At 58.3% G+C, this 57671-nt stretch carries 46 protein-coding genes and 2 pseudogenes; 24 read left to right on the top strand and 24 right to left on the bottom strand.

Annotation, left to right across the window (positions count from 1 at the left end; all coding sequences use genetic code 11):
- Positions 1–1415: 1415 nt before the first annotated feature.
- On the bottom strand, positions 1416–3125 hold the full coding sequence (locus I6F31_RS04605) for an outer membrane beta-barrel protein (protein WP_225184826.1): 1710 nt from the start codon (positions 3123–3125) through the stop codon (positions 1416–1418).
- A 1298-nt stretch (positions 3126–4423) separates the two neighbouring features.
- Between I6F31_RS04605 and I6F31_RS04600 the strand changes: the two genes are divergently transcribed.
- Both I6F31_RS04600 and I6F31_RS04595 read left to right on the top strand, forming a co-directional pair.
- The gene (locus tag I6F31_RS04600) at positions 4424–4753 is read left to right on the top strand and encodes a hypothetical protein (RefSeq protein WP_225184825.1); all 330 of its coding nucleotides are present in this window, start codon (positions 4424–4426) and stop codon (positions 4751–4753) included.
- An 873-nt stretch (positions 4754–5626) separates the two neighbouring features.
- Positions 5627–5860, top strand: a complete 234-nt coding sequence (locus I6F31_RS04595) for a hypothetical protein (RefSeq protein ID WP_225184824.1) — start codon at positions 5627–5629, stop codon at positions 5858–5860.
- A 56-nt stretch (positions 5861–5916) separates the two neighbouring features.
- Here I6F31_RS04595 and I6F31_RS04590 read toward each other — a convergent pair whose 3' ends face one another.
- The 4 genes from I6F31_RS04590 to I6F31_RS04575 form a co-directional block, all read right to left on the bottom strand.
- Entirely contained in the window at positions 5917–6726 is an 810-nt protein-coding gene (locus tag I6F31_RS04590; protein WP_225184823.1) for a hypothetical protein, read from the bottom strand.
- Between the two features lie 444 nt (positions 6727–7170).
- On the bottom strand, positions 7171–7920 hold the full coding sequence (locus tag I6F31_RS04585) for a DUF4393 domain-containing protein (protein ID WP_225184822.1): 750 nt from the start codon (positions 7918–7920) through the stop codon (positions 7171–7173).
- A 117-nt stretch (positions 7921–8037) separates the two neighbouring features.
- Positions 8038–8241, bottom strand: a complete 204-nt coding sequence (locus I6F31_RS04580; RefSeq protein WP_225184821.1) for a hypothetical protein — start codon at positions 8239–8241, stop codon at positions 8038–8040.
- A gap of 51 nt (positions 8242–8292) precedes the next feature.
- Positions 8293–9030 carry a hypothetical protein gene (locus I6F31_RS04575; protein ID WP_225184820.1) on the bottom strand — a complete coding sequence of 246 codons (738 nt, stop codon included), beginning with the start codon at positions 9028–9030 and terminating at the stop codon, positions 8293–8295.
- Between the two features lie 2707 nt (positions 9031–11737).
- Between I6F31_RS04575 and I6F31_RS04565 the strand changes: the two genes are divergently transcribed.
- Together I6F31_RS04565 and I6F31_RS04560 are read left to right on the top strand one after the other, a co-directional pair.
- On the top strand, positions 11738–12151 hold the full coding sequence (locus tag I6F31_RS04565) for a hypothetical protein (protein ID WP_225184819.1): 414 nt from the start codon (positions 11738–11740) through the stop codon (positions 12149–12151).
- Positions 12152–12206: 55 nt separating this feature from the next.
- Positions 12207–12566 carry a hypothetical protein gene (locus I6F31_RS04560; RefSeq protein WP_225184818.1) on the top strand — a complete coding sequence of 120 codons (360 nt, stop codon included), beginning with the start codon at positions 12207–12209 and terminating at the stop codon, positions 12564–12566.
- A 59-nt stretch (positions 12567–12625) separates the two neighbouring features.
- Here the strand turns inward: I6F31_RS04560 and I6F31_RS04555 are convergent, their stop codons facing one another.
- From I6F31_RS04555 to I6F31_RS04545, 3 genes are read right to left on the bottom strand one after another with little or no spacing between them, the layout of a single operon-like run.
- Complete coding sequence (locus I6F31_RS04555; RefSeq protein WP_225184817.1) at positions 12626–13204, bottom strand: hypothetical protein; 579 nt, start codon at positions 13202–13204, stop codon at positions 12626–12628.
- Positions 13204–13560: an STAS-like domain-containing protein gene (locus I6F31_RS04550; RefSeq protein WP_225184816.1), complete on the bottom strand. Its 357-nt coding sequence runs from the start codon at positions 13558–13560 to the stop codon at positions 13204–13206. The genes I6F31_RS04555 and I6F31_RS04550 overlap by 1 nt, the downstream gene beginning before the upstream one ends.
- Positions 13553–14491: a hypothetical protein gene (locus I6F31_RS04545; protein ID WP_225184815.1), complete on the bottom strand. Its 939-nt coding sequence runs from the start codon at positions 14489–14491 to the stop codon at positions 13553–13555. The genes I6F31_RS04550 and I6F31_RS04545 overlap by 8 nt, the downstream gene beginning before the upstream one ends.
- Positions 14492–15610: 1119 nt before the next feature.
- On the opposite strand from I6F31_RS04545, the gene I6F31_RS04540 reads away from it, so the two are divergent.
- Both I6F31_RS04540 and I6F31_RS04535 read left to right on the top strand, forming a co-directional pair.
- A complete protein-coding gene (locus I6F31_RS04540; RefSeq protein ID WP_225184814.1) occupies positions 15611–15922 on the top strand; it encodes a hypothetical protein in 312 nt (103 codons plus the stop codon).
- Between the two features lie 1455 nt (positions 15923–17377).
- The gene (locus tag I6F31_RS04535; protein ID WP_225184813.1) at positions 17378–17719 is read left to right on the top strand and encodes a helix-turn-helix transcriptional regulator; all 342 of its coding nucleotides are present in this window, start codon (positions 17378–17380) and stop codon (positions 17717–17719) included.
- Between the two features lie 272 nt (positions 17720–17991).
- On the opposite strand, the gene I6F31_RS04530 is transcribed toward I6F31_RS04535, so the two are convergent.
- The gene (locus I6F31_RS04530; RefSeq protein WP_225184812.1) at positions 17992–18246 is read right to left on the bottom strand and encodes a hypothetical protein; all 255 of its coding nucleotides are present in this window, start codon (positions 18244–18246) and stop codon (positions 17992–17994) included.
- 1186 nt (positions 18247–19432) lie between these two features.
- Between I6F31_RS04530 and I6F31_RS04525 the strand changes: the two genes are divergently transcribed.
- Positions 19433–20938 (top strand): glucan biosynthesis protein G, encoded by a 1506-nt coding sequence (locus tag I6F31_RS04525; RefSeq protein WP_225184811.1) that lies wholly within the window; start codon positions 19433–19435, stop codon positions 20936–20938.
- A gap of 346 nt (positions 20939–21284) precedes the next feature.
- A complete protein-coding gene (locus I6F31_RS04520) occupies positions 21285–22529 on the top strand; it encodes a DUF418 domain-containing protein (protein ID WP_225184810.1) in 1245 nt (414 codons plus the stop codon).
- A gap of 487 nt (positions 22530–23016) precedes the next feature.
- On the opposite strand, the gene I6F31_RS04515 is transcribed toward I6F31_RS04520, so the two are convergent.
- The 10 genes from I6F31_RS04515 to I6F31_RS04470 form a co-directional block, all read right to left on the bottom strand.
- Entirely contained in the window at positions 23017–23751 is a 735-nt protein-coding gene (locus tag I6F31_RS04515) for a carbonic anhydrase (protein ID WP_225184809.1), read from the bottom strand.
- Positions 23748–24644 carry a thermonuclease family protein gene (locus tag I6F31_RS04510; RefSeq protein ID WP_225184808.1) on the bottom strand — a complete coding sequence of 299 codons (897 nt, stop codon included), beginning with the start codon at positions 24642–24644 and terminating at the stop codon, positions 23748–23750. Before I6F31_RS04510 ends, I6F31_RS04515 begins: the two co-directional genes overlap by 4 nt.
- A 742-nt stretch (positions 24645–25386) precedes the next feature.
- Complete coding sequence (locus tag I6F31_RS04505) at positions 25387–26130, bottom strand: nodulate formation efficiency C protein (protein ID WP_225184807.1); 744 nt, start codon at positions 26128–26130, stop codon at positions 25387–25389.
- A 695-nt stretch (positions 26131–26825) separates the two neighbouring features.
- The gene (locus tag I6F31_RS04500; protein ID WP_225184806.1) at positions 26826–27410 is read right to left on the bottom strand and encodes a hemerythrin domain-containing protein; all 585 of its coding nucleotides are present in this window, start codon (positions 27408–27410) and stop codon (positions 26826–26828) included.
- A gap of 476 nt (positions 27411–27886) precedes the next feature.
- Positions 27887–28492, bottom strand: a complete 606-nt coding sequence (fixJ, locus tag I6F31_RS04495) for a response regulator FixJ (protein ID WP_225184805.1) — start codon at positions 28490–28492, stop codon at positions 27887–27889.
- Positions 28489–28605 carry a hypothetical protein gene (locus tag I6F31_RS04490; RefSeq protein ID WP_346656469.1) on the bottom strand — a complete coding sequence of 39 codons (117 nt, stop codon included), beginning with the start codon at positions 28603–28605 and terminating at the stop codon, positions 28489–28491. The genes fixJ and I6F31_RS04490 overlap by 4 nt, the downstream gene beginning before the upstream one ends.
- A 217-nt stretch (positions 28606–28822) precedes the next feature.
- The gene (locus tag I6F31_RS04485) at positions 28823–29407 is read right to left on the bottom strand and encodes a PAS domain-containing protein (RefSeq protein ID WP_225184804.1); all 585 of its coding nucleotides are present in this window, start codon (positions 29405–29407) and stop codon (positions 28823–28825) included.
- Between the two features lie 83 nt (positions 29408–29490).
- Positions 29491–29751, bottom strand: a complete 261-nt coding sequence (locus I6F31_RS04480) for a hypothetical protein (RefSeq protein WP_225184803.1) — start codon at positions 29749–29751, stop codon at positions 29491–29493.
- On the bottom strand, positions 29744–30085 hold the full coding sequence (locus I6F31_RS04475) for a hypothetical protein (protein WP_225184802.1): 342 nt from the start codon (positions 30083–30085) through the stop codon (positions 29744–29746). The genes I6F31_RS04480 and I6F31_RS04475 overlap by 8 nt, the downstream gene beginning before the upstream one ends.
- Positions 30086–30244: 159 nt before the next feature.
- Complete coding sequence (locus I6F31_RS04470; RefSeq protein ID WP_225184801.1) at positions 30245–30586, bottom strand: hypothetical protein; 342 nt, start codon at positions 30584–30586, stop codon at positions 30245–30247.
- Positions 30587–31315: 729 nt separating this feature from the next.
- Here I6F31_RS04470 and I6F31_RS04465 point away from each other — a divergent pair.
- Entirely contained in the window at positions 31316–31615 is a 300-nt protein-coding gene (locus I6F31_RS04465; RefSeq protein ID WP_225184800.1) for a hypothetical protein, read from the top strand.
- A gap of 748 nt (positions 31616–32363) precedes the next feature.
- Positions 32364–32702, top strand: a complete 339-nt coding sequence (locus tag I6F31_RS04460; RefSeq protein WP_225184799.1) for a hypothetical protein — start codon at positions 32364–32366, stop codon at positions 32700–32702.
- Positions 32703–35392: 2690 nt separating this feature from the next.
- Here the strand turns inward: I6F31_RS04460 and I6F31_RS04455 are convergent.
- Positions 35393–35698, bottom strand: a complete 306-nt coding sequence (locus I6F31_RS04455; RefSeq protein ID WP_225184798.1) for a hypothetical protein — start codon at positions 35696–35698, stop codon at positions 35393–35395.
- Positions 35699–36346: 648 nt separating this feature from the next.
- Between I6F31_RS04455 and I6F31_RS36450 the strand changes: the two genes are divergently transcribed.
- The 10 genes from I6F31_RS36450 (at position 36347) to I6F31_RS04410 (ending at position 50678) form a co-directional block, all read left to right on the top strand.
- Positions 36347–36766 (top strand): sulfotransferase, encoded by a 420-nt coding sequence (locus tag I6F31_RS36450; protein ID WP_276573184.1) that lies wholly within the window; start codon positions 36347–36349, stop codon positions 36764–36766.
- 170 nt (positions 36767–36936) lie between these two features.
- The gene (locus I6F31_RS36445; RefSeq protein WP_346656459.1) at positions 36937–37506 is read left to right on the top strand and encodes a NoeE-like protein; all 570 of its coding nucleotides are present in this window, start codon (positions 36937–36939) and stop codon (positions 37504–37506) included.
- A 171-nt stretch (positions 37507–37677) separates the two neighbouring features.
- Positions 37678–38673 carry a sulfate adenylyltransferase subunit CysD gene (gene cysD / locus I6F31_RS04445; RefSeq protein ID WP_225184797.1) on the top strand — a complete coding sequence of 332 codons (996 nt, stop codon included), beginning with the start codon at positions 37678–37680 and terminating at the stop codon, positions 38671–38673.
- Complete coding sequence (gene cysN / locus I6F31_RS04440; RefSeq protein ID WP_225184796.1) at positions 38673–40556, top strand: sulfate adenylyltransferase subunit CysN; 1884 nt, start codon at positions 38673–38675, stop codon at positions 40554–40556. Before cysD ends, cysN begins: the two co-directional genes overlap by 1 nt.
- A gap of 2045 nt (positions 40557–42601) precedes the next feature.
- On the top strand, positions 42602–45133 hold the full coding sequence (locus tag I6F31_RS04435) for a 2-aminoethylphosphonate--pyruvate transaminase (RefSeq protein WP_225184795.1): 2532 nt from the start codon (positions 42602–42604) through the stop codon (positions 45131–45133).
- Positions 45134–45164: 31 nt separating this feature from the next.
- Complete coding sequence (rtxC, locus tag I6F31_RS04430) at positions 45165–46223, top strand: dhydrorhizobitoxine desaturase (RefSeq protein ID WP_225184794.1); 1059 nt, start codon at positions 45165–45167, stop codon at positions 46221–46223.
- A 29-nt stretch (positions 46224–46252) separates the two neighbouring features.
- Positions 46253–47038 (top strand): gamma-glutamyl-gamma-aminobutyrate hydrolase family protein, encoded by a 786-nt coding sequence (locus I6F31_RS04425; RefSeq protein WP_225184793.1) that lies wholly within the window; start codon positions 46253–46255, stop codon positions 47036–47038.
- Positions 47039–47047: 9 nt separating this feature from the next.
- Positions 47048–48058: a DMT family transporter gene (locus I6F31_RS04420; RefSeq protein ID WP_225184792.1), complete on the top strand. Its 1011-nt coding sequence runs from the start codon at positions 47048–47050 to the stop codon at positions 48056–48058.
- Positions 48055–49341, top strand: coding sequence for an ATP-grasp domain-containing protein (locus tag I6F31_RS04415; protein WP_225184791.1), 1287 nt, complete (start codon positions 48055–48057; stop codon positions 49339–49341). The genes I6F31_RS04420 and I6F31_RS04415 overlap by 4 nt, the downstream gene beginning before the upstream one ends.
- The gene (locus tag I6F31_RS04410) at positions 49341–50678 is read left to right on the top strand and encodes a glutamine synthetase (RefSeq protein WP_225184790.1); all 1338 of its coding nucleotides are present in this window, start codon (positions 49341–49343) and stop codon (positions 50676–50678) included. Before I6F31_RS04415 ends, I6F31_RS04410 begins: the two co-directional genes overlap by 1 nt.
- 130 nt (positions 50679–50808) lie before the next feature.
- Here the strand turns inward: I6F31_RS04410 and I6F31_RS04405 are convergent.
- From I6F31_RS04405 to I6F31_RS04390, 4 genes and pseudogenes are all read right to left on the bottom strand, one after another.
- Positions 50809–51383: pseudogene (locus I6F31_RS04405) on the bottom strand (IS3 family transposase); the annotation flags it as partial.
- A complete protein-coding gene (locus I6F31_RS04400) occupies positions 51380–51862 on the bottom strand; it encodes a transposase (protein WP_249788095.1) in 483 nt (160 codons plus the stop codon). The gene I6F31_RS04400 and the pseudogene I6F31_RS04405, both read right to left, overlap by 4 nt.
- Positions 51863–52352: 490 nt before the next feature.
- Positions 52353–52481: pseudogene (locus I6F31_RS36620) on the bottom strand (IS110 family transposase); the annotation flags it as partial.
- 479 nt (positions 52482–52960) lie between these two features.
- Complete coding sequence (locus I6F31_RS04390) at positions 52961–53263, bottom strand: transposase (protein WP_225184787.1); 303 nt, start codon at positions 53261–53263, stop codon at positions 52961–52963.
- Positions 53264–53802: 539 nt separating this feature from the next.
- Here I6F31_RS04390 and I6F31_RS04385 point away from each other — a divergent pair.
- The 4 genes from I6F31_RS04385 (at position 53803) to I6F31_RS04370 (ending at position 57164) form a co-directional block, all read left to right on the top strand.
- Positions 53803–54006: a hypothetical protein gene (locus I6F31_RS04385; protein WP_225184786.1), complete on the top strand. Its 204-nt coding sequence runs from the start codon at positions 53803–53805 to the stop codon at positions 54004–54006.
- Between the two features lie 178 nt (positions 54007–54184).
- Entirely contained in the window at positions 54185–55519 is a 1335-nt protein-coding gene (locus I6F31_RS04380; protein WP_225184785.1) for an exonuclease domain-containing protein, read from the top strand.
- Positions 55520–55654: 135 nt separating this feature from the next.
- Entirely contained in the window at positions 55655–56071 is a 417-nt protein-coding gene (locus tag I6F31_RS04375; protein WP_225184784.1) for a DUF2971 domain-containing protein, read from the top strand.
- A gap of 448 nt (positions 56072–56519) precedes the next feature.
- On the top strand, positions 56520–57164 hold the full coding sequence (locus I6F31_RS04370) for a hypothetical protein (protein WP_225184783.1): 645 nt from the start codon (positions 56520–56522) through the stop codon (positions 57162–57164).
- The last annotated feature ends 507 nt before the right edge of the window (positions 57165–57671 follow it).

Raw genomic sequence — 57671 nt, 5'->3', positions numbered from 1 at the left:
AGAACCCCCCTAGCGCCAGAGCTTGCCGGGACTGACGAGCAGCCGACCGAGCGCTCGATCTCTACCAGCACCGTGGCTGCACCTCGGTCACACATTCGGGGGATCGCCGACCGGCATCATCCACGCGCGCGAGAGGATCGAAATCGCCCGTAGAGCATCATGATAAAGAAAACGGTCTTCTCCATGGCTCATGCCCGGTAGCTGGATCGGGCGATGCGAGGACGGTCGCCGAGCCAGTGCGGGTAGCGGCCGTCCCCATGGCCTGCAGGCGAGCAGCTAGAGCAGGTCTGGCGTCGGGATCGGATCGATCAATTTCAGCAGGTGAAGAACGATCCTCCTGATTAATCGCGTACGTTTGTCTCTGTCGCTCGAACCTTCATCAGGCACGGGCCAGAATACTCCAAACTGTTGTTCATTGATGGAAAAAAGGCCCGGCCATCAATGCGATGGCCGGGCGGAAGTCAGACGTCGACAGAGGGAGAGCTGCCGACGGTTATTTGCGGCGTAACGTTTACCGCAAAAATCTAATTGCGAAATGCTGATCGGCAGCAGCCCCTGGGGCTTGGAAGAAGTACCTGCTCCCGCATGCGAGCACTCGGAGTCCCTTTGTGCCATCCCGCAGGCGGGGATTGGCGCACTTGCATCGGCCTCCGCTCTGCACATATCGACCGCATTGGTATCGTCGTCTCACCACTTCAGAAAAACAGCGCGCCGCTCCTGCTTGCCAAGCATCCTCGTCAGCTACTTCAAAAGGTACAACTTGACGCTACGTCCGATTCAAGGGCTTTTGAGCTAGCCTCTTAAAGTTAAAGTCTCAACTGACTGGCGATGCGGGTCAGGCAAATCGACATACTCGGCGTTGGCGCAATGGTCGCCCGGGCCAGGCCGGACGCCGGTCTGGAAGCATTGCCAGAACGTGTTCGCGACGAGGTCATTCAGGGAACGTCGTGCGCTAAATTCTCATCCTTGAGCGTCTGGCCGCGGACGCAATGCCGACGCTTGCTCTCGACCCAGAGCAGCGTGAATGAGGCTCTGGAGCGTCGCGTGAGACGCCGACGACGAACTCGATCCTCTATGGGCACACACAGCGGTCCATCCGTCGGCCAGACCTTCGATGGGATCCGGGAGAATTGCCGCGGTTCGAAATCGGGCGCGTTCTGGGTCAAGAACCGCGACGCCGCCGTGGCTATCGTGACCGCGGCGACTGATGTTATGCCGCGCGATCCCCAGGCGGTTCGTGCAGAGCCCACCCCGAGGCGATAGCCGCGCGCTGGAAGATCACGGGCCTCAAGCGGGGGTGCGCCGAACTGGATAAGGCCCGCGACCGGTGAGGGCACGGCCGATAATCTTTACTCGAAGCGCGCCATTTCTTAACGTCGAAGCAGCCCGGACTTTGACTGGACGTTGTGGTCTTTTCAATCGAACCTATAGGACGCCTGGAAGAACGTACCCCAGCGCTCCATGCTGTACTTCGCAGACTGAGCCGGGACGCTGTTTAGCTCCCCGTCACAGACCCTGCATGTCACGCTGCTGTCCTTTTTGGTCCACATTGCCCAATAGCGCCCACCGCCACCGACGCTGAAATTCTTGGTAATGAAGTAGGACAACACGCCTTCTATCTGGACGCCGCCGCCACCATCCCCGCGCTGGTCGTAGAAGTGAGTCCGGTCGCGCAAGAGATGATTGTCGCGCCCTTTGAAATCGGTCCACGGCAGGTAAGCGACATCGGTGTTCAAGCGCCAGTGCTCGGTCAACATTGTTTCGGCGCTTAGGCCAATACGAGCTGCATTCCACTGAGTATTCTGGCTGCCAACGACCCTGTCGTCGTCAGGCGGCAAACATGTAAACTTCGGGTTAGCGATCTGTACACAGCCCCGCGAGTCGGAGCTCTGTTCGTAGTAGGTCCAGCCAATAAATCCGCCAACCTTGTAGCTGGCGCCGCGCAGGAACTCGTAACCCACGTCCGCGGTATAGTACGTGAACCTTCCGTTTTCTTGTCCTGACGCGTTGTTGATATAGGAGAAATAGTCGCGAGAGCCGCGATAGCGGGGGATACCCCAGTCTTGATTGTTGAGGTTTCCCTTGTCGAAGCGCCCAAGGCCAATGTTGGCCTTTAGGAACACTCCCCATGGGCTGTCGACACGGCCAAATAGCTCTCCGGAAAGTCCGTCGAGACCGTGATAGGTCAGCCTGGAAAAAAGAACGTCGGGGTCTTTGATGCCGAGGAAGGGCGTTACGCTGTCGTCCCATTGGAAGCGTCCCCGACTGAGCCAGAGCCGCGATCCACCTTCGAACGACCAACCGGCCGAATGAGCAATCGGCAGCCGGCCGGCGGGTGCTTTCGCAAACAGCGGTGCATCGGACCATTTCGCCGTCCAGGGGTCGACGCCAAAATGGTAGTTCAAGCCGATCTTTCCGACATGATAGTTGCTGGAGAGGCCCGTTGTGTTCGCCGGAACGATTGCGAGCGGCGGATCCTGCATCGTCGGAGGCGTTGCGACACTCGGTCCGGCGAAATGCAGATAGTTATACTCAGCTTTGACCGACCATGCGGGCGTAAGCGCTTGCTCAACGCCCAGCCCGATGATGGCACCGAAACGACCATAGCCGAAATGGGTTTTATTCTGTGGCCAGTTGCCCATAAGCTCGTTGTTATTGACGACGTCTCCCTGATTGTTTTGCCAAGCCACGCCTCCCTTGAGATAGCCCAGCGTGCGGCCCAGCGCGCCAAACGCGTAGCCGATGCGACCGGTCCCGGTCGCGAAGACGTTAGGACCGGCCTTGCAATTTGCGCTCACGACAAACCCCGAGTTGGCGAGGCAAGTATTTGTGCCGTCGGCGACGGCACCGCTGGCTTCGAGTTCGACACCAAAGACCCAGCCGTTCTTCTGCCAATTGTAGCCGATCTGGCCACCTGCGAGGAACACTGGGGTATCGACGACATCGCCATAGATCGACCGGCCATAGGGATTGCTGAAGGAGGTTCGGCCGTAGCCGCCGCCGAGGTGCCCGCCAATATAGCCTCCGGACCAGTCCCACACCGCCGCCGGCAATTTCACGTCGCGCTCAAGGTCTGCAGCATTCGCTGCACCACTTGCGACGAGCGCAATTGTCGTGGCTCCCACAAAAAGAATCTCCAGATGCCACCTAACACTTCCCTGCATTGTCTCGCCCTACAACCGAGCGCCCTTAAGTTATGGCGCAGCAAACCAGAGGCCGATCAGACGCGAACAGTCACACGCGCCGAATCGGTTCCGAAGACCATCGCACTGCGATTGGTGATGATGCCGCAAAGGCAGCAAGTGGCGTGCCAAAGTGAATTCGCGGGCTTGGCAGGCACTTCGTCGCGGCGTGTGGCGTCAAGTTACTGACATTGTCTCAATACGGACTGCCACGTAGCCACTGCGCGAGCGCTACTTGGCCAGCGCGGTATCATGGGTCTATGCCACAATGCGCTCGTCTCCCCTGGCTGCCGAAAGCATGAGCGTCTCGGTCCTAGGTGGCTGCAAGAGTGCCCCCGCTCATGATAGGAAAAACCAAAATCTTCCAGCAAGCTTGTGAGACTTTCGGCGTTGGCCAGCAAGTGATCGGCCTGTCCGCGTTCTGTCGTACCAAGCGCCAGAGAGTCGCGCGGAGTCCTGACGCAACTCACGGTTTTCGCCCGCTGTGCCCGGGGGGCACGGCAATCGGCTTGCCGGAAAATTCCTGTCTCTCATGACACCTGACGGAGTATATTTGCGCACCGCCGGCGCGCACCTTTGAAGGCCATTTTGCCGATGCGAAGATCAGCCTCATGACACTTGACGGCGAGCCACAGGTTCTTTCCATCCACATCGCCGGTGAGAGATCTGACCTTCAAAGTCTTCGTCTCAAAGTGGAACAAGAGCGGCCCGCCCGCCAAGAAGCCGATAGGCAGTGACGGCGAGCTCGGCGGCGGAGGCGAACGCACAGGAAGCGCGACCGTCAGCGGCTGATGACAAATCGCCGTCGGCTGAAGCGGTAACCCAGCATCAACCGGTACCGCATGGGGATCGGTCATCGCGGATTGGTGACAAGTACCGCGTTACGCATCGGCAAGAGAAACCCGCCGGCTTCCTGGTCGACAGGTTTTTTCACTGGGCTAGCCGTCCTGGCAGCTAATGCCGAGTCTGTCGCAGGTGAGGGCGAATGAATCCTTCGACTTGGAATCTTCAAAGCAAAACCTAGTGCCGATCTCAGCTCGGTCGGTCCACCAACTGACGTTAGCAGCTTTTTGCGATGCGGGAAGCTTCGCCTCGTAACAGGTCGAGCTGTTTCCCATGGCGATGGCGTCTAGGCAGATCGTCGTCGGCCCGCCCTAACCCATTACAACAAGTGCTCGCCGACACCCCATCGCGTCAAGGGTGAACCTTATAGTCGCCACGGGTACTGAGGAGCTGGGCTCATGACGGGGCAGCGCGCACAACACGAACTGATTGGCTGCTACGATTGCGGCAGCGGTGTCTCGTTTTCGGCCTTGGCTTGTCCGCATTGCGGCTCGCGTGAGCCAGCCGGGCCCTATGTGGAGAGCTCCAAAGAGCGACGCCTGCACCGGATCGAAGAGAAAAACGATCAGGCCTTGATTGGCATGACGGTCCTATGCTCCGGGATAGGCTTCTTCTACGGCGCGGTGATGATCGGCGCGTTCGGCGCCTTTGGCTACGGCTTGCTCGGCGCCATCGTCGGCGCGCCCGCTGGCTTCATCATCAATGTTACCCGGCGGCTTTTTGGCTGATTGCGGCTGAGGTTGCGAGAGGTCACGCACGATCTCCGCCATTCTTCCCTGCGAAGAGAAAAAGGCGGTTTGTTACCCACCAGAACAGAGGTTCTAAAACGTGGGTAACTGGGGGGTGTTTTCGTGAGTAATTTCAAGCGCTGTTTTGAGGCTTGGCGATCCCGGCAGGAAGGCTAAGCCGCAACTCTCAATAGGTTAGGGTGGCTAACCGGATTAGCGGCACTCAGCGCCGAAGGACTTCCGAGAGCGGTGGCTAACGAACTCCGGGTGATGTCATGACCGCCCTGGTTCGTCGCCGCCGGGTTTTTGCGTCGGATGTGAGGACCTTGGGGGGACTTGTGTCAGTGCACGCCGGCACCGACCGGTGCGATGGCTCCCCAGTCTTTCGGGTTGGCTACATCAGCCGCGGTGGCCATCTGCGGTTTACGTCGGCGCCCATTCAAGACGAGGCCTATGCGGCCGCCGCCGCGCGCGTCCTGAGCGAATTCGTTCAAGGGGAGGTCAAGCTTGCCCCCTGAAAAACGAAACCCCGCCACCAGGGGCGGGGCTCGCGCAATCCGTGATGCTGATCTGCTTGGGTGCGATCAGCTTCACGATAGTGATATCACCGCGGTGCTGCAAGAAAATCACGTGGCGCGAATCCTTCGCGTTGCGCCGGCTACAGCCGCAACGATCGCGCACCTCGCTTATGGGGGGCGCCCATGATCTTCACCGAACGCGGCTACATCGCCATGCCTAGGGCTATCCTAAGCGACCCAATGTTCGCAAATGAGCCCTACAGCGAACGGGAGGCCTTCCTCAGCCTTGTGGCCGATGCCGCATGGAAGCCCCGCAAGCTTCGCCTGCGACGCGCCGGACACGCGGTTTCGGCCATTGCCAGCGCTCGGCAAGGTAGCGGCTCGATGGCTGGCTCTCACCATCGTGCTCGATGCGCTGGTCATTCAGCACACGCCGTGGGCCAGCACGATCTTCATCGGTCTCCTGGAAGTGGTCCTGCTCTGCTACGTCGCGAGCCTGTGTGGTGTCGAAAGCGTCATCGTTCCGTTGGAGCGCTTGCTCAACAAATTGTTGAGCCTTCTGCCGGGCAAAGACGGCGAGAAGCCGTAACTCGGAAACTGTTGAGTGAGCATGCTGGTGGGGGAGGGATTGATAGAACGAGCACGTTATGGCCCGCCAGAGGGCAGTAGCTTCCATGCAAGACGCTTTGGCGTCGCGTCTTTGTTCACCAGCAGCACATCGACGGGGCCGCCAATGCCGGTCTCTGTTGGAATTAGCGCAGTCGTTCGTGAAGCCGCTTCGATCAAGTCGACAACGAAATCAGCGGCCAGCGACGGCTCGGCCGCTTTTATCGTAGACATTGTGCTGCGAAAGCGGCCGTACCGCTCGGTAAGAAACTGAGCCCCCGGGCCCGCAAAGACAGCTTGCTCTAGATAACTTGCCTCGCCGAACAACGACAGGCGAAATTCGCTATCGAGATCAAACGTCTCAGTTTTGAGCTCGCCCCGAACCGCTGCCCCGCTTATGTCGAGATTGACCGCAAAGCTCGTGATAGATGAGGTCTGCGTCGCAACTTCGTACCGTGCCACCGCAGCCTGGTAGAGCTGCATGCCGGATTGACGGACAAAATCGTTCGGATGTTCTGATACGTAGCGAGATGTTTCGCGGACGACCGCAGCAGATAGTTCTTGCATGTTATGGGCTGTTCTTACGGCCGCCGCCAACAGGTCTAAGGCACTGAATTTTGGTTTGTTGCTTCCAACGTGTTGACAGAGGTTCTCCGGCGGCACGTTTCGAAGGTCCCAGACGGTGCTGTAGCCGGCGACAAAAATGGCCGTTCGCTCTACACCTTCTACCTCTGCAATTTTGAAGACATTGTCGCATGCTGCAGTCCAACCCGCGCCGCTCAAAGTGAGACGGCTATCTGCTCCAATAATCAGGCCGGCCACCGTCGGAACGACAATGATAAGTGTCATCTGCTCCTTTCCCTCGCTACCTATCTAAACCATCGGAAGAGCGCGCCTAGGCCGTGCCACACCGTCGTCCGCACGAGGGTATCGGCGGCGGCCTCCACCAAAGGATTATTGGCGGCGGGAAGCCCTAGCTCAACTCTCAACGCTCCAGGCTCCTTTGCGCGATCGCGATCCGGCCGGCATTGTGCTTAGCTGCGGGCATGAACACCTCGTCCTGAGCCTCTTGGGGGAAGTGTGCAACCCGGACTCTCAAACCGTTGATGAAGGCATTCCATTTCGCCTCGGCCTCTGGGCCGCTGGCCTTCGTTCACAATGCATCACGCCAAAAATCATCAACGAGATCTTCGATTGCCATGTGCGTCCTCCCGACGGGAGTCATATGCATGCTCGGCTTATAAGGGCGCTAAGGTGCCATGTATGCCATAGCACGTCGGCCACCCCGCCTTGCTACTGTGATAGTGGTTGCACTGCCTTCATGAACTCGTGACCGAACCCTGTGAGTTGGTATCTGGCAAATGTTCTAGAGCCGGATTGTCGGCCGCCTGAAAAGATCGGCTCCTGATTTTTAAACTGGAAAGCGGCGACCAAACCTAATTTATCGAGATGCTCAACGTATATCGCAACATTCTCTGGGGCGAGTAGGCCGTCCCTCGGAAGCTCGTCGAGTTCGACTTTTCGATTGAAGAATCGGTTTGAGTGAGGGTCGTAGTCGTCGGTGCATTGGAAGTTGTAGTGGCCGTTGTTAAGCAGCTTTTCGTATATCGACCTTAAGATCACGGCCTCGTCCACCGAAAGTTGCTTGATCAGAGGTGCAAATGCTGGATGTGCATGACGCGCTGTGCCCCGATCGAAGGCCTTAGAAAGTAATTCATTGTACATTTCTGCGATCGGGGTGTCGTCGGGCTCGTACTTGATCGCTTCCAAGATCGGCCCGGCAATCTGAGGGGCGGGAAGGATGCGCCGCTCTTCCGGTATCTTTCTAACGGAGCGATCGAGAAAAGCTACGTACCGATCTTGCAGCGCCGCTGTGAACTGCAAAGGCGCGAGAGCAACACGCAGGGTCTTCACGAAATCAGCGAGGGCGGATCCCGTTTCACGCATCGCAGGTGAAACGCCGTCCTGGTATGCCTCCTTGATCGGAACTTGCTTGACCAGCTCAGTGGCAACCGCCGACGCTAAGTCTACCTCACTGGTCAAGCGCATCTCCATCGCATGGCGGTACCCGCCCCCAGCTTGGGCGCTGCGTCCGCGGGGTGAAGATCGATAAGCCAAAGTACCGAGCCACGGCAAAGCAGAGCCTCCACGTGTGCTACCCTATTTCTTTGTGCCGTAGGGGCTCTGATTGGTGGGCGCCAACGAAACTCCTTCCTCGGATGCTTTGTTGTAGATCGCGTTTTCAGTGCGGCCCAGCTTAATCCCGATCACGCGCGTCGGCGTGTTGCCTTTTGCTAGCTCCTTGAGCTGCCTGACCTCGCTGGGGGTCCACGCCTTGCCGCTATTCCTGGTCGACTTTGCCATTTCGTTCTCCTGGCGACCTTTCCGTTTCTCAGGTGCTTCGCACGGACCTGATCAGGCCCCGGCTGGTCCTTGCGCCACGTCAATGACATGGCGTTCTGTACCGACGGTGATGACGATGGTGTAGGTCTTTGGACCGCCGCCTTGATCAGCGGGCGGGGCAAGATGGAGTTGCCCGCCGTACCATTCGCCTGGCATCAAGGTGTTGTCCTTGATCACCGCTTGCTCCAGCGCCGCCATGTTGCGCTGTCCGGTCTCGACAGTGGCCGCGATCATCGCTTCGTTTTGAACGGCAGCGTTGTTCTGCGCGATAGCAGCCGCGGTGGGGCTGTAGAACGTTCCGGTGCGTCCGCTGGGGGTGGTGTAGCTGCCATGCCCCGCGTTCGCAGCACTATACGCGTTGGCACCCGCGGCCAGACCGGTGAGGAGGGCGGCGGCGACTTGCCGATTTCGCTCCTCCTGCACCAGCATCTCGTAGGTCACCACTTTCATTTCGAAGTCGGAGCCCGCGGCGTGCTGGACAGCCTCGACCTGTCCAACACGGAAGTCCACGGGCTGCTTGCCTAGATTGTTGATGCCGACCACGAAGACCGGCCTGCCGTTCGCTTGCAGTTGCCGAGCCGCGGGGCGCACCAGGACGAGCGAGCTCTTTTGCCGAGAGACGAGGGCGGGTTGCCCGTCTCGCATGAGGGACTGCTGCTGCGGATTTGACGCTCGGAAAGAAACAGTCTCGCCACCCGACATGCAGCCGCCCAACGCGGCGCAAAGTGCCAAAATGCCCAAATTACGCATGATGATGGATCCCCGAGCCCAAAAAGTTAATTGAAGCGCAACCGGCGCGCGAGATCAATAGCAGGTGCGCGCCGGCACCCTCGACCTGGGGAAATTACGGGTAAGGGGACGGCGGGTTCTTTTCTGTGAAAGATCGAGGCGTGGTGGGGCGCTACCGTCTGAATCAATCAAGAGCGAGTATCGTGATCACGTTCAACCTTAGGGAGGTCTTGGAATGACACGTATTTTGCTCGTTACTCTCACGCTTTCGTTTGTCGCCCCGATTACCAGCGCCATCGCTGGCCCATGAACCACGCGTCGGATCGCGCCTCAGACGGCTCTCGTTGCGGCGATCGCGCCGCCGATCGCAGGTCGGGCGGACGATAGATAGTTTAGATGAAGTAGGGCCCGCAGGTTTACCCTGGCGGGCCCCTTTTATGCCGTTACCAAGCTTACCGCGTCACGTCCCTTGCGACTCGAGTCGGCTTCTCACGCTGAGCCGTGATGCACCTGGTGATGGTGCTGCAGACCCGAACGTGTTTGTGGCCGCCCCTGCAAAAGAAATGACAGCCATGGACTGGAACGATTATCTCATCGGTACTCCCTAGCAGGCCAAGGGGTACAGGCATGTGAGCCAACACAGGTGTAGTCGCCAACAAACCAGCAGCAATCGCAAACACGAAAACCGTTTTCATGGCAATCTCCCACTTTTTGTTTGGGGAGAACATCGCAACACACTCTCGCCAAAAGATCAATTTCCGATTGACTTTCAACGGCATCACTTCGCTCGGTTGAGCGCTCTCATGACGCCGATGCGGGCAAATAGCGTCCGCTGCCGGCCTTCTGCCACAGGATCAGCGCCTCCATCGCCTCCTGGCGCGGTGTGCTCGGAAGGGATGGGACTTTCCGGCGCAGGTTAGTGCAACACGCGGGCGGCCTCGGCGAGCCGGACCTTTTTTCTGAGCTCCTCGAGCTCCTGAAGCATTTTTAAGAGATCTGGCAGCACTTGTGCACGTTCAAAAGCTCGTCCCTTTTGTCCCATCTCTCGACGCCTCCATGGCACGCTGACGCGAGCGACATCAAGGCGCAAGCACGCAAATTTTCCCCTGCAAGGGAATGGACAATCTTAACAAAATCATGGTGGACTGGAAGTTGGGTTTGATCACCCGGACCGAGAATAGAGCCGGATTCCCTGGCAGGAATTACCCTGACGGCTGGCAGCATTGGGCGGCGGCTGACGAGCCTTCGAGGCTCAGAACGGACGCGCTTGGCGGCGGCTCCGAACACGCCGGTTCACGCTGGCGGGCCTCTGCCGGTTCGGAAGGCGGCTTGTCCGCAGGCGAAGAAGTAAGCGAACGTAGGTGCGGATTCTGGCTGGCGGCACGACAAAAGTGGCGCCAGCCCCGGGGCAATGGGCGGAGGAGCTGGGGGTAGCAGCTTCACGCCTCAACAACGTGACGCTGAAACAGAACGCCCCAGCTCGGTGCCAGCCCCGGAGCTGAGGCTTTCTGATGGCTTGTGTACATTTTTGCACCAAGGCCGACGCGAACATGCCCCCGACATTATCGAACGGCAGTAAGGCCGCCTCAGTTTGGCGCTAGGTCAGTGCTGCAACCTTTTCCCGTTTAGATAGCTATGCTTAGATATCCCAGCTCTAGTAGCGGGGGGTACAATGAGAAATGACCGGATCGTTACGGCCGCCATCATTGCAGTTGGCGCCGTCAACACGGTGCTCGTAGCGATAGCTCTCTTGTCCTTCTGAGCACCCGTAGATTTCCCAATGGATAAGGGCCGGCTCAGCTGACGGCCTCTCGTTTCCGGCCCGCGAATTGCGACGGCATGCCGCTCTCCGGGCCTGATATCGGCTCCCCGGTTGCCACAACCAGCGCAGACGAAACGCGGCTCGATGTCAGACAGGCGGACCTCATCAGGCCAGCGATCGGCCCTGAACGCGACGTGGTGGCCGCAATGGCAGTGAACCAAGACGCCGCGCGGGCCCATTTTGCGCATCTCGCCGAACGTAACCTTGAGCGGCCGGTCGTCGGCATGTGTAGGTGTGTGGCGTCGAACAGAGCAAGGCATGCCATCAAAACGGCATCGTAAGTAGCTCGCAAATTATCAATCCCTTGGGCATCGGAACGCGCGCGAGCTACTGCGCGTCGTGGGTGTGGACGAGCCGCACCGCCGAACCTTTCACCCCGGTGAGGGGATGGATTTTTTACCAAATCAGTGGTGAGATAGGTGTGAGAACCCGGATCAGCGATAGGCAAGCTCATGGTTGGCGCCATTGAAGCTGCCGAGGCGCTATGAGCCTTGGCGGGCTCAGACGTATGCCGCCCAACGCGCCGCCCGGCTTGCCGCCATGACACCCGACCAGCTCGCGGCCCATGACGCCTGGCACAGGGCCCGCAAGCCAGGCCTCACGAAGGCCGTTAGGAGGGCTGAACGTGAGCGGACGCGTCAGAATGCGGACGCGCGGCGTTTGCTCCCTGAGCAGCCGTCTGAGGCAAGTAGGCCTCATCGCGCTCGCGATTGAGATTGCCTTTGCCGTGCGGATCCTCGCCGGATCGCTGCTAGCCGGCGCGATGGGCGCGCTCTGGTTCGTTGCTCTCATGTCCCACAATGCAACGCACTACGTTGGGGCCCACGATCCGCAGATTGCCGGACAGGCGATAGGGGGGCGGGCTTCGTCTGGTTTCTGACGCGCGATCGGGCCGGGCGGCTGCCAGTGCCGCCTCTGTTGCTGATGGTGCTTGCTGGCTTCTGGAAGCACAACATAATCGTGATGCCGGCGACCGCCGTTCTGTGGCTCTTGCTGCGCGATTGGAGCGCTGGGGCGCGGCCGGTGCTTGTATGCGCTCTCGCTGCGGCCGTTGGCCTCTTCGCGTGTGGTATGATCTTCGGGACGGTCTTCTACGCCAACCTATTGACCAGCCGGGCCTACTCCGTGGGCCATCTCGTTAGCCAGGTCGGCTCCCTTCACTGGCTGGCGCTCGCCGGGACCATTTGGGGCATTTGGGCCTGGTTTAGCGCGGTAGCTATCCATTCCGCTTTACAGCTCTGCATGCGGCTCTCGGTCTTCTTTCCTGCCTGCTTCAGTGGCTCCGGGATGGAGTTTTCGGGAACGCCGCGTTCGATCTGACGATCGCGCTTAGCGTCAGATTAAGGCGTCTCCGATCGGGGCGAACTCGGCGCGCGTGCTGCTGGTTGTTCTCCTGGCTCTGCGCCTAGTCGCATCAGGGCGGCAAGAAAGCGCCATTGTGGTGTTTAGCCCGGAATTCCGAGCCGACTACATCGCCAGAGCTGAGATCATGAGAGCGGCCGCGTGGAGCGTGTCCAAGATCGAGGGGCCCGTCTACTGCAAGCAGAACAATCTTGTTTGCAGAGCAGCTGGCAAAGCGTTCGTGGTCGACGATTTCAAGACCGATCAGCTGTTGGCGACAGGGAGGGCTAGCGAGGCTGATCTCGCTGCTATGCTCGAAGAGCGGGGGATTACAGTGGTCGACAAGCCCCCGCTGCTTATCGCGTCGAAGCCCAGGCACTCGCCCCAGCGCTGACGCCCCGCTAACCAAAGCTCTGATCTAGCGAATTCAGACCTGTGGCCGATGTCAGTGCGTCAGTCGTACAGCTGGTGAAAAAGCAGATCGATGCGCGCCAGAATTTCGGTCGTCAAAGCTGAAATATCTTCCGCTTTGTCGCGGTCCGGCTCTCGTTCTAAATCGTCGAATGGGTCATTCGTGGCCAAGTTTCTCAGTCGCCCCACATCATTGACGATGTCTATTGCCAACGGGCAGTCGAAAAACAAGTGGCGCAGATGCGTTGCAACGCCTTGCTTGGTTTTTCGCTTCAGATCGGTTGCAGTAATCCCGAACGTTTGAAGCTTGCGTTTTGCGGCCATTAACTTCGCCGGCCGATCGTCATCTGCCGCGTCCAGCCAAGCGGCGGTGCAGGCCTCCGTCGCCTCGACTAAGGAACTTTTAGCCAATTCCTTCAGTTCGAGCACCTCTTTGCGGCGGTCTCGGATCTGCGCGAACCTGTGTGCGACCCAAAGGCCCAACACGGCTACGACAACGCCCGGTAGCGTCGGCGCGTAGAGGGCAAGATCCGTCCATGCGGTTGGGCGCGGCTCGAGTTGTACTGCGATCGTCTGGGGTTGGGTGGACGGCGCGATGTTGATCGTGACCGGCTGTGTCATTAATGAGCGTGTGCAACCGCGAGCATCGAGGACGCGCTGTTCGGCTCGGCCAGTTCGATAGCTTCCCTTACGATCATGAGATAGCTCTCGTCGAGGTCCGATTTGACGCGCACACGCTGCTGTACATCTGCCTTGGCCATCCCTTCTGCGAAAACGAGCCCGCCAAAAGCTTCGTCCAAGAACGAGGAGCCAATACCTGTCGTGCCGTCGAGGTCGATTACCACCACGTCGTTTTTGGCAAGCGCGTCCACGAGGACTTTTCGGAATTTTTCACCGCTGAACGGCCCCTGCTTAATATAGCGAGGTCCGACATGCCGGCTGAAGTCCTTCGCCAGGGAGATTCGCCGCTCACTCATCTTGGATCTCCACCTTAGACCCCGCGTGCCTTACTCGCCATTGTATCAGAGTTCCTCCAATAGAAGAGGGAAAATCGGTGGTGGTTTCGTGGTTGTTCTTCGCGTAGGTATATAGTCCGCGGTTAGAGCACACGCGGAGCTCCCCATCGTCGCAAGTATCTATAAACCGTTTCATGTCCTGAAACCCACGGCCGCGCCCGCGCTGGGACGTGGAGGTTCGGTGGAGCTCGGTGGCGGCGGCTATCATGTTCCCGTCCGTGGGGGCCCAACCCGTGTTCAAGATGGCTTTCAAGGCCTCGAACACAGTAGGTAATAAAGTTCTAGGAATTCCAACACCCTGATCTAGAATCAGCACCATCATCTCCTTGTGAGCAGGGTTAACGTAGCCCGCCAGCCACCAGCGCTGCGGCATAGCGTCGTAGTCCCCGCGCGTCACGTAGGCGTGTTCGTGTGCATTGCCCATTGCTTCCTTTAAAGCTGCGACCATCCTGCTTTTCGCGAGTGCAGACATCTCGAAGGCCCCCTTCACAACGAGATCGCAAAAGCTTGCGGCAAGCCCGGGGTGAACTGAGTTCATGCTGTGGAACCGTACGTAATACGGACGCTCTCCCCTCGGGCGTTGGTCCTCAATCTCATCGATCTCATTAAGGCCGAGCACACGGAAAAAGCCCATTTCTCGCAGCTGGAAAAAGACGTTGCGGTCCGACGGGTAGTTGCCGATGACCGACCTCCCGCTTCGCCAAACCCTCAGCTGTCTGCACCGAAATACCTCGGCAACCAAAAGGAGCGCGGCGGCAGGTTCAAGTTCCTGTAGTTGATTAAAATACAGAAAAACCGGAATTCGACGACCCAAGACGAGGTCCCGGATGGTGGCGAGAACCGCGACCGTTTCCTCGTAATTGGTGCGAAGCGAGAAAACCGACGGAATCATTACTGGAACCCGCGCTGTTTGCTCCGGTGCCTCAACCTTGTATCGGGCCTCGAAATCGCGCCGGTATGCTGCTAAGTACGCAGATTGATGAGTGCGGACCAGGAATTTGATCCGTGATACAGCGCGACGACGCCGATCGCGCCGCGTGCGCCTGCGTAGCGCGCGGAGAAGTTTGTTCTTCCTCTCGCTTCCCAAACGTTTCATTCGGCGAGGAAATTCCTGCTGCACGTATCGCTTGTGCGCACGTACAATGGGCAGCCGAATGAAAGCAATCGGAACCCGGTTGGGCCTGACAGTTTTGGGCGTGTCGAAGCTATCTCGAGAAAACAGGCCCGTTTTCGGCCTGTCACGCGGGGAGGCGCCTTTGCCGCGCGCGGTAGTGAAATCAAAGGTTTAGCCAAACAAACCGGAAGGCTAACGCAATAAGTTGCTGCCGGCGAGTGTGATTACCGCTCCCTTGCGAAAAACCTTTAACCATTGTTGCTCCCAAGCGGATTGGCAAACTTGGGCTAGCACTGCACCCCCGACGATAAACAGCGTTTGTGGCTTATCATTCGCGGTTTTCGGCTTAATTGCCCCCCGGATAGGCCGGCGCGCGTTCGCTCGGGAGCACATGCTGGAAGAACTCTTCGCTTGTTCGGGTGACCCTGCCGGTTTCCGAGCTCGAAGCCCGTTTGTTACCGAGGTTCCTGCAACCGGCGGAGTAGAAACAAGCCGGGCGCTGAGAAATTATCCGCTAACAAACAACGGCTTAGGTTGCGCCGCAGCGCAACTCCGGGGTTTTCTCCGGGGACACCGCACTGCCAGTCAGGATCTTTGGCTATGCGCTCGCTCGGCCCGCGCCAGCATACCGATTTGCCGCAGGCCTTTAGCTCGTCGCGGTCGCCGATCGGCTCCGCGCAACGGAAGCAGACCTGCATCCGGATCTTCGGGCCGCCGGGTTGCGAGCGCGGCCGCTGGTGCGTTACTTCGGTCAGCGGGGCTGTCTGAGATGGCCACGAGAGTGATAGGAAACCACCCGGGGGTGGCTGGCGGCTCATGCCCACCGGCTAAAGTGATCGTCACGCCTAACCCCGTTGCGCTCGACCTAGTCGCCAGCCTGGCCCGGCCCGAGGAAACGTGACGGGCGTAAGCTATTTCAATGAAGCGATCGTCGCGAAGCGCGTACAGCTCCTGAAGGAGTTCGTGCCGGGGCTTACCCGGATCGCCGTCCTCAGGAATCCAACCATCGCCGTCCATGCCACCTTCTGGCGTGAGACCGAGGTGCCAGCCCAAACGTTGGGGCTGGTGCTTCAGGAAGCAGTGTTTGCCGACCAGACAGCGGCAGACCTCTCGGTCCCAGCTCATTTTTCGATCCGGACAAACCTCCAGGCTGGGGCCGATGTGGTCTACTCCGGAAGCGAGCCTTTTCCTTCTAGCAGCCGCATATGAGTGTCGCTCTCGTGCGGCTCGAGCCAACCGCCGCGTGCCTGATCCCGGCTCTGAACTCCGCTGCGTTGGCTTTCAGCCTGTAAAAGAAACCATGCGTTGATCTCTCGATAATGATGCGTCCGTCCTGGACTGCATCAACGCTCTTTGCGAGCTCGATCAGCTTGCGGTCGCGCTCGAAAATATCGGAACAGCACATTCGTCGCCGTGCTATCTCGAAGCGTGTCCTACCAACAAGATCAAGGTCGATCACTCTTTCGTCGCCTCGTTCGGCCAGAGCGAGGGCTCGTATGCCATCAGTAAAGTCCGGCTCGGCCCGGGGCTTGTCGCGCGGGTCCTCGCTGATGACCTCGCGACGGAGGCCCACATGTCGCTCTCATTGTCGGGGGCTGCGACAAGATGCAGGCATACCAGTCGGGGCGCCCCAGGCAGCGCGCGGCTTCCAAGTAATAAAGGAATGGTTCCTGTCCACGTGGTTCATCGAGCCGCAGCTGTCGAGTGAACGGGGCGATTGCACGTGCGTTCTGCGCGCCAAGAATGGCAGGGCAAAGCCTTCTCCGCTCGTAGTCTGCTGGGGCTGGACAACCACATGGGCGAACCGCGAGTTTATAGAGTGCTGGCCTGAGCTTGCCGGGATCGACTGTGAAGCGCTCCCGTGCTGGATTGGAGCGACAAGTTTGTCAATTGCTTAGAAGGCGGCGTGCACGATGTGTGCACCGAGAGGTCAAGAAAACTCTCATCACAGCCAATGTGAGCATGCTCTTTGGAGTTGGTTGGTTAGGCGGAAGCCACGGTCAGAACACTGCGTGGTTGGCCCGTTGTTCTGGTGCCGGCGAACGTCTGGGGAGCTGCTGCCGGGCAGTTCACGTTTTGCCGACACTCCGCAGGCGGCGTCTGAAAGGCGCGGATCATGTTTGCCGGGCTGCCGAATCCAACACGTGAGATATTTGTCGAACCACAGCGGGTTGCTTCCAGAAGAATGCGGACCGGTTCGATCCTGATGTTTTTGACGAAGCGAGCAGGAGTCCATCATCTCGTTCGTGAACGCGCGACTGAAGGCTCCGGGAGCTCATCGCAGCGCGCTCGGCAAGTGCGAAGACCGAAAGATTGACGGCGAGCAGCGAAAGAATCAGGGCTCATATCGGTCGTTTCGGTCAATTTTGGTAGATCTTGACGGCCGCCGCACAGCGCTGCTGCACCTCGTTCAAGGGCACGACCTCGACAAATCTCGCGTGTGGACCAATTGTTGCTGGAAAGGCAACGAGTTGTCCCCCAAGGCTCGATCAGAGCTGGGCCTCTTCTCGGAACCTGTTGGCCCCGGGGAAAGGAGGGCGTTCGAAGCGCCTTTCTTTCGCAATAAACTGAGACTTGATTATTAGCTTAGACGATTCCGATCAAATGGGAGTGGTTCACCGCCGAGCGGATAGATTGCCGGTGGATGCAGACAGCGCGATGGCAATGATCAAGAAGACCAGTTCGCTGGCGACACAGAGACTTGAAAATGTCGACACGGCCGCCGCGGGACGCATAGGCGCTCGCTTGCGGGCGAGCCGTCGGCAGAAGAATATGACCCTCGATGAACTAGCGGAGACAACGGGCCTCAATAAGGGATTTCTCTCGCGGATCGAGAAGGACGCCAAAGCTCCATCTATCGCGACGGTAATGAAGTTGTCGCGTGCCCTGGACATTCCGGTCGCGCGCCTCTTCGGCGAGCAAGTTGGCGACTCGGACATTCATCTTGTTCGCGCTGCGAACCGCAAGCCTGAAGACGTGGTCAGGCTGGCGACGATGAGGCGTTGATCGATGTTGCTCAGAACTTTGTATCTTAAGGTCGCTATCGCCGTGCAGCTCTCATCGCACCTTCGTTGTGGGTGAGCGCTTGGATGAATTCCTCGAGAGTGGGTTGTGGAGCTTGGAGCTTGTGAAGCTCTTCGGGATTCAATTTGGTGTAGCGCCGCAACGTACGCCAATCCTTATGGCCCGTACAACGCAACCTTTTCAATAGAGAGCCCTGCCTCGAAAAGACGGCTGGTGCCTTCGTGACGCAGATCGAAAATGCAGATCCTCAATCTTCAACTCGCGCAGGCTCGTGTGAATGCGGCGCTTATTGAGCGGTGATTGTACGGAAATACGCGTCCCCAACCTCTGGTGATGATGCGCTGCTGGAGCATGATCTCCCATGCATCATACCCAGTCAGATTAAGAAGAGGGACCTTCTGATCGTTGCCGTCTTTGGCCCGAGGATCCTTGCGGTTGCGGATAATCAGGAGCCGCTTTTGCATATCGACATCGGGCCAGTCGAGCCGGCAGATCTCTTCCTGCCGCATGTTGTCGCCACGGCGTACCGAACGATGCGTCCCATCGGGATGAATTGCCGACGATTGGCTCGAAGTATTCTATCAGCTCATCGAGCTCATCCTGGGGCGGCCGCCGGTCTCGCCCTCCGAGTTGCCGACAAGACCCAAATGCTTCATTGCGAAGCGCGCCAATCGAACCTCTTCGGCGGAGACCTCGATGCCGTGTAACGCGCAGCATATGTGGCAACAGTTCTGATGAATGAGAAGTCGATTGCCGGTGTCGCCGGCCCAGCACCTTGCTTCGCTCTCTTTCGACCGAATACGATCAGCCGCTCACGATTGAGCTGGGACAATGTCACTGCTCCCAACGCTTCCTTCAGCGCCTCCAAAACAGCTGCCTTAGAACGGCGGGGAGGGCGGCCCACCTCGTCCATATCTTCGACGTGAAGATCGATGATGTCGCCGAACGAACGTACGGACCTGTGCAGCGGCCTTTGGCTTCGGTGATCCACGGCGGTCGATGTTGCACTCCATTTCGAGCGCCCAATCTTCACCATCCTTGCGACGGCGAAAGGTCTCCACATAGCGGTTCTTGCGGCGGACCTGGACGCGCCAGTTCCCGGAGGGCAACTGAGTGAAGCTGGCCATGGCCGTGTGCACTCCGCAATTCCTGTGCGCTACGTGTGCACCGAGAGGTCAAAACGGGCACAAACGTGTGCAATTTCGGCTAGTTTGGAGTGCACATGTTCGTGTTTCGTCCTGTTGAGATGATAGGATAAATCGTTGAAATCGCAAGACTATCGCTTTTCTGTGGCTCCGATGCACAGTCGGACTGAGCCGCTATCGAGGCGCCCGGATGTGCGGGTGGGTACCCATATAAGCGGAGGACTGAGGAAGGATTGCGGGGTTCCAGCAGCCTCTGCTCCGGAGCCATACGGTGATCGCGGAGAACGAGGCGTCGCATAGACGGGGGGATAGCTGAATCGGTGTATCTTAGACGCGCCTTTCTCCTCCGAGCACAGAAGGCGCACGAAGCCAAGACCTGCGCCGGCGATCCCCGTTCCGCGATGGCGCCGGAAGCTCGCGACCCACCGAATTCCGTCCGTTTTCTGGTGATCTGGCCCTTGCGCACTTGCCCTCGCTGGCCGGCCGGTGGAACTCGCGGGCGTCATGGCCGTTGCTTGGCCGCGGCATTTGCAAGCGAGTAGGAGAGCACGTGAACCGACGCCAGCTTGTTCAAGGGTCGGCAGTGCTGCCGGCGTTGCTGCTTGCTTCCCGATCCAGTCTGGCCGCCCCTTCGGATGACATATTCGGGCCGTCCACCGTGAGGGACCTGGCGCGGAGGCTGGCGGGCAAGCCGTACGAGGCGCCGGACGAGAAGCTCCCGGGTGGATTGAAGGACCTGGACTACGATCAGTATCGTTCGATCCGCTTCTTGCCCGAGCGGGCGCTCTGGCGCGGCAAGAATCTCCCATTCGAAGCGCAGTTCTTCCATCGCGGCTTCTTCTACAAGAACAGGGTGAACGTCTTCGAGGTCGCGGACGGAAAGGCATCCGAGCTCAAGTACCGCAAGGCGGACTTCTCCTTCGGCGAGAAGGTCCCGGCGTTCGAGGACATCGATCTCGGGTTCGCAGGCTTCCGGATACACGCGCCGATGAACCGTCCCGACTATTACGACGAGGTCTGCGTCTTCTTAGGGGCGAGCTACTTCCGTGCCGTGGCCAAGGGGCAGACATACGGGCTCTCCGCCCGGGGACTTTCGATCGATACGGGCGAAGCCAAGGGCGAGGAATTTCCGCTCTTCAAGACGTTCTGGCTCGAGCGGCCGGCGCCGGGTGCGACATCGTTGGTGATCCATGCCCTGCTCGACAGCAAGAGCTGCGCCGCGAGCTACCGGTTCACGGTGCGGCCCGGGGAGACGACGGTCTTCGATGTCGAAATGTCGGTCTACCCGCGCGTCGAGATGCCGCGCGCCGGTCTCGCGCCCATGACCAGCATGTTCTACTACGGTCCGAACGACCGCAACGATATCGACGATTTCCGCCCCTCCGTCCACGATTCCGATGGCCTTGCGATCTTCAATGGGAAGAGCGAAAGCCTGTGGCGGCCGCTCAGCAATCCCCGCGATCTCCAGATCAGCACCTTCCAGGATCTCAATCCGCGCGGCTTCGGGCTGATGCAGCGGGAGAGAAACTTCTTCGCCTACCAGGACATCGAATCCAGCTTCGAAAAACGTCCAAGTCTCTGGATGGAGCCGATCGGCGATTGGGGCGAGGGCGGGGTCGTGCTGTTCGAGATCCCGACCAAGGAGGAGGTCCACGACAACATCGCCGCATTCTGGCGGCCGAAAAACCCGCTGCCGGCCAAGGGCGAACACAACTACACCTATCGGCTGCATTGGGGGCCGGATAGCCCGAAGCCGCATTCGCTCGCCAGATTCACGCGAAGCGGCATCGGGGCGAGGGGCGAGGATGCGCGCCTGTTCGTGCTCGATCTGCTCGGCGACGACCTCAAGGGCATCGATCCTGCCGCTGTCAAAGGCGTCGTGACGGCCGAAAAGTCCGAGGTGAAGAACATCGTCACGCAGCCCAATCCCCACACCGGTGGGTGGCGGTTGAGCTTCCAGTGCCAGGTGAAAAGCGAGCCCATCGAGCTGCGGGCGTTTCTGGCAGAAGGCGACAAGCCCTTGTCGGAAATCTGGGTCTACCGATGGGCACCCTGAGCACGGCGCCGCGGCCGATTGCCGGCGATATCGCGACTCAGCGCCTGGCGGGAGCGCGGGTTGGACCCGGGGCCTGCGCCCACATTAATTCGTTGTCGTTGGTGTCGCTAAAGCAACAAATTCCATTTTGGGCTGCGGAGAACTCCCTTAGTCCACCCCGTGGTGTCGATAAACTTCTGAACGTCTGGTTGGAAGAATCCTTCCATCGGATCGTTCAAACGGCGAAATTCAGACAACCATAGATACTTCTCCGTAACAGCAGAGATTTCGAGCCCCCAATTCAGGTAGTGTGACGCGGCACAAGGCGCCATTCTAAATCTCTCCATCGGAAATGGGGAGTCCTGCAATGAACGGCGGAAGCATCGGCTCACGAACCGCGCCGGCGAGTGACGCACCTCCAAAGCCGATGAGCCCGTCGGAGCGGCTCGACGCGATTGACGTTCTGCGGGGCTTGGCCCTATTCGGCGTGCTCGCCATGAACATCGTGACCATATTTCGGGTCTCCATCTTCGCGCCGTTCTTGCCGAACGCGGGGCCGCTCGACCGGGCGGTCGACGCTGTGCTGACGGTCGCCGTCGGCTTCAAGGCGGTTGCGCTGTTCTCGCTGCTGTTCGGCGTCGGCCTCGCCATCCAATTCGAGCGGCTTGCGGACAATGCACGGCGCATGATCTTGCTCGTGCGCAGGCTGGTGGTGTTGCTGGCAATTGGCCTGGTGCATCTCTATTTGATCTGGGACGGCGACATTCTCGTCGAATATGCGCTGGCGGGCTTCGTTGTGCTGCCCTTCCTCGGCGGCGCGCGGTGGCTCATGGCGGGTGCAGCCCTGCTGCTCCTAGGGCTCTACGTGACCATGCTGCTGTTCCCGCCGATCGTGCCGCTGCCGAGTGCAGCCGGGATGGCCGCTCTTGCCGCGGACGCGACGCGTGCCTACGGCACGGGCGGATTTTTCGATGTGCTCGCGTTCCGGATCCGCGAGGTGCCGGCGATCTTTCCGCTGCACGTCATGGCCTTTCCGTGCACTATCGCGCTGTTCCTGGTTGGCGCCTTCGTGTGGCGCAGCGGGTTTTTGCGTCGGGCTTCGGCGAACCGGCGCCTGCTGTTCGTCGTCGCAATCTTTGGCATTCTTCTCGGCGGCGGATTGAGTCTCGTGGCAGCAGGACAAGAGCTCTTCGATTGGCCGTCGCTCGGGCGCGCGCATTTTCCGGTGGAACAGCTGGGCGCGGTCGTGTTGGCCCTGGGTTATGCGGCCGCAGTCATCGCCGCTGTGAACCTCTCGGGCGGGCGGAGGATGCTGGGCTGGGCCGCGCCGCTTGGCCGCATGGCGCTCACCAACTATCTGGCGCAATCTGTGATCTGCGGCTGGATCTTCTACGGCTATGGTCTAGGCCGGTTTGGCCGGCTGGGCGTGGCCGCGACACTGGCGATCGGCATTTTCGTGTATCTCGCGCAGGTGGTGTTCAGCGCGTGGTGGCTGCGCCGCTATCGGTTCGGTCCTGTCGAGTGGCTCTGGCGCTCGTGCATGTATGGGGTACCGCAGCCGATGCGGGCAACGATCAATTTAGCGATCATGCGCGCGACCGCAGCGGATTGATGCGGCCCCCAGATACCCAAGCTGCGTTCTGCTTCAAGCGGAAGCCGCCCAAGTGGGTACGGCTGGTTTTGGCCCTTCAGCGACCTCGGGAGACGTCCGCTTTCTCGCCGCTGTTGGGGTAGAGCCGACATCTGGGCGGCCAGCTGCTTAATGAGTACACGGCCTAGTCTAGGCTAGTGCCTCGTACCGCAATCTGCCGCTAGAACCACCTCTGTCGGCCTAGCGCATCAACGTGGAAGTATGAATGCTGTCGGCGGCGGTATGTGTGTTTCTTGGTACTGGCCTCGCGTTGCCAACATCAGTGCGTAGAATAGAAGGAGAATCAAGAGGCCGCGCATACCAAAGGTCTTCCCGAAGCTATGGCAATTGTGGATCGGATTGTATTCGGTGCGTTTGATGCCGCCGATGGACGCGCGAATTACGCTGAACTCGACCGAAGCCCTGTATCAGCGGCAAACGTTTAGCCGGCCGAGCGAAGGCGCCAGCGTCAGCTCAGCAGATCGACCCTGCCGGTGTCGAGCCGATACAGGCCCCCGACGACTTTCAGTCTGCTCTGCTCAACTGCCGCGTTCAGAATCGGCCCAGTCGATCTGAGTTTGTTGACGTTATCCATTACATTTTGTCGGGTCGCATCGGCGAACGTGTCACCGCTTTGCTGGAGAGATCCTTTAACTGCGGGTGCAAGAGCAGCAACAAGGGATGAAATGTGCCCCGACGGCGGCTTACCGTCGTGGAGTGACTTGATCGTGGCGTCTATCGCACCGCAATGATTGTGGCCAAGTACCAGGATCAACGGCGCGTTCAGCGCGGCGACCGCATATTCCATACTGGCGAGCGTGTCATGGTTGGCGAAGTTGCCGGCGAGCCGGCAGACAAACAGATCACCAAGTCCGCTGTCGAAGACAAGTTCAGGCGCCACACGTGAATCGGCGCAGCTCAGAACGGCCGCATATGGATTTTGCCCATCGACCAAAACCTGGCGCTCGCGTTTGAAATCACCGCCTCGTGATGCACCCTGGACATAGCGATTATTCCCTTCCATTAGCCGGTTCAGCGCAGCATCCGGCGAGAGCAGGTTATCAGGCTTGGGCGGCGCCTTTGTTTCCTTCGCATCGACAATGTTGTTGCTAAGGCGCAGGCAAGCCGCCGAACAAGCGAAGAGCAATAGCGAGCGGCGCGAAGGCGCGATGTCGGTCGGATAGGACAATGCGTGTTGCCTCATCGCGTCGCTTTACGCCACCCGGTGGCCACGGCTTCCGCTTCGCTGCATAACCAGCGCCCACCGGGCTTCTCCGCCAATTCGATTTGTCCGTAACTTAGTTGTCCGGGCAGGTGATAAATCCGATCGCCGTTGCGGTCCGGGGCGCCTTTTATCAGGCACTCGGGCGACGGCGGGTCCGATAGCAGAGCGGGTCCGAGCAGGAGCTGCCGAGCGTCGACCGGAACGGAGCTCGCGCCGACGATGATCGTCCACCTGTTGCGGCGACGCCACTCCCAAGGCGCGATGAACGCCCCCGACCACAGCCCCCCAAGGGCTGTACTCGCCACCAATTCGGATACAGCGTAGCTAGGGATAGATGGACCCCATGATAGTGCCCAGCCCGAGCGTACCATCCAGGCGTTCACATCCTCGCCTTCGATGAAGCACCTGCCGAGTGACCTCCCGTACTTATCAAGTCCTGTGGTATGACAATCCCACGTTCGCCCGTTCGAATGCTTGATAAGCTCGTCGCGAGAAGCTACGCCGCAGGCCCATTTGCCGCCGCGGGCGTCGAGGCAAATCTGATCAGTCTCAGGTGCTTCGATGCCTGAGAGCCGGACCGTGGTTTGCTCGATATCGATCGTATTGCCGTCGATGATGCGCGGAGCGCCGCTGAGTGTGGCCGCGCAGACCGGAGATGTGGTGACCGCGAGCAATGCGACCTTCATTACGCGGTGTTTCATCCGACAATAACCTTTCGCTCTTGATCCATGTTCACGCACGATCCGCCCCCCCCGCCGCATTCGACTGCTTGACCGCACCATGTCCTTTATTGCGCCGGCATCGTTCGACGTGTGCTTTGTAAAAGCTTGTCGTAATTTCCTACTTACGACCTGACGCAGCGTGAGGTTCAAGCGATTTCTTCCGGTGTGCGTGTCTCGGTACCCTTCGAGGCTTGCCGGTCTCTCTCAGTGGGCGCGCACTGCACCGGCTCGTCCTAACAAAGAGATCCCCAACTCGCGATGCACGAGAAATCCGAACCTTCGAACATTGTTTCTCACGGGCTTGAACAAAAAGCGTGAATGCTCGGCGGCCGAGCGGAAGTCAGGCGTGGAGGAGCGGCCTTGCGACGCTTCGTGCCAAATTTCATCGGCAGACAGAAGGCTGCCGACGGGTTCGACGACGCGATGACACTTCGCCGTAAATTTTCGTCACGAAGACTCCAATGTTCTAAAGAAATCTGATCTCGCTTGCCCGGACCGGTCTGGACAAAGGCGCCACGGAGTTCAGCTCAACGCTCGCCGCGTAAATGGGTCGCTATCTCATTTGCGCAAACCCCGCAAAACCCGGAGCCCTCTTTCGTGGAGCCAGCCCGGTTGGTGGTTGATGCCGATCGCGTCATGGCTTTTCGCAGCCCCACGCTGCATCTGATCGTGGTGCCGGCGCGGCGTTCGGACAACTGGACCAGATTGTTCATGACGCAGGCGGCCCGACGGGCGGCCACTCTTGCGTAGTCATGACCGCATATTAGCGCCAGGCGGACCGATGCAGCTTTTCCGGGTAAGCAAGCGTCATCGATCGTCGAGGCTCGATCGGCGTGCTACATACTCACCCAGTAGATCGGCTGATCTGACCAGGCCCTCGCTGCGTGACCATTTACTGAAGGCTTTTGCGCCCCTCCAATCCTTCCGGTTTCTTTGGCTTTATGCGATCGAACCAGGAGCCAGGAGGAAAGGCCGCGATGCGCTTGGCAAGGGAGGATTGCGGCTGCCAATCTTGTCCTTCGCCCTTCTCGAAAGTGATGACCCCGTTGTGGGTAAAAAAACGGGGCCCTGGGATGTTACAGTTCACCAAAAGCAAAACGCGCCACACACCGCCTTTCTCGGTCACCTCGTCGTTCGGCTTCGGCAAGTAGTCCACTCCAACAGGTTCAACGATAGTGCAGCGGCCCTGCCGCAGAAGAGTGCCGAGCTGGCCTTGCATGGTCGTCACAAAGTTGAAGTTTGCCGGATCATGAAGAAAGCGAAGATTTGCGTCCTTTTCGCCATCCGAGACTTCACTGGCGATCAACGAGAGCGCCAGGGCGCGCCAGCCCAATTCCATTGGCTTTGCATAGGTCGACGTAAGTTCAACCGTTCCGTCGAGCGCGATCTTCCAGGTGATAACGTACTGTTCGTCTGATTTACTGTCCCGGTGCCTGGTCCACGAAACGAAAACATATTCATTTCGGTCAACTCCTTGAGCTACGCCCCACGTTCCAGGAACGAACTGTGCCACCTTGGAGACGTTGGAAAGAATTTGTTCTATCGTTTCACCGTCTTGCGCTCGCCACGTTGACTTGACTCTTTCGATAAGGGCGCTGTCGTTCGCGCGGACACTGTTGCTCGTGGCAGCCAGCACCGCAAGGCAAATCAGAGATCGACCGAGACAAAACCATGGCGCGCGGCTTCCAGACATTATCTTCATAACCGTTGGCCTACCTGGTTTTCATCCACGCGTTATTCCAAGCGGGCAACGTCCCCTTTTATGCGAGCGCAAGAAGTTAGCGGCGACGCGACGGGGTGCCCGCTTTTGGCCCGCGCGAGCAGGCGCTCCCCTCTATGTCACGCGCCGCTAACCTCAGTCTCCAGCGGCAGCCCTAATTGCCGTCTGGACATGCCCAGCAGGAGAAGCCTGGGCATGTCGAGGATTTGCATTGTTCGTGCCAGGTAATAGACGGCAATTCGCACCGGCCTCGTGTCCTCTTTGTCGACTTTCCGACTTGCGCACGTTCCGATCGTTCGATCCAGCCCATCCATCGCGGCTTTTACATCAGCCGCGCATTTTTATGATCTCAAGGCTCGTATTGAGAATATCGGGAGCGCAAGCGACCTACGGTCACATTGTGGAACGTGCCGGACCCAGAGCTCACGAAGGCTCGGCCTTGCCGTTTGCTCCGGTGGTCGAGCAAGCGATCATATTGCGCGGAAGCCGTTCTGGCGTACGGCAGCCTACGCCGCCGAGCATCCCTATTTCCTTCGGACGAGCATGAGGTTGACTTCCAGCAGCAATCAACACCGCCCAGCCGTTTGGGCGCCGTGTCGCGGGTTACCGGCCTAGGCGGACGAAAGCGCGACCGAGCTCCGTTCGGCCTCAGCTTCTTGCGCCAATTGCAGAATATGCGCTCTTACTGCATCGGAAGTCGCTGCCGCAGCCTTGCTGAATAGCGGATCTCCATGATCGGTGAGGGCGGAAGCGATTTCGGTCCAATCTTGAGCCGAGAGAGCCTTCAGGGCGGCGGGAAAGAAATCTCGTTCTTCCCACATCATGTGGTGCCGCTCGCGTACGATAAAGTCCCGTACGATGTTGCCGACGTCTTGCCGAAGGACTTCACGGTCCGCGAGGATGGCATCGATAGCTTGCGCGAAGTGATGCAAACGATGGACGACCTCCTGGTGTTCCAGGGCGAGGTCGCCGACGATTGTAGCGATATCCGGATCGCGAGCCTTGAGCTTGGCAAAAATCAAGTCTTCCTGCGGATGATGGTACACCTCCGGGTACACCTCGAAGTAGCTGATAATCGCGCGAATGACCTCATAGTCGGGACGGATCCCTTTCTCAAAAATCTCCAATTCGCGTTGAAGAACGACCAGAAGCAGATCGATGTTGCGATGCTCTCGAAGCAAAAGATCCATGATCATTGCGGTGCTCCTGGAGGCACAATGTAGGCTGGAAGAGTTTCTGCCATTTGACGGTCCACGATCTTGAGTTGTCCACGCAAGACGCCGGTCCGATGACGGCCGGTCTCGGTAGCACTGACTGCCTTGACCTGCGTGGCGGAGCTATGTTGCGAACGTCGATGGACGCAGATTGGCTGCTCCTGACGAACCGGGAAATTTGGATGTTTTCCCTAGGTAGAAGCCCCTAAGTATTTACACGTAAGCCCCGTGAGGAGGGCACCTTGAATGGGGATGACGTCGATTGCGACGACGTTTTGACCGCATCTGGAATTCTTGCCGTCAGTGCAACGTCAGCAATGAGATGGTGATCGCATGAAGGATATCTCCCGCGATACCGCCGAGTAGCTTTTCTTGCATTCGAGAACGGCCCTAGCCGCCTATCACCAGCAGGTCGAGGCTGATACATGAATAAGCCATCGGCGCCATTTGCGCGGTTGTCAGAGTCCTGCGGTAATGGCGATTCGCATCAACTCAGACATGCTGCGGACATTGGCCTTGGCCATGAGGTTCGCGCGGTAAACCTCGACCGTCCTTGGGCTGATGCCGAGATCATGGGCGATCACCTTGTTAATCTTGCCGGCTACAAGCCCCTGCAGGACGTCACGCTCGCGCGACGAGAGGCCCGCGAGGCGAGCTTGCGCCCGCAGTTTCGCTGCTTCATCGGCCGGCCTTATTAGTCGGGATTCCAAGGCGCTATCGATTGCACGCAATAGGACCTCCTCTTCGAAAGGTTTTTCGATGAAGTCGACCGCACCCGCTTTCATCGCTTCGACTGCGAGCGATACGTCGCCATGGCCAGTTATCAGAACCACGGGGCATTCGACGCGATCGGCTTTCAATTTGCGGACCAGTTCGAGACCGCTCATACCTGGCATGCGGACGTCTGACACAATGCAGTCAACCGGACCGCTCGCGATGTCATTGAGAAACGCGGTCGCCGTTTGATAGGTTGCTACGTAGAAGCCGTTAACATCAAGCAGAAACGCGAGCGAGTCCCGAATCGCCGCGTCATCGTCGATCACAAGAATGCGCCGCGCAATCATATCTCTTCACTAAGCTCCGCAACTGGCGCGGTGATCTGAAAGATCGTGCTGCCGCCCGGGTTTACTTTCGCGACGACATGTCCGCCATATGTCTCTATGATCGTGCGGCAGATTGATAGCCCTAGAACCGTGCCATGCTCTTTGGTCGTGGCACAGGGTTGGAACAGGCGCTCGGCGTAGCGCTGGTGCGGGGTCGCCTATCAGCAACGGTAAACCTATGGACCTTGACAACTTGGACGGTCAATTCGCGGCGAGGGCAGGAAGCCATGGCCTCGATTGCGTTGCGTATCAGGTTCAGCGCGACCTGCTGAATCGGGATCTCGGCGACGATTATCGATGGCAGATCGCGTTGCGGATAGCCACGCTTACGGCTTGCTCCTTGGGGCCGACAGCAGCCGGAGCCACAGCTTCTTCAATGAGCGTGAGCGGAGTCTCCACAGCGTGCTCCGTCTCGCTCTTGGCGCCGAATTCCCGCAGGCGCCTGGCTGATATCGTTGAACCGCAGAGCGATGCGGCCGACGCCGATGATGTGCCGCTCGCCTTTTTGTCAGATGACGTTCGGTAGTGGCCGTGCTCGGCGCAGTAGGGCTCCGGCACGAAGCTCGATACATTCGTTGCAACCAGTTCGTGAGGGGGCCAATCAAATAACTGCGCTGCCGCGCCGCTGAACGAGCGAATGACGCCCTTCTCCTCAAGCATAATGATGGGTTCCGGCGTGATGTCCCGGTTCAACTGCAGATGGGCTAGCCTATACTGCGCCTGCTCTGACTCCCGCCGCGACCAATTGCCCATGAAGCCAAGGAGGGGACCACATAGCGTGAATTCCGCGATATCGATCATGTTTGCGGAATCGTTGATAAGGCCCTTCGCAAGAAAGGCGACGCTGATGATGAGTAGAGCAGATAGCAGTACCATGTTTCCCGTCAGGTCCTCTCATTGATCCAATTGTTTCCCACGAGAGGCCACCGGACGCAGTCGGGGCCTCAAGTCACGTCCATCTATTGTGTAGGTTGAACGCCGCTACTCGGCCAGATGCGCCAGTGCGTCGGCTGCACGGTGACGTGTTCTCCGGACTTTGCCTTGATCCAGCCGCCGAAGATGCGGCGGCAAGGAAAGACCACCCGGTGAATGGTATTGCCCTCGATCACTGCAATCTCCAGATCCCGATCAAAGGGTGGCGCCGTTTCGAGTCGCTCCCAGGTCAGGTCGCCAATAGACCTTGGGCGGAGTTCATCGCTGCGGGCTGACAATTCAGGCAACCTTCTGAACACCACGGACGAGATCGCATGGCCGCCACCCGGACAGGCTCAGCGCAGTATAGTCCAGGTGGCGCGTGGTCTCGATCGCCTCAGCTGCGGCCCGGGTCTTATCGGCCGTGGCGCTGTTGAACCTATCGTGCTGGGACATGATCTGCTCGCCAACTGAAATATTAGAATTGCCGCTGCGAAAACACTGCCCGGCTTGGGTCGATTTGATCTGGATCAGCTCAAGCCGTCGGTAGTTCGTATTCATCGCTGTTCTGCGGCAGCTAAACTGGCCTTCCGATCCCGCAATCTGGCCCCTGCCGTGGCAAATGTCGCCGTGGTCCGTCATGTCGAAACATCCTCCGTTGGTGACCAAATCTCCTTGTCCCACGAGGCGAGCGTGGGCGTTGGCTCGTGATGACGTCGGCCGCGCCCTTGCAAGCGGGGCGGCTTCCCAAAAGCGAGAACGGGAAGACGTCGGAATTCGCTAGACACCATTCGGATGGGCCTAGCTGCGCTCGGCATCGATCATCGCCCCGGTCCGCAGGTCGATGAAGTGGACGCCATCGCAGGCAGCGCAGGATATCGGGTGCAGGTTATCGGCACGCGGCTCGGGTGAGTCCGGCAGCAGTCCTTGAACTCGGTCGCCGGTATCTGGACATGAAAAGATGATGGGGCGCCAAGTCTTTCGCTCTGCCATGTATCTGACCTTGGACGGGAAGATCACTTCTATCAGTAGGCGGCCGCTACAGTATTGATACAGGTCAAAAATTGCCGATGCGCGTCCAGAATGGCCGAGCTCGAGCGGCCGCTGCGAGCCGGGCAGGCGTTGGCAGACGACATGTCCCAACTCAGCCGATCCGCCAGAGCCTCCGTTCTTCCGCAACACGCCAGCGTGTAGCCGGGTTGACTTGAGGCGCACTGCACGCGGATGGGGGACGCATGAATTTTTGCTCAATGCTGCGATAGCCGGCAAGCAGATGCTCAATTGATCGCGTTCCTCGCATAATCGGTAGCCTTGCCCATGCTGATCGCTGCCATAGGCTTTGGTGCTGAAATCCTGGGCTCATCGGAATGTTGGCTGCGAAAGCCTGTCATCGGCTCGGCGCGGTTCGCCTCATGCCTACGATCACGTGCGCGCAGGTCCCGCCGTCGATAGCCACAGCCGCCGCGCGTCAGAAATGTCGCTGCCGGGTGATTGGCCAATGACCCGGTGTTTGCGGCAATGCCTCGTGAATCCACCAGTTATCGCGCGTAGAGTTCGCGGCGTCGAGGTTCCATATTGCCTTGATCGAGTATGGGATCGATAGAGATCAACAGCCGGCAGTCTCGGGCTTGACGGCGCATGTTGCTCTCTCAGTCGTCTGTTCGAGACCGTTCTCGATCATAGCCTCACTTTTATCGCTCGAGGGCATGAGCGGACCAGACGGCGCTGTCCCGCGGCCGTTACACAAAAAAGCGAGATCCGCGAGCTCGGACAGAAAGCGATCGCGGGATCTCCGGGATAACAGGAGCACTCGCGCCGCGCCGCTCAAGTCTTGACCACACCTCGGGAGAGGACAACCTCTCGGGATGCTGCTTGAGGCAGATCAAATACTCTCTTGGCTCGAATGGCAGAATGGAGGATAAGCAACCACGGAAAGATCGTACCATGCCTTCATTTAACGTTCGGTTCATTAAGACCGTTTGTGACGATATGGGCCACGAGCATCGTGCCTGTCAGGCAGCGTTCAAGGTCGACGCCGCCTCGCTGAGTGCTGCTGCACAGCAGGCGGAGAACGATTTCTGCAAGCAAAAGAGCGTCCGCGATTGGACAGTCTTCGCCGATGTGATAGAACTTCGAACCCCGCCTGCACTGCAAGCTGGCATTGGGCGGTAGCTTGAGTTTGGCCGGGAAAGTCCGCGCAATTGAATTGCGGCGTCAATCTGCGAACTAGGCGCGATCCGGATCGCACCGATGTCTTGGTGTACTACATTCTGCCGTGGACAGGCGTGACCGGTTGACAACGGATCGCCCCGCGGCGCTTGTTGATACCTGTTCGCGCCAATGCAGGCCGGAGCCTCCGCTCTATGCACGTTCACGTGAGGGCAATCCGGAGAAAACCCGTGTAGAGCCTTAAGACGCGACTGTTGCTTCCATGTCACCAAATAGATGAACCGGCGATCTACGCTCGTGTCGAACGAGGGACGGCATGTTCGATATTTATTTGAACGGAAGACACGATCTTTTGGTCGTTCCGCGAGGCTTCGCGATCCCCGTGGGATTGGACGGCAACTGGAAGCGAAAGAAGCGGGCGGTGCGTTCAGTGAGCGAACTCATTCGCAAAGATGTGCAACAGCGCGGTTACCACCGACGTAGTTTGATCTCAAATCGGTCGAAGGCCGCAGTTGGGCGCTCGTCAGACGCGTAGCCAAGGCGGCATCTACCTTGATCCGTTCTTCGAAACAAGTCGGGCAGGTGTCGCCGATGCCGTCGAGAACCTTGCTTGCCGCATCGACCGCGGGCGGGTACCCCGCTTCATCAGTCTTAACGAGCGAGCTTTCTTTTGAAACGGGGCGTACGGGCGCAGCGCTTTTCCGCAGGACAAGTATTATGAAGCTTTTCCTTGAGTCGATTGCATGCACGCGTGAGTTTTCAGCTGTCCATACTGAAGATGCTTGCGGGCCAGCCGCACGGCCGGGCCGGCATCGAAGTCGTTAAACAGCATTTGGCCATTTATTATAGCAGCGGCCCAGAGTGGCCGGCGCGTATGAAGCGCATCGCGGGCCGCGCGCCCCAACTCGATATTTTCGGCCAAACGCTGATCGAGCGAGAGGCTGGGTGCTGGATTATCACCGAGGAGGGAAGGAAGGCTCTTGAGACGCTCGAACAGCTCGATCGGGGTACTATGCGAGGTCAGGTTGAGCGGCAGATCGCGCAAGAACCTGAAGATCAACTACCACCCTGGTGTCTCAGCCGTGAATGAGCGCGCGCGCGGAAAGCGCTCCCGGCAAGCGATTGAGCCCGGGCAAAGGGCTGTCGGCGTGACGGCTTGTCACTCAAGCCTTGCTCATTTCGATGTGCTCCCAATAGATCGCGCAAGTTCAGTTTGGAGATAATGCGGTGGCGATGGGTACTGTGAGGTGGTTCAGTAAATCTGAGGATGCAGGAGCTGACGTCTTCGTGCACATCAGCGCCTTCCATAAGGCCGGCTCCACCAATCTTGCGAAGGCGCCGGCCTACGAGATGAAGGCGAGTCGTTCAGGCAAATCAGTGGAGAGAACCTGCGTAGTGGTTGACGACGTCGCCTGGCGAGGGGCTCTGCCTGTCCTTCAAGGCTCTGACCGCCTCTGGCGTTCTGACGTGGAGTCTGGCTTCTTACGAAGCCATCGATATGGCCTCAGCATGTCATCTGGAAGGCTTGTCGTACTGCTCTTTCAGCAAACACCTTATTCCCGGCTGGGCATTACGATCCTGAGATTGGGGTGGAGGGGCGTTAATTGCGGGGCCGCATCAGGACGACCGAGTGCTATCTGTCGCGCATTCCCGGATGTGACCTCGGCAGGCGTGAACCTCACTGATAGGCTCGCTCGAGTCGAGGACCATCAAAGGTCCGCGGTCCCTCTACCCAAGATATCGACACATCACACCAAAAGCGAACTCGACGAAACCGCGGGATCAAAGCTGAAGCCTAGCCCGTGATCTTCACGTCGGCCGCCTCTCTCTAAGAAATCAGAGCGAACGCTGAAAGCAGAACGTCTTTCCGTTTTCACGTCCTTCTTGAAAAGAAGACAAAGCTGTTCCTTCCCCGAGCCGTTGAGCCGGGCTCGGACGACGGGCACGAAGACGAGACTGATCTAGTAATCGAGCGCAGCCCGAGGGAGCTCCGGCGTCTTGATAACACAGCGGCCAATCGTCATAAGGCGACCACAGCAAGAGACCCCACGATGTCTCACACCGCCTCGATGTTTGATCGCCCTAGGCTCAATTCAAATGACTAATCTCACCGAGTCGGAGCTGTTCAGGTTCATCCTGATTGGCTTGCTCATTTCAGAACATGTTAGTCTACCTGCTTAGCTTCGAGTAGAAAGGTGTCGATTGAGGGCTGCATTTGATCATAACGAAGCCCGCGAACACCGCGTGAAGACACTACCGAGCTTATACCCTGGCGCGAGTTCCTATGATTGCCCCTTTTTTACGATCGTCCCTCCGGAAAAACTATGTTACAAGCCGCTTGTCTCAAAAGGAGCATTCATCGTGAAAAAAGCAACCAAGAAACGCGTTAAGCGGCGCGAGTGGACGAAGGCAGATGTCAAGGAGCTCAAAGCTCATTCGAAGGCTCGGACCCCCGTCATAAAGCTAGCAAAAATGACCAAACGCAGCGTCGGTGCGCTACGCCAGAAGGCGCTAAATCTTGGAATCGGACTGGGACATCAGCGGTAATTTTAAACAACGCTGGCTATTGGCGCGGAAGGGCGGCTCGCGGGCCGCCCTCTAGAGTCGGGGAAATTTTGCCGCCAACTAGCTTTGCCGATCCGAGCTGAGACGATCGGCATCATCGGCTAAACAAGAACTCGGCAGTATCGTTGTCATCTATCGATGAGAACTGGGATCAACGCGTCGGCCCTCGGCATCGCCGGCCGCCAAGCGTGACTCATAGTGGGCTACAAAGAGGATCAAGCAGCTGCGTCCCGGCGCCGAGATCCAGATAGTTCTCCGCTGCTCAAAGCAGCTCGTAATCCCATCCAGTGTGCTGGTCCACGAGCCATTGTGTATCCCAGTATCAGTCCCGGGCCTCGGGCAGCGGCCTTCGGGTCCAAACCTCCAATCTTCAGCAGCCGAAACCGCGGCAGGAGACGCTCGCCCGGAATTGTCCTCGTCCCATTGGGCTGCGTGGGTGTATTCAGATCAGCAACAGAGAGATCGCCGCAACTACGTCACTTAGCGTTGGCGGGGTGCGCCGGTGTAAAGTGAGCGTCGTCGCGAAATTGGCCGGAGTCGGCGCATTCGGATCAACAATAGATCAGCGAAGATGTCTGAGCGAGCCCTGGCCGCCGGTGGTGACGCAGGTTCTTTGCACTGCCTAGCGAAAGAAGGCCGCACTGCCTCCGCTCGGCGTGGACGCGGGAAGTACCGTGGCAGGTTGGGGTCCCGCCGACCTCATATCTGGGCATAAGCAGCTCAGAAGCCGGTAAAGGCTTCGTCTACGAATGACTTGCCAGGTCGGAAGCCGCCGAAACAACGCGCCGGTGCTGGGCGCGTTAACTTTCGAGAAGCTGACCAGTCTCGACGAATTACCGCAGCGGGGGCGCCGAATCCACCATCCGTTCGGCGAGCAGCTTCTTCAACTTCGGCAAGGCCGCCTGGCTAGGTCAAACAGATCGGCTGATCAATTTAGCCAAATGGAAGGACCACGTGATTCCTCGAAGCTCATGCCACACTAAAGTTTGGGCGTAAGCGGACGTGGTCGCGCCTGTTGGCTAGCTCGAGCTTCTAGGCGATATGGCGCGCTTAGCAGCAATTGAAAAAGCGCTCTGTTGGCCTGATAGATGGCGGCGGAGCGGCTACGTCCTGAACCCGTCACCACTTGGGTGCCTTCCGCGGTCTGAACGGACCACAACCATCTTCGCCCGCGCTGCTTCAAGAAATACTGGAAGGCCGGGAGAGTCGACATATTTAGCCAGCTTCATTTCTGATGATTGCGCGCTTTGCGCTCCGAACGCCAGAACGGGTCTTCTCCAGGCGATGCCTCACTGCAGCGAGCTCGGCAAAGGGGCGAGATGCTCGCGCGTTGTCGTTGTCAGCGGCGTCCACGCGATCCGCGTCGCTTGCCAAGGACTTGCGCCGCAGGAAACCGTTTTTCTCTCTCAGCTTTGGGTGGGTCGTCACGAACGAAGCAGCGACCAGCATCAAGCGTGACACCAGGCTGACCGGTACACTCTTTTCTCTGCCCAAAAGGCTACCACCGTCAGGATCGTCCACGTGGCCCATTGATGGCCAGCAATTGGCACAATTCCGCAAGTTCTCCGACACGCATTGACCGACCCGATCTCCCACGTTAATGGCCGGACAATGTTCGTCTCCGTGCGCCGCGATGCGGCCAAGCGCGCTTGCTGGATCAGGTAAATCCGACGGCATCTTAAGTCAGTTCCACCCTTGACCAGTCTACCTTAGCGCGGATCAGGGGGAGGGACAACGCTGCAAGAGCCGGTAAATCAAATCGTTGGTACGGTTCGAACGGAAGGACTTGCGAACAACAGGCCGGCCGGAGCTCTGGCTCAATTTGTGTTGGCGGACCAACGGCGGCTTTCACGCGACAATAGGTAATAACTTTTATGTGCAAAGTGTGTTCTTCGGCAAACGTCGGTATAGTTCGTTCCAACCTTCCCATATACACGATCAATCTTCGTGCAATTGAGCTGGCGCGTGACTTCGTTTCAACTGACGAGCAATCGAGGAGGCGATTGCAGTTATCCTTCTGTGATCCAGCCGATCGATTGAACCGAACGGTTCTCAAGTCATGAGTGGCAGACAAAGTTCTTGTCGTTTTAGGGCTTTGCTGCTGGCTTTGTTTCGCTCAATCGAGCGAGCGCCGACAGGGTTCGCTTTTCAAGCACGAGGGTCTGAACGATGATCGGACGTTTTGGCCGTTCGCCGGCGGTGTGCTTTCTCCTCGGTCTTCCACGATCCGGGACGACACTCCTGGCGCATTTGCTCCAGCATCATCCAGACATTGTGGCTCCGCCTGAACCCTGGTTGATGCTGGCGCTTGAAGCATTTGGCAGGGTCGATCAGCGCCATCCGGCGGGTAGCTCCTTGATTGAGGCGGCGACCTCCGAATTCCTGGGGCGGATAGATCGCACGCTCGCCAGCCGCGCTTTTGCCGATGCGGCATATGATCAGTATCTGGCAGAAGCGGGCAAGCGCATCCTCCTAGATAAGACACCACGCTATTGGACGGCGCTTGAGTTTCTTGAATCTGTCTATCCAGAAGCGCCACACATCCTTCTTATGCGCAATCCCTATGCCATCGCCGCTTCGCTTCACTGAAATCGACGTGGGGCATCCCGCTGCGGGCAGAAAGCCCGCATTCGATCAGCGTCTCCAGTCTCGCCGATCTCATGCTCCGTCTGCCCGACGTCATCATAACTTCACTCGCCGATTTGGCTCTGGGCCTTCCCAAGCTCGCCGCGCATCGCGCTCGCCCCTGGACACAGCTCGTGCAATACGAACTGCTCGTGGCGCATCCGGACGAGGAGATCCGGCGTCTGTTGACTGGGCTCGGCTGTGATCCAGCGGCCCTCGCATCGGCCGGGATGAGACAGGCAGATTATCTTCAATCGAGCAGCTTCGGAGACCGAAAAATCCTGCAACGAAGCGCCGTCGACCAAAGCTCTGTCAACGCATGGCAATCCCAATTGAGCGTCGAAGAGATGCAAACCGTGACAGATCTGGTCGGCATCGAGCTCTTGCTAGAACTCGGATATGAGCGGGAACTGCTACATGCACAGCAAGCCGGAGTCGTGGATAGGGGAGGGGAGGTAACCGAACTTTATCGTCAGATATTCCGAACCTGGTGGGATTTGCGGAGTACCAAGGCGGGAGCATCATCTGGCCCATCTGCCGCTGGAGAGTCGGTCCACACGATGGCTGCCCAGTTGCAACAGACGCTGTTGGCGTCAGAAGCTGACCGAGCTGCGGGGCTGGATGCCATTCGCAAGCGCGACGCGGCTATCGAGTTATTGCGAGGCGAGGTCGCGCGGCTTGAGCGGATTCTCAACATCCCCTAGGGCATCCGAATGCTTGCGATCAAAACACGCTGGCAGATCTAGCCAAGTTCCTTAACTCGCACGAGCTGATCTCCCGATCAGGTGTGACGCGGGGCGGCGGCAGCGGCGAATGCGAGTTGCTCCGCGTCCGCGAGTCAGCTGTTTCAGCGGGCTTGAGGTCATGAACGAGCCATGCGTCTTCTCCAGCCGGTTCCGCCGGGCATTCTCAGTCTCGGCTGGAGTCATAGAACGGCGGAGAACAGAGATCTCGCATCGAAAAGAAGACATATGCTACCCAAACATCTGCGCCGCCTCGAATCTGAATCGATTGAAATCATGCGTGATGTGGTCGCCGAGTTCAAAACGCCGGTCATGCTTTACTCGATCGGAAAAGACTCAAGCGTGATGCTGCACATTGCGATCAAGGCGTTCTATCCGGCAAAATTGCCTTTTCCCCTGCTTCACGTCGACACGACGTGGAAGTTCCGCGAGATGATTAACTTCCGGGACGCGACAGCCAAGCGACTCGGCATCGACCTGATCGTCCATGTCAACAAGGAGGGCATCGCGCGCGGGATCAATCCGATCGAGTCCGGCTCCGCGCTCTATACCCAGGTGATGAAGACCGACGCGCTAAAACAGGCGCTCGATCTCCACGGATTTGATGCCGCCTTTGGCGGAGCCCGGCGCGATGAGGAAAAGAGTCGCGCAAAAGAACGAATACTCTCCTTCCGTTCTGCCGGGCATGTATGGGACCCCCGCGACCAGCGGCCGGAGCTCTGGAACCTGTTCAACACGCGGATCCGCCAGGGCGAAACCATGCGCGTGTTCGCGATGTCAAACTGGACCGAGCTCGACGTGTGGGAATACATCATGCTCGAGGAGATTCCGGTCGTTCCGCTCTACTTCGCAAAACAAAGACCGGTAGTGCGTCGAAATGGTGCGACGATCATGGTTGACGACCACAGATTGCTGCTTAAGCGCGACGAGACGCCGGAAATGCGGATGATCCGCTTTCGCACCCTTGGCTGTTATCCTTTGAGCGGGGCTATTGAATCCGATGCGACGACGATCGAAGACATCGTCGCGGAAATGCAGACGACAACAGCGTCGGAGCGCCAGGGACGCCTAATTGATACCGATGAAGCCGCTTCAATGGAGAAGAAGAAGCGGGAAGGCTACTTTTGATGTTTACAAACCCGACAACGGGGCCGATCCCGGCCAAGACAAAGGATCAGCTGCGATTCATCACATGTGGCTCGGTGGATGACGGCAAATCGACGCTGATCGGCCGATTATTGCACGACAGCAAGATGATCTACCACGATCAGCTCGCGGTCCTGGAACGCGACAGTATCACGCACGGTAGCACCGGGAATGATATCGACTTCGCGCTGCTTGTGGATGGGCTGGAGGCAGAACGGGAGCAGGGCATCACGATCGACGTCGCCTACCGCTTCTTCACGACGTCGCGGCGCTCCTTCATGGTGGCCGACACTCCCGGCCACGAGCAGTATACTCGAAATATGGCTACCGGCGCCTCGCATGCCCAGCTCGCCATCATCCTGATCGATGCCCGCAAAGGCGTGATGGTTCAGACCCGCCGCCACTCCTTCATCTGTTCGCTGCTCGGTATCCGTCATATCGTGCTGGCAGTGAACAAGATCGATCTTGTCGCATACAGCAAGGAGTACTTCGATCGGATTGCCCGTGACTATCTGGCCTTTGCCGCCGGTCTCGGCTTCACCTCGATCGTTCCGATCCCGATCTCGGCCCGATATGGCGACAACGTCGTGGACCGCTCTGCTCATGCCGACTGGTATCATGGTCCCTGCCTGCTCGAGTATTTGGAAAGCATTGACATCCGCTCCGCCACCGCAAGCCAGGCTTTCCGCTTTCCAGTCCAATGGGTAAACCGGCCGAACCTGGATTTTCGGGGCTATGCAGGGTCGGTGGCTTCCGGCAGGATCTCGGCCGGAGACGAGATCGTTGTCGCCGCGTCGGGACGGACCACGCGGGTCAAACGGATCGTGACCCATGATGGCGACCTTGTCGGCGCCGAGGCCGGGGATGCCGTTACCATTACACTGCAAGACGAAATTGATATCGGCCGTGGCGACATTCTGTCCCGACCGGACGACCGACCGAAGATCGCCGACCAGTTTGCCGCTTATGTGATCTGGATGGACAAGGAGCCGCTCGCTCCCGGACGCAATTACGTCCTGCGCATTGGATCGCAGACGATTTCCGGCAGCATTGCCGCAATCAGGCATCGGATCGACGTCAACACGAGCGAGCATCTGGCGGCCGGGACGCTTTCCCTCAACGAGATCGCCTTCTGCGATGTTGCGACGACAATGCCCGCGGTATTCGATCCTTACGAAGTCAATCGAAAGACCGGATCATTTATCGTCATCGATCGTTACACGAACCGTACGGTCGGCGCAGGCATGATCGCCTTTCCGCTGCGGCGGGCCACCAATATTACTAGGCAAGCGCTAACCGTGGACAGGAGGGAGCGCGCCGCGCTCAAGAACCAGAAGCCTTGCGTCATCTGGTTCACCGGCCTGTCTGGCGCGGGAAAGTCGACGATCGCCAACCTCGTTGATCAAAAGCTGTTTGCGATGTCGCGGCATACCATGCTGCTGGATGGCGACAACCTCCGGCACGCATTGAACGCGGACCTCGGCTTCTCTGAGGCGGACCGCGCGGAGAACATTCGGCGTGTCGGTGAAGTCGCCAAGTTGATGGCGGACAGCGGCTTGATCGTGATCTGCTCGTTCATCTCGCCCAGTAGGGCCGAACGGGACAGGGTGCGCAGCCTGATTGGCAAGGAAGAATTCATAGAAGTCTTTGTCGATACGCCAATCGAGGAATGCGCTCGGCGCGACCCGAAAGGCCTGTATTCGAAGGTGAAATCCGGCGGAATCAAGAACTTCTCAGGGGTCGATTCGTGCTACGAGGCACCAACGACACCGGACGTTCATCTCAGGACCATGGAGCAGACCCCAGAGCATTCAGCGGAAGCCCTCGTGGATGTCTTGAGGGCGCGCTCAATTCTTGATGGCTAGATGTCCCTCGCGTCGCACCGTCGGTTCGGACATTATCCTGCTGGCCCCGCCAAGGCGATCCAGCTCAGACTGGCCTACGATCGCAATTTGGGCTCTAAAGGAACAAAATGGTCGCCCCCACTCGTCGACTGCCCGCTTCCGGTTACGTGCTCGAAGTAGATGGCCAATTCAAAACCGAGTACGCAACCAGAGATGGAGCTTGGGCGGGAGCGGAGGAGCTCAAGAAACGCCGTCCCATGCTCCAGATCAGAATCTACGACGCGATGACAAAGGCGAGAGAGGAAGTCCGACTTCCAGTAAGTTGATTTTTAGCTTGGGGCTTCTTGCCGCGCGTGCGGCCAGCGTCACGCCGAGCTCCGGTTAAAGTCGAGACGGGGCAGCGTCTCTGCCGGCTTCGATCTCTCGCGCAGTATGCGGGGGCCTCGGTTTTCCAAGGCCTCGCCGCCTCGGGCGAGCGGGCGCTTGCTTTCCAATATATTGACTGATCCGAATTTACCAGTCGACCACGACTCCCTCCTGTCGCGGCTATGCCAGCTTCGGGAAGCTTGCTTCCTTTTAGCCCGCTGCTCGTCGGCGGCGTGGACACCGCCTGCCGACGCCCGCGCCTTCTTTGCCGAGACAAAGCAGCCGCGGACCTTAGCCAACCTGCGCTGCGCTACAAACCTCCGCCGCGCTTGCGGTCCCGCTTCGTTTCGCAGGCCGTCGTTGATTGCGATGAAGGCGGTCCTGGGCGCGGCGAAAAGGCAAGAGAGCTCATCCGCGGCAACGACAAGGACAACCTCTTTGGTGATCTTCTCTGGTCAACGGTCAACCTATTCGAACGCGCAATAGACCGCGTCGATCGCGAGCTCGCCATCAACGAGCAGGACACTGCGGAGGGGCTAATGCGAGAAGAGAGCCCTCAACCGCGGGCACGCTCGCCACGACGATGATTGTTCCGCGAGACTTTCTCGCCGGGGAGCGGCGTTCAGAACCAAGAATTGCTGCCAGCCTAACGCGCTCACAGAGGATCATCTGGAGTCGCTCGTGTGGTCCTAGCAAAGCAGGACCACAAGTTCTGGCGTCCCGGCGACACGCCGAAAGGCGTCGAACTGATCGTTGCCAAAGGGACAGAAATCGCAAGGAAGCCCAGATTACCTTAGCCGAGTTCGACCATAGCCGGCCAAGGTCGCCCCATTCAAACGCAATGCCGTGATAGCTATGGTCATGTGCGACGAGGGCGTACACTCTCCGCGCGGAAGCATCCAGGAGGATCTCGCTGGCATGGGGAAGCTCGGTACCTCCATCTGCGGGCATGGCGAAGATCGTAGGTGAACGGGGCATTGTTTCATCCCCTCATGCAGGGACGCGATCAAAGGGGAATGCCGACGGTCCTGATGTCGAACTCTCAAACTATCCAACTCGCTGTGAAGCTCCGCGCTCTGCTGCCGAGGTAGGCTTGTCGCCGCCAGATGGGAGTACGCCAGGAAAAAAAGTCTCGCGAGAAAATTACCGGAGAGGCTTGAAACGCCCCTAACGTCAAGTTGTAGGATCTTGAAATGGACAACGACAGTCATCCGCGTCCCAAACCTTACAACGAGCGGCGAAGTGCGAATGCATCAAGTCTTAGGCCGTTGCATCAGACTCTCTGCTGCTAACGATATCGTCAGTGCCACGCCTCGATCTGCAGCGCGGCGCGATAATCCGACTGCTTCGTTTTCCTAACGTCGAGTGCGCCTGAATGGCGCAGGTTCACACGTAATTCGGCCGGCCGACCTGCCGCATTGGGACGCAAGAAGGCTCCGGGTCAAACCCACGCACGCGTCATGGCTGGATGAAAGCGCCCTTGGGCGCCAGCTCGCAACCCTAATTTCTAGGAGGTGACAAATGGTATCGATAAGGAGCTTTGTGAAAGATCGCTCTGCATCTGCGCTGATACAGCGAGGTTGGAGGTGTCATCCGGCTGGGTTTTCGGGTGCTGTCCCGAAGCGCGCCCGCGATCCATGGGCGTTTGATCGGAAGCTGTTGAGCTGAGGAAATCGACGCTCGCCACAGGGGCGTCGCTGGTGCGTGGGCGTACCCCAGACCTATTGACGATTACAACTCGGAGGAGGAATCGTTTGACAAGACAGCGCTCTTTGCTGACGCCTGGTCCTTTGTCATTATCGCTGGCGGTCAGGAGCCAGATGCAGCTTGATCTCGCATCGCGTGATTGCGAGTTCAAGGAAGTGACCGCCTGTATGAGGCGGCTGATGCTCAACTTGCTGGGAAATGGTGACGACTATTCGGTCGTGCCTATTCAGGGAGGCGGCTCCTTTGCGATGGAAGCCGCTCTCTCTTCATTTGTGTCCCGAGCCCACAGGCCGCTCGTTTGCATAAACGGCATTTATGGCGAGCGCATTTTACAAGTCTTGCGGCTGTGGGGCGTCGAAGCACTGAAGCTTGTCAAGCGAGCGACCGATCCTTTGGATCCTCAAGAAATTGGCGAGCATTTGAACCGAAATCCTGGCGTTACGCATCTGTGTTTCGTCCATTGTGAGACGACAACCGGAATCGTCAATCCGCTGGAGGCGATCGTGGAGGAGGCGAGGCGACGTGGCGTAAAGACCATCATCGATTGCATGAGTTCCTTCGGCGCCCTTAATATCGACCTGAGCCAGCCTGGACCTGACGTCCTGATCACGTCGAGCAACAAGTGCATAGAAGGGCCGCCGGGAGTAGCGTTCGTCATCGCGTCTCGCGAGCTGCTGGAAAAGGCGGTTCAAGAACCGAGGTCGTTTGTGCTCGACGTGAGAGATCAATGGCTCTCGCTCGAGCGTACCGGTGAGTGGCGGTCGACCCCTCCCACCCACATCGTTCAGGCAACGACAACGGCCCTGAAGATTCTGCACGAGGAAGGCATCGAGGCCAGGCGCCGCAGGTACGAGAAGGTCAGGAACGATCTCGTCAAAGAACTCGAAGGAGTGGTGTCTCCGCTGCTGTCCGCGGACTTGCAGTCGCCGGTCTGCGTCGCGTTCAGTGCGCCATCCGGAATTGTGGACCAGGCAGGATTCGATCGGCTGTATCGCCACTTGGCGGCCCACAACCTTTACGTTTACTCGAAGCTGCACCTTGCGACGCGGAGTTTTCGCGTCGGTTGCATTGGGGAAATCCAACCCAGCTGGATCGAGCAGTTGGGGTGCGCTTTCCGTACGTATTTCCGGTCCGGTCAGGGTCGTTCGGCAAGGCCGACGTCGGACCTAGAGGCATGCGGGGCTCGCGTAAAGATGCCTGCTCGCGCGGCTGGGGACCCTCGGCTGCCGTTTTCCGCCGAGACTGCTGTTCTGCACGCGGGCTATCGACGTGACCCCGTGACGAAAGCCGTCGCAGTGCCGATTTACCAGAATACGGCCTACGAACTCGATGGCGATCTAAACCACATTGCTGACGTCTACAACGTCAAGGCCGATGGGTTCACCTACTCCAGGATCATCAATCCGACGACCCGCGCGCTGGAAAAGCGCTACGCCGCCGTCGATATGGGAAGCGACTCGCTCGCCGTTGCGTCAGGTCAAGCGGCGACGTTCCTTGCTATCGTCAACCTCTCAAGTGGCGAAGTGGGCGACAATGTCGTCGCCTCTCCATATCTGTATGGCAATACCTGGAACCTGCTCCACAACACATTAAAGCGTCTTGGGATCAGCGTGAAGACGGCGGATCCCCGAAAGCCGGAGACGTTCGAACGTGCCATTGATGATCGCACGATATGTCTGTTCGGAGAGGTGATTTCGAATCCCTGTCTGATTCCGCTCCCCGTCAAAGAGCTGGCGTCGATCGGCCGAAAGTACGGCGTACCTTTGGTTGTGGACAATACGACGACGCCACTGGTGTGCCGGCCGTCAGATCTCGGCGCTGCGATTACGACTTACTCCGCCACGAAGTATATATCCGGCCATGGCACGACGCTCGGCGGACTGATCGTTGACAACGGCGAGTTTAGCTACCGGGGAGCCTCTCGCTTTCCCTTGTTCAACCGTCCCGACGATGCGCATGGCGGAATTGTCTGGCATAACGCGGTGCGCGATGTCGACGATCTTGGAAAGAGCGAGTTTCTCCTCAAGGCTCGCATGACTTGGTTGCGCGACACGGGCGCCGCGATTGCCCCGTTTGCGAGCTTTCAACTGATCCAAGGGCTCGAAACGCTGCCGCTTCGGATGAAGCAGCACTGCGCGAATGCCAGCGTCGTGGCCGACGTGCTCAAGGAGCATCCTAAGGTGCGCCGTGTCTTCTATCCGGGGCTGTTTGAGGGCGCCGATCGGGAAACCGTCGAGCAGACACTCAATGCCGCATACGGACACGGGGCGATGATCATGTTCGAAGTCGACGACGAACAGGCTGGGCGCAAGTTCATCCAAAACGTCGACTTGATGTATCACGTTTCGAATGTGGGGGATGCCCGCACGCTCGTGACCCATCCTGTCTCGACGACCCACACCACCGTCCCCCGGGAAAAACGCGAAGCCGCCGGCATATTTGGCGGCTCGATCCGACTTTGCGTCGGCATCGAAGATGTCAGCGACATCGTACGCGATCTGGAAAAGGCCCTTTCCGCAATCTGACAACCCGCAAAGCGATCAGGAAGAGGTTCTCATGAATCAGGCAGAAGCTTGGAAATTGAGGTCATCACGCTATGAGGCCGTTCAATTCAGCCGAGAGATCAACAGGCAGCTCTCCGAGCTGAGGCCCGACAACATAACCGGAGCGGCCTATATCGCCAAAGATTACGCTGTCATCACAGCGTGCACGCTCGCGACTATGTCCGCCTCATGGTGGCTCTACCCGCTGGCCGTTCTTCTGATTGGCGCCTATCAGCGCGGATTGACAACCATCGCTCATGATGCGGCTCACCGCACGCTCGCGAAGAACACCACCTGGAATTATGTGCTCGGCATTCTGTTCGCTTCCTATCCCTTGTTCCAGCGCCATTGGGCCTACCGGATCTCGCACGTCTATTTGCACCATCCTTATCTCGGCGACCCTGACAAGGATCCCGACCTTAAGTTTTTCCTGGCCAGCGGCGTTTACGACGTGCAGCGTCCGGAACGGTACGCTTTCAACGTCATCTGGAAGCCGATCTTCGGCGGCGCGACAGTGGCGTATCTGAAGTATCTTTGGACGAATCGGTTTTCGATCTCGGATCCCGAGGATCAGAGCCGCTCGGGCATACTGATCGACAAGTACGGCTTCTATCTCTTCTGGATCAGCGTCCTGGGCGGCTCATATGCTCTTGGGCTCCTCCATATCGTCGTCCTATTTTGGATCGTGCCCTATCTCACAACGTTTCAGGTTCTCGGCTGGTTTATCGAGCTCGCTGAGCACTCGCCTATGTGCGAAACCGAGACGCAGAACGTCTATCTCACCAGGAATCGGAAAGGAAGTTTCATCGAGCGGGCCATCCTCGGACAGAATCTGGATGAGTACCATCTTGAGCATCACCTTTCGCCCGGTATCCCGTTTTGGCTGTTGCGCAAAGCTCAGAAAATCCGAATGCAGGATCCGAACTACGCGAAGGTTGCCGCTACGTGGGGTGGGCTCTTTGTCAAGGGACCTCAAGGTCAACCTAGCGTCATAACCCAGTTGAAAGAGCGTAATCGACGCTTGTATGAGCAGTCCGTTGCCGACGTTCGCACGCGAGGGCAGTTGGCGTGACGTTGCCTCGGCCAGAGGGCGCCCGAGCAGTGGTCGGCGTCACTTCGAACCGCCTTTTTGTCGATGGTGTGCATCGCGACTGGTTGCGGCGCAAGTACGTGCAGGCACTCCATCGTCATGCGGGTGTAGCTTGCGTCATATTGCCGACAGTCGACGCGGAAGATGCGAGGGAGGAGGGCGTGGCGGCGATCATGCACCAGCTCGATGGTCTGGTGTTGACAGGTGACGAATCGAACGTCGACCCCGGCATTCTGAGGGCGCCTGCGTCTTTGACGGAGGCTGATCGGCAGGACGTCGAGGTTGGAATACTGGACCGTCCGCGGGATAGGCTCTCCGGCGTGACGATAGAGAACGCCATCGCGCTCGGAATGCCTATTCTGGGCATCTGCCGTGGGCTTCAGGAACTCAACGTCTATTTCGGCGGCACACTCCGCCCGTCGCTTGCGAAGTGGAGGCCGGAAAGTGGCGCGATGCATGCCGAGAAGCCAGATCGTCCTCGAGACCGTCAGTATGACGCCGCGCACAGCGTCAGGATGTGTTCCGATGGCGCGCTCTTTCCAATCGCGCGAACCCTCGAAGCGCATGTCAACTCGCTGCACAATCAAGGCATCGAGGCGCTTGCCCCGGCGCTGAGGCGGGAGGCATGGGCGCCTGACGGTCTGGTGGAGGCGGCTTCGGTCATCGGCGCGCCGACGCTGCAAATGGGGGTGCAATGGCACCCAGAATGGCATGTCTCAAACGACCTCCTCAGCCAGAAACTGTTCAAGGCATTTGGAGAGGCGTGTGTTGGGTACTGTCGTACTAAGAAGTACTAGAGGCGGATTGTGACATTGCAAACCAAACGTGGTCTGTGCAAGTCCCTCGGAGCCGGCGCACGCGCCTGGTCCGGCCAGAAACGTGCTCCGCCGCGCGGGCACAAAAAAAGCGCGCGATTGACGAATCGCTTCGCTCTCGGAGTGTTCTTTGTGGCGCTTTATGTCGTCGTGAGCGCGGCAGGCGAGGTTTATGCGGCGGCGTATTTTCAGCAATCAGATGCGTTCGTCGCGCTCCTTCTGTCATTCGCTGTGGTTTGTCTGACGTTCAATCTGATGGCTTGCCGCGAGGCAGGCGAGGCAAGGGTGGCGAAATGGTCGCTCTTGGTCTTCGTCGCGCTCAATGTCGTGACAGCGCTCAGCTGGATCGGCCTATTTATCGGACTGCAATACGCTGAACCTGCGATCGTCGTTACCTTCATGGTCGCGTTGGGACCCACCGCAACGGTGTGGTTAAACGTACTGATCAGGCGCCAGGGTGCCCCTCCAGCATCCGATATTGTCGTGAGCGTTACGATCGCGACGATCGGGAGTTACATGGTTTGGATCTCAGCCAGCGGCAACGCGGGCGTGGAGTGGGGGGCTCGATCGTCATTTGGCATCCTCTTGGCCATCGTGGCCGGCCTATCGCTGGCCCTGACAAATATACTTGTCAAATTGCTGTTCGAGCGTGGGTTTTCTGGCCGACAGGTGCTCGCCCATCGCTTCTATGGAACGATTCTCTTGCTGCTGGGGCTGGTCGACCATTCATCTATCGTGCCTGAGATCTCGCAGCATTGGTCTGCGATCACAACCATTGGGCTGTCGACGATCATTCTTCCTTTGCTCCTGATCCAGCAGGGCATTCGCCGCGTAGAGCCCTACACCGTCAACATGGTCCTATCCACCGCCCCTATCATCACCTTCCTGTTCCAGTACTTCGATTCTCGCATCGTGCCTTCGCTACATACGTTTGTTGGAAATGTTCTCATTACGGCTGTCGCTCTTAGCAACATCTACCTGCACTATCGGAGATCCGCATGAAGGAACGGAATTGTGTGATTGTAGACGCATACTCTACCGGTCGTTTGCTACCGGAAGAATTCAAACGTTATGGAATTAGAACGGTGCACGTGATGTCGGCCGCACAGATTCCACCCATATTTCAATCGCACTTCAATGCGGATTTGTATGATGAAGTCATTCGCCCCATCCAGGGCATGGGGTATGACGATATCGTTGAATATCATCTTCAGGCTCTCCATGGCAGGGAAGTGGACTTCGTTATCGCAGGCTGCGAGACGGGAGTTGAACTCGCCGATTCTTTGTCGGAGCGGCTTGGCTTACCTTCAAATGGCACCGCATTATCGGCTGCTCGGCGCGACAAAGCGCGGTTGTCTTTCGCGCTGACCTGCGCTGGCGTGCGATCAATCAGACAAGTTGTCTCCGATAATGCGGTAGAGATCGCAAGCTGGAAGCGCGAAGCGAAGTTCGACGAGATCGTAATCAAGCCTTTGAACAGCACGGGTACTGAGGATGTATTCTTTTGTTCGACAGATGCTGATATTCAGCGAGCTCTAAGCGCAATTCTCGGGAAGACGAACCGTGTCGGCGCGTTGAATCATTTTGCCCTTGGGCAGGAGAAAATAAACGGCCAGCAGTACACCGTAAATGCCGTCTCGATCGATGGGGAAGCCTTCATCACGGAGGCCTGGACGTATGACACCGTTCCTGTTGAGGGGGCATCATCGGTCTGCTCACTTGAGCGATTGTTGGAGGGCAGCGAACCAATCGTTCAGGAATTGTCCGACTACCTGGTGCGTGCGCTGCAGGCGCTTCAAATCGTCGACGGACCGGCTCATGCGGAGATCATTGTCGATCATCGGGGGCCAGTTCTCGTGGACTTCGGCGCCAGGCTTCAAGGGACCATGTCGGCAAAGGCACGAACCCAGGCTTTGGGGCACAATCATATGACGCTGACGGCCTGGCGCTACGCGGATCCGAAGGGCTTTGGTGAGTATATGAGGTCGCGCGGGCCCTACAAGCGGCAGGCTCACGCACTATGCGTGTCGCTGATCTCCGATGTGAGCGGTGTCGTTGCCGGTTACCCGGGACTCGAAGCAATCCGCAAGCTTCCGAGCTTCGCGGATGCGATTGCATTCGTTGCGATTGGTCAAGAGCTGGTTCCGACCATCGACTTGGTGTCGACACCAGGCATCGTTTATCTCGTGAATAGCGAACTAACTCAGCTCGAGGAGGACTATCGCAAGTTGCGAGCAATGAGGATGGATCAGGTGTTCGATTTACTCACCCAGGATCGCGGCTAATGCGAACTGATACCAGGTTGGCTGGGGCGAATCCACCCCGTGCGGCGATGATCGGCGTGAGCGACTTTGATGGCATCCTGCGAGGCAAACACGTCTTAGGTGAAGATCTCACAAATGGAGACAAAGTTATTAAGTTCTCTGAAGCGGTGCTGGCGTGGGATTGTTCGGACCAGGTCATTCCGGCCAGTTTCACGCAAAAGCCGCTATCAGCATTTGGAGATGCTGATTTGCGTGTTCTGTCAGACACCGGCCGCTCGGTGTCATATGTCAGCGATCAATATCTTTACCTGGCTGAGTTCATGGGCGCACATGAAAACATCTGTCCCCGCGGTATTCTGCGTAAGGTCCTGAGGAGGGCCGCTGACCACGGGTACGGCTGCGCCGCCGGTTTCGAGTTTGAATTTATGTTGTTCAAGGAGAACGCCGACACAATTGAAGAGAAGCCATTCGCCCAATGGGCTCCTTTAACCCGGGGCCCGTTCGGTTACTCGATTGCGCGCTCTGTCGCGCGGCATGAGCTGTTCGATGAAATCTTGGCCCTTTGTGAGAAGGCTAGAATACCTCTAAGCGGACTGCACTTTGAAACGGGGCCTGGGGTGGTCGAAGCGTCGCTTCGTCATTGTGATGCGCTGGAGGCTGCTGATCGAGCAACTATATTCAAGTCGATGATAAAAGCGTGGGCGCAAACGCGAGGCATGATGGCTACATTCATGGCCAAGGTTTCCGAGGAATGGCCGGGCCAGTCCGGCCATATTCACATCTCGATGTCCTCGGATGGTCAGAATGCGTTTTACGACAGCGATGCGTTCCGCAACGCCTCGAAGCTTATGAGGCAATTCATCGCCGGACAACTAGAGTACATGAATGAGTTCTGTGTGCTAGCTGCGCCGAACTTCAATAGCTACAAGAGATTGGTACCGGGCTGCTGGGCACCGATCTCTCCAAGCTGGGGGGTTGACAACCGCTCCTGCGCGGTTCGGGTCATCCCGGGGCAGCCGTCTGCTCATCGGCTGGAGTATAGGCTGGGGGGCGCGGACGTGAACCCCTATCTCGCCCTCGCATGTGCCATTGGTTCCGGCATACTGGGCGTCGAAACAGATGCGACAATACCGGCTTCGATCGTCGGTGATGCCGGCGTGGAGATGTGTCTTTCGTCTGCGAGACTCCCTCAAAACCTATCAGAGGCAACATCTCGGTTTGCGCAGTCGCCAGCGGCCTATGACGTCTTCGGAGAAAAGTTTGTTGAAGCCTTTTCTTGCTCCCGACGTTGGGAATGGGACGCCGTTCAACATCGCGTCACCGACTTTGAACGTCGAAGATACTTCGAGATCATCTAACTTGAACTCGTCGACAGTGTGCACCTCGGTACTGTCGTCGGCGAATGGCGTCGGAGTCGTCGACATTGTGAAGTCTGAAGTAACCTCCAGCTCCAGAGTGTTGCGACGACCACTTGAATCCGCCCTGCACGCCGCGATCGGAGTGGTGGATCAATCCAGCCCGCGGCCGCTGCTGCCGGATGGCCATCATCAGCGTCGCGGATGCGAGTTCGACCTGCATGATTCCTGCATGGCCCAGCCGACGATATTTCGGCTGAACAGATCGATGACGGCCGCCAGATACAGCCACCCCTCGGCAGTCGGGATGTAGGCGTTATCGGCAAGCCAGGGCTTCCGCCGTGAAGTCGCGCGCGATCAGGTTCGGTGCGATCGGCAGGTCGTGACGGCTGTCGGTGTGCGCACATGGCGCGGCGGCGCCATGATGGCGCAGATACCGTGCCGGTGCATCAGCCGCTCGATCCGGCCACGGCTTGCGCCACGTCCCCGCTTGCGCAGGACGGCATGGACGCGAGGACTGCCGTAGCGTTCGCTGCTGTCTTGATGGACTTGCCGGATCGCGGCCAGGAGGCTGGTATTGGATGTGGTCCGCTCGCTCACGGGGCGATCGCGCCAGGCGTAATAGCCGGCCGGCGAGACCTCGAGCACGGCACACATCAGCCGCACCGGATAGGCGTTGCGATGGTCTTCGATGAAGCGGAAGCTCATGTCCGGGGTCCGGCGAAGATCGCGATCGACTTCCTAAGAAACAGCGGGATTGGCGTCCTCCAGAATGGCCTGTAAGACGAAGCCCAGCGATTTGGCCCTGCGTTGTAGATTGGCGAGGACGCGGCTGCGATATTGTTGCCATAATGGGCGGCACCCGGATCTTTGTAGCACATGCCATGCCGCAGTGTGTTGTAGAACAAAGCCGCAATCTTGCGGGCGGTCGCCGTCACGGCTTTCGACTTGCCCGCTCGGGACGCTAGCCGACGATAGAATGCGCCGAACGCTGTATCGCTTCTGCCAACGGTTGTGGCTGCCAACCGCAACAGTGCGGCTGCCCGACTTGAAGACCTTCGGGTACGTGAAGAAAGCGCCTTGCCACCGCAGATTTTGTTGGCTGGCGCAAGGCACAGCCAGGAGGTGAAGTGCTTGCCGCTCGGCCAAGCCCTCAGATCGGTGCCACACTCCCCGATAAGCTTCAATGCCAGTAATGGACCCAACGTGGATCTCAGTCAGATCGACGCCGAACACGCCGTACAGCGCGGTCCTGACATCGAAGGTAGGTGCGTTGACCTGTTTGGTCTTGATGCGTGGCTTGGATAGCTTTCCGACTGACTTTGCGCCTCTATTGTTCAGTGCTGCGATCAGGACCTCGAGCTTGCGGTCGCAGTCCAGCATCTTAGCCTGGTAGACGTCGTAGAGTTCCAGCGACTCGGTCAGCGCGAAGACATGTTCGTGCCGGTCGTTGCCCACCAGCGCCGCACGGATCGTCGCGCTGGATGAATGGCATCGCACGTCCCGATAGGTTGCCAAGACGTCAGGATTCCGCTCGCCTGCAACAATGGCTCGGATGATCCGCATGCCGGTCGCGCCGGTGATATCCGAGACCACATGATGCAGCTGCAGATTCATCTCCATCAGGGCCTTCTGCTTATGCTGGAGATGGGCGGCGGCATATTCCACCAGCCGCTCCTGTTGGCGCAGATACGCGCGCAGGGTTGCAATCTCGGCATCAGGTCGGAAGCTGCCGCGTAACAGGCCATAGGAATGAAGCTGGCGCAACCACGCGGCATCCCTGACATCGGTCTTGCGCCCGGGCACGTTCTTGGCGTACCGCGCATTGACCAAAATCACATCAAACCCGCGCTGCTCATCCAATAGACCCCAGTGGATTCCATCGCGACACTCGTCACGCCGCAGGCTCTGAACCAGTCCGCCAGCTCATGCAGGTCTTGCGTGAATGTACCGAAAGAGCGCATCGGCACGTCGGTGCAAGCGGGATCCACCGCGGCCATGTGCATCTTTGATCGAATATCGATGGCGGCGGCCCCGGCATTGACCAGCGTCAGTTCCGGTCATTCGCCGGTCGTCCTGTTGAGCATGGCAATCCTCCGTTCAATGATGAGCAGGAGGGTCTGGGCTATGCCAATCGTGATCTTCCTAATCGGGATCGTCGCGATGCGACGTCACCACTCTCAAGTTCACACGCACCCATGGACCATGTTTTTTAACGGGGAGTGTGCCTCCAATGATCGAGCGGCCGCTACCCTCCCAGCGCCGGGGATAGCACAAGGCTGTTTCTACGCCGCGCAAGCGCGCCACGGTGATGGACCGTTTTTTAAAATGTCGCGCTCCATGCGCAGCCGTTCGTTCTCGTGGCGCAGACGGGCGATCTCCGAAGCCTGGTCCCCCGACATCGGCGTCGCCTGCGTGGTGTGGCGCCACGCCGCCGATGTCGGCTCCTGCCGGAGCTTGTCAACCCAGCGCTGCAGCACCGAGTCACGCAGACCGAGTTCCTTGGCAACAGACCCGATCGAGCGCCCACTCAAAGCCAACTCAACGGCTTGGCGCTTGTACTCTTCGGTAATGACCGACGTTGACATTCCATTCGACACCTCCGGGCTCAATGAGCCTACTACAGGTGTCCACTCATTCGGAGGAGGTTCACCTCTGAGATTGTTACCCCTCATCCAATATCGAACGGGGCGAAAGGTAATGCACCGGGCTTACCGTTCTGGAGAGCCCTCCCAATGACGGTAACATTTTGCACTCTGTCATAGATGTCAGACCAAGGTTGTATTTGGCGGACCTGACGCCCGATTCGACATCGTGTGCGGCCCGTGGTTGTATCCATACGTTGATAAAACTTATTCATAGGGGGAATCATGAAGGGGTGGCTTCTTGCCTTGACTGTGCTCGTCTACACGGCGGACATCGCTCAAGCCCAATATCTAGGAACAGGTTCAAATCCCAACAGCCACGGCGTCTAGGGGTACACGCGTAGCAACGGCACGTATGTGCAGCCCTATACGGCGACCAATCCTAACGGCACCCAGAGAGACAACTACAGCACCAGCGGCAATTACAATCCTAACAACGGTCACTTTGGAACTCGCACACCGCGCTACTAATGGAGCGATCGATGGCCAAATCAACTCGCAATAGCGGAAAGTCTTGGACACCGAAGGACATGCAACAGCTCAAACAGATGGCGAAAGGCAATACGCCTACGCGTGTTATTGGGCTGAAGCTTGGTCGCGCTGAGGCGGCCGTCTATGGGAAAGCCTCCTCCGAAGGAATATCGCTTAGCCCGACCAATCAGAGCCCGTACAATCGCCGCAAGTAATTCGCCGGCTCCATAGATTACGGGGGGAATAAAAATGGGGGCTTGCACTGTTTGCGGCCAGCCCGCAGGATTTCTGCGATCAATTCATCCCGAGTGCGAGCTAGCGTCGTCGGCTCCCGAACGTACGACTCGAAGCGAGACTCACGCAGGATCGATTTACGGCGCTCTTAGCGCGAAAATGGGACGGCCCTACGAGTTGGAGTCGAGCCGCATAACCGCCGTGGTCGAAAATGTTCAAGCTCTGAAGCGAGAGGGCCGACTTGACGAGGCGCTCCAAGTGCTCTTGCCGCAGCTAGACCTCTGGGAAAACGATGCTGCGGCAGGTCTTGGTGGTGTCGCTCCCTGGTACTATGAGCAGGCTGCGATCATCTATCGGAAGTTAAAGCGCTTCGACGACGAGATAGCTGTGCTCGAACGATTTGCGGCCCAGCCACATTCGCCCGGTGCTTCCCCGCCTGAACTGTTAAAGCGGCTAGAGAAGGCGAAGTGGAGTGAAGCAAGGCGGAACGGTATTGATGCGCCGAAACCGGGGTGGATGCATTCTGGCACAACATCGAAACAGACGATAGTGGCGCTCAAAACTTCGATCAAGCCCTCTGCGACCAAGTTGGCTATCGACCAGCAGCCGATCTCCGATTTCATCGCACTGGACGTGGAAACCGCAAATGCGGACCTAGCAAGCATTTGCTCGATAGGCCTTGCCCACTTCCGGGCCGGTGAATTATTCAGGACTTTGACTATTCTAGTCGATCCCGAGGATCGCTTTGACCCAGTCAACATTTCGATCCACGGCATTACTCCAGCGGATGTTGCGGGCCGTCCGAACATGGCCCAGGTCTTTCCTGTTATTGCGGCGTCGCTGGCAGATGTTCTCGTCGTACATCACAGCCACTTCGATAAAACGGCGCTCGCGCGTGCTGCTCTGAAGTATGGCACCGGTCCGCTTCCGTGTGTGTGGCTTGATACGCTTAGGGTTTCGAGGCGAGCGTGGCCTAATCTCTCGCTTGACGGAGCGGGATACGGGCTAGCACGATTGGCGAAAGAGTTTTCCATAGCGTTTGAACATCACGACGTGGCCGAAGACGCAAAGGCGTCCGGCTATCTGATGCTTAGAGCAATGCAAGACACTGGACTCAATCTGGTGCAATGGATCGAGCGTGTTGAGAGGCCGATTGAGGATGATCAACAGAAAATTGCGCGTCCTGGCTCTGGCTCGGGGCCGCTTGCCGGCGAGATCATCGTGTTTACGGGCAAGCTCGACGTTAAACGAGAAGAAGCGGCGCGCCTTGCTGCGGAAGCAGGATGCGAGGTGACGGAGTCAGTTAGCCAGCGCGTTACCATACTGGTCGTTGGAGATCAGGATTTGCGCCTTACTAAGGGGCAAGAAAAAAGCACCAAACATCGCAAGGCCGAAGAATTGATTTCGCAGGGCGCCTCGCTCCGGATCGTGGGAGAGGCTGACTTCATGCGTATGGTAAGTTTGGATACTGATCGAGATCGACCGCCGCGGTAATAAATTCAATATAGCGTTGCAGATGGGGCCGGCGCTCCAGGCGTGCTTGGACGTATGTCTTCGTACATGCAGAGACTGACGATATTCTAAGAGGCGGCGCTCCCACTGTGCAGATTGACCGGAAAGCTAGCTTGGATGCTTTACCACTACTGTAGCAACAGCACCTTTATTTCGATCATACAAACCAAAGCCGTTTGGTTGTCCGACTTCACGCTCTCCAATGACCGATTGGAGGGAAGGTGGCTGCGAAGCCTCTTGGACGAAAGGTGCCAGCAGGAAGGCTTTCATCCCTTACAGATGGAAAGAATACTTTCGCACTTTGATTTCGGCGCGACTCGGCTAGGTGCTGCTGGCTTTTGTATGTCGGAGGATGGCGACCTTCTGAGCCAATGGCGGGCCTACGCTGGGGATGGGGGTGGCGTTTCTATTGGTTTCTCCAAGCAGCACTTCGAAGCGCTGGCCCACGCCCGGTATGCCGCACAATCTGGAGAAGCCCTGTCACTGCACAAGATTGCCTACTCTCGCGAAGACCAGGCGGGTCTTGTTCAATAGATCTTAGATGACGTCGTCCATGCGGTGAAAGCCGGAGCGCTAGATACCGGGTCGCTATTGAACCCGCTAGAAGGAGACAGAAAAATCGAAGTCGAAAAGCATTTTCGGAGCCTTACCGCGAACTTTCTGGCTCTCCACCTGGTGCAATACCGAGTGAAAAACCCGGCCTTCATCGAGGAACGTGAGTGGCGATTGATCTCGCTTATCGTGTCATATGCGACGGAAGCGTCGTCGCATGGTGAGCTTTCCAAAATGGAGTTTCGTGCGGGGCATGACCGCATAGTTCCGTATCGGATTCTTCCGCTTGGGGATGCTGCGTCGTGCATCACCGAGATTGTTCTTGGTCCTAAGAACATTACACCCACTCGATACATTACAGCTGCCCTTGACCGGTATGGTTGGAAAGACGTGCCAGTCCGAATATCAGCGGCATCCTATCGATGATCTCATGTCGCTGAAGAGCCGTATCCCCAAAGCAACGCTCGATAGTTGGAGAACCGAACTCTCGAATTGGAACCAAGTCGACCCATTTCGTGATCGGGTAGACGAAATCCTGCGTCCCCTCTCGCGATCAGTTTTCTTTGGTCAAGCCGGGCTCGCCTTCTTGCGGGACGCTTCGACTGCAGGTCGCTTTGCAGCGGCCCTTTCGTCGGACCTCGTTCGGTTGGCGCCTACCGAGCGACCGGACTTCGAGATACAAACGGACGGCGTGATACAGCAATTTGAGGCGACCGAGGCTGATAGGGACGGCCGCCGACGCGGGGATGAGCAAGGCAGCCCTGCTCTGGAGCCTGATCCAGTAGAACAGTGGAGGGCGCGATTCGAGGCCATCCCGGCCGCGCTTGACCGAGTAGTTACCAAGAAGATCGCAAAGAACTACACGCCGGAAGTTGGCCTAGCGATCTACGTCAACCTAGGTTGCTATGGCGCATACGTGGATGAAGGCCTGCCGGTCCTTCAGAACGGCACTGCACCCGCGAAGGACAAGTTCAGGGTAGTGCTCGTGATGTGGGAAGGGGCTGTTTACAAGCTCTGGGAGGATGGACGTCCCACCTTGGTGAAATGGCCGTATGCGAGCAAGGAAGATTTTTGAGGACGTTAGCTTTCTATCTTTTGAGACACAGGGGTGTGTTTCAATAGTATAAAGCTCGGTCGTCGCAATCCTTTCCTGGGCACCATACAATTCTGGATCGTAAACGATCCAGATTGATGGCCGTTTCAGAGTGTTGCGTCGGCCCGAACCAGACAATCCATCCGGAAACGCCCCTCAACGCGTGCTTGCAGGAGCGCTCGATGCCGGCCGCATCGATCGCTGCGGTGCCATTACCATCGGTGGCCTAGCCTCGGAGTACCTTCGACCGCGGTTCCCGCCGCCCGTTCAGATGGCACAGGCCTGCGGGGCCGTGTACGACGGCGGCTTCGTCGATCTGGCGGACGTGACCCTGGTCAATTGTCATGGCGTGAGAGGTCGTCGGCATGCGTTAGGCAGACCGGGAATCATGCTTTTCCTGCCGGCTCCAAGAGCGGATACTGATCGCATCGCCAGTGACGGCAGGCATTGATGCGGCGCAGCAAAGCGAGAGCGCGAATGCGTCGTCCA

Source organism: Bradyrhizobium sp. NBAIM01, from assembly GCF_020194115.1.
Classification (GTDB): Bacteria; Pseudomonadota; Alphaproteobacteria; order Rhizobiales; family Xanthobacteraceae; genus Bradyrhizobium; species Bradyrhizobium yuanmingense.
Note: the sequence above shows the minus strand (reverse complement) of the source record. Positions and strands in the feature narration are given on the sequence as shown.

Bases quoted from the DNA above. Each gene is read 5' to 3' on its own strand.
- I6F31_RS04380 (WP_225184785.1), top strand. From the start codon at position 54,185: ATGGGACGGCCCTACGAGTTGGAGTCGAGCCGCATAACCGCCGTGGTC.
- I6F31_RS04410 (WP_225184790.1), top strand. From the start codon at position 49,341: ATGCGAACTGATACCAGGTTGGCTGGGGCGAATCCACCCCGTGCGGCG.
- I6F31_RS04485 (WP_225184804.1), bottom strand. From the start codon at position 29,407: ATGGTACTGCTATCTGCTCTACTCATCATCAGCGTCGCCTTTCTTGCG.
- I6F31_RS04590 (WP_225184823.1), bottom strand. From the start codon at position 6,726: ATGACACTTATCATTGTCGTTCCGACGGTGGCCGGCCTGATTATTGGA.
- I6F31_RS04530 (WP_225184812.1), bottom strand. From the start codon at position 18,246: ATGCGGCAGGAAGAGATCTGCCGGCTCGACTGGCCCGATGTCGATATG.
- I6F31_RS04375 (WP_225184784.1), top strand. From the start codon at position 55,655: ATGCTTTACCACTACTGTAGCAACAGCACCTTTATTTCGATCATACAA.
- cysN (WP_225184796.1), top strand. From the start codon at position 38,673: ATGTTTACAAACCCGACAACGGGGCCGATCCCGGCCAAGACAAAGGAT.
- I6F31_RS04555 (WP_225184817.1), bottom strand. From the start codon at position 13,204: ATGACACAGCCGGTCACGATCAACATCGCGCCGTCCACCCAACCCCAG.
- I6F31_RS04580 (WP_225184821.1), bottom strand. From the start codon at position 8,241: ATGGCAAAGTCGACCAGGAATAGCGGCAAGGCGTGGACCCCCAGCGAG.
- rtxC (WP_225184794.1), top strand. From the start codon at position 45,165: ATGAATCAGGCAGAAGCTTGGAAATTGAGGTCATCACGCTATGAGGCC.
- I6F31_RS04390 (WP_225184787.1), bottom strand. From the start codon at position 53,263: ATGTCAACGTCGGTCATTACCGAAGAGTACAAGCGCCAAGCCGTTGAG.
- I6F31_RS04515 (WP_225184809.1), bottom strand. From the start codon at position 23,751: ATGAGGCAACACGCATTGTCCTATCCGACCGACATCGCGCCTTCGCGC.
- I6F31_RS04415 (WP_225184791.1), top strand. From the start codon at position 48,055: ATGAAGGAACGGAATTGTGTGATTGTAGACGCATACTCTACCGGTCGT.
- fixJ (WP_225184805.1), bottom strand. From the start codon at position 28,492: ATGATTGCGCGGCGCATTCTTGTGATCGACGATGACGCGGCGATTCGG.
- I6F31_RS04550 (WP_225184816.1), bottom strand. From the start codon at position 13,560: ATGAGTGAGCGGCGAATCTCCCTGGCGAAGGACTTCAGCCGGCATGTC.
- I6F31_RS04600 (WP_225184825.1), top strand. From the start codon at position 4,424: ATGACGGGGCAGCGCGCACAACACGAACTGATTGGCTGCTACGATTGC.
- I6F31_RS04535 (WP_225184813.1), top strand. From the start codon at position 17,378: ATGATCAAGAAGACCAGTTCGCTGGCGACACAGAGACTTGAAAATGTC.
- I6F31_RS04520 (WP_225184810.1), top strand. From the start codon at position 21,285: ATGAACGGCGGAAGCATCGGCTCACGAACCGCGCCGGCGAGTGACGCA.
- I6F31_RS36450 (WP_276573184.1), top strand. From the start codon at position 36,347: ATGATCGGACGTTTTGGCCGTTCGCCGGCGGTGTGCTTTCTCCTCGGT.
- cysD (WP_225184797.1), top strand. From the start codon at position 37,678: ATGCGTCTTCTCCAGCCGGTTCCGCCGGGCATTCTCAGTCTCGGCTGG.
- I6F31_RS04545 (WP_225184815.1), bottom strand. From the start codon at position 14,491: ATGATTCCGTCGGTTTTCTCGCTTCGCACCAATTACGAGGAAACGGTC.
- I6F31_RS04385 (WP_225184786.1), top strand. From the start codon at position 53,803: ATGGCCAAATCAACTCGCAATAGCGGAAAGTCTTGGACACCGAAGGAC.
- I6F31_RS04575 (WP_225184820.1), bottom strand. From the start codon at position 9,030: ATGCGTAATTTGGGCATTTTGGCACTTTGCGCCGCGTTGGGCGGCTGC.
- I6F31_RS04500 (WP_225184806.1), bottom strand. From the start codon at position 27,410: ATGATCATGGATCTTTTGCTTCGAGAGCATCGCAACATCGATCTGCTT.
- I6F31_RS04475 (WP_225184802.1), bottom strand. From the start codon at position 30,085: ATGACGGACCACGGCGACATTTGCCACGGCAGGGGCCAGATTGCGGGA.
- I6F31_RS04370 (WP_225184783.1), top strand. From the start codon at position 56,520: ATGTCGCTGAAGAGCCGTATCCCCAAAGCAACGCTCGATAGTTGGAGA.